We start from the raw sequence: 45,065 nt of genomic DNA, 5'->3' as shown, positions 1-45,065 counted from the left end.
AAGAGGAGCGGTACCGATTGTACTGGCTACCTATCCACTACTGGATGAGATGGATGTGGGGCCGATGTTTTTTAATGTCGTATTCTTCGTCGTGCTTACCTCCGCCATTATACAAGGTACGACCATTTCGTGGCTGGCGGTGAAACTCGGCTTAATGGACCCTAACGAAACATCATCACCTTCGCTCTTGGAATTAGTTTCTCTGGGAAAAACCACTTCGGAAATCAACCACATTCAGGTACAAAAAGGGATGTCGATAGCGGGCAAAGCGATTCAGGATATACAGTTGCCTGAAGATATTTTATTCACCGCTATTATTCGAGAAGAGCAAATTATAGCTCCGAGAGGCACAACTGTGATTAAGCCGGGAGATACCCTGTATGTGCTCAGTCCGAAGCTCAAGCGACAACAAATGAAAGAACTGTTCATGCTGCTTGAACCAGAGGCAGCGCCATAAAAGAGATTGCAATGCAAATGAAACAAGGTTACGACCCACGTGGTTTCTAACGTAATTTTCCAAACAGTCCTTCACATTGATGTGGAGGGCTGTTTTATTGTGTTCTTTTTCGGTATGATGAATCTGTTAAAAAATTGACACTATCATTCTACAAAATTAGTTTATGATATTGTCGTTAGATGTCGCTGCCGATCTGTTACCCTCTGAGGATAAGAATCAGCAGCATGGCTGTCCTGAAAAACAAACTCTATCAGCTCATTGAGAGAACAGTTATATTCAAGACAGAAGTCAGCATACAGGAGAGATGGCGAATGAAACCGGAAGTCTTGCCACAGCGTGCAACAGCTCGCAGGCAGAAAAACAAAAAAAAGAAACGAAAAGGAAAATTTGGTCGCTTTATGGGGCGGCTTTTTATTGTATTACTGCTCGCTGGAATTGGGGGCGGCGCGTGGCTGTTTTTAACACCATCTGGCAAGGACATGCGCTACTTGGCTGCGGATACGCTGATCACTACACAACATCGTCACTGGGCAAAATATTTTATTGGTGAAGCGGAGGCTCAGAAGCGAGTGGCTGAATATTCGGCCCGTTTCGAACAGATGGGCGAGGAGAAGGACAGACATACGATCAAGCTGCCTGATCTGACACCGACCAAGGTGCAGCAAACGCCGCTGGTTGAAGTAGAAGAGGTATCGGGCCGCAATTATCACGGCTATGTAATGACAGTGCATGACCCGACTAAAATCAGACTCGGGATTCCTGCCAATATAGGCAAGGGAGAAAGAGTATCCAGTATGGTAGAGCGCTTGGGAGCTGTTGCAGGCGTAAATGGTGGCGGCTTTGCCGATCCTAACTGGAATGGGAATGGCTTTAAGCCGATCGGCGTTGTTATTTCACAAGGCCAGCTATACTACAACGATATGGGAAAAAACGCTTCTGCCCAAATCGTAGGGATTGATAAGCAAGGCAAAATGGTGGCCGGGCATTACTCGCTGTCCGAGCTAGCCAAAATGAACGTGCAAGAAGCAGTTACCTTTCAGCCACGCCTGATCGTGAATGGTAAAGGTCTTATTCGCAATGCAAGCGAAGGATGGGGAATTGCTCCCCGTACGGCAATGGGGCAAAGAGCAGACGGCGCGATTATTTTTGTGACCATCGACGGTCGTCAGCCGGGTTACAGCATCGGTGCCAATTTGTATGATATGCAAAACATTTTACTTAAACACGGAGCGGTTATCGGTGCTAATCTGGATGGTGGATCATCGACTGTGCTCGTCAAGGATCATGCCATTGTGAATAAACCTTCTTCTGAATACGGCGAGCGGTATTTACCGACAGCGTTCCTCGTATTCGAGCATCCAGAGACCGTCAGTATCCCGAATATCTGGGAAGGTTTAAATCCTGGAGATATTGACGCAGCCAAGAAGAGATAGAATTTGAGTACAAAAGCCCATTAAAGTGAACGGAGACTGGTCATGGAGTTAAACCGGGGAACATTTCAGCGACTGCTTGCCGCCTTGTTTACACTATCCATACTATTCACAGTTACACAGCAAGGAGTGGTGGACGCTGCCGAACAAAAAGCCACACCGACACCAAAAACGCAATCAACGCAATTAACAACTATTGTCGTAAACGGACAGCCATTAAACTCAAAGGCTACACCTATGCTGATCGCCGGAAAGCTCACGATTCCGCTTAAACCCTTTGCCGAAGCTGTGGGTGCAACCTATCATTGGGATGTCAAAAAGAAGCTGGTTACGCTACAAAAGTGGTCGGAACCTGTTCAGTTGAAGGAACCATCACGTAAGAACCAGCAACAACTTACCTTTGAGATTTCAGGTAAAGAAGTATATATACCTCTCCGTGATGTGTCGTTTGAGCTGGGATATACGCTGGAAAAGACCGGTCCGCAGATCCAGGTGCAACCACCGATCCAAGGTAAAATAAAAGAACAGATTTATGAGGGAGATTTGGCGGTTGCGCGCGAAGCGTTAGTTCGTTTAGACAGACGCTCTGCTCATCCTTATATTGATGTTCATTTTCCCAATACTGAAATCCTGGCGAGTATTTATTTGTTTCCTCAAGGAGAAGCATTGCGTTATTTTATAATTAGTGGAGATGTGTTGAGCCTGGTTGAAGTGAAAGACGGTTTTCCGGTTGTCACTTATCAAGGGTATGTAGGAGAGCCTTATAATAAAAAGTTCACCATGGATTATGACCCGCTGGAGCGTTTTTTGAATAATAAAGTTAAAAATCAGTGGGGAACATACCCGAAACTAAATAAGCCGCTGGTCTATGAGTTTACTACAGGATGGGGAGACAGCAGCACCACTTATTACGGGCGTATTACTATGGATCATAAAGACGAGTTGCTGGGGACTGTAGTAAATTTAGGAACTGAACTCCCCTCTGATACCAAGCAGATCATGAAAACCTTCAAGCTGCCGTGGGAATCACGGACAGATGCCAAATAGGCGATGGAATAAAGTTAAAGTTGGACTTAGTAATTAAAGAACATAATAAGCGCGTACCGTGAAAGTGAAAAAACGACTTCCCGGTACGCGCTTTTTTTGATGAAATTTAAGCTTCATTCTCTGCTTCGAGAAATACAGAAATCAAAATACGGGCGTTGTTTTCTCCAATGTTTTTGACATAATGCGGAATGGCTGCTCTCCAGCTAAAGGAATCTCCCGCTTCAAGGGTAGCCGAATCCTCGCCTTGCTCCACATATACCGTGCCTTCCATAACAAAATGAATCTCATCGCCCGCATGAGCATGCTCTTCTTCCGTGGATGAGCCTGGCGGCATGTCCACCAGCATCATTTTGACGTTACCCTGCCCCCCCAAATGGTCAATCTGAAGCTTATTTTTGCCATAAACCGTTTTGCGGCGCTCATCCTTCCGAATCACCTGCATTCGTTCCTCTTCTTTGAGCAGCAGAAAAGCGAGGGGTACCTTAAGTGCATTAGCGATGCTGTCCAGTGTAGCAATGGAAGGGGAGGTTTTATTGTTTTCCACTTGACTCATAAAGCCTTGAGATAATCCGGTTCGTTCGCATATTTGCTGGATGGATAAATTTTTACGTTTACGCGCGGCGCGTATATTGCATCCTATACCCATAGAGCCTTCCTCCTTCAAGGGAATATAATGTATACTAATTTATTATTTATTATACCAAATATTTTATTGACAAACTATACTTTCTTATGATAAATTCACATTACAAAATAATTATTCCTATTACTAATAATTTTCATTCAGAATGGAGAGATAAATATGAGTTCAGCAAGCAGAAACATTTCAACAATTATGAGGGTGGCTTTGGGTATCTTGTTTTTGGCGCACGGAATTGCTAAATTTCAAATGGGGCTGGGCAATGTGGCTGGTTGGTTTTCTAGTATTGGTGTTCCGGGATTTTTAGGTTATGTCGTTGCAGTAATTGAGTTAGTCGGAGGAATTACTTTAATTCTTGGGTTGTTTACCCGTTATGTATCTGGACTTTTTGTTATTGTATTGATCGGAGCGATTTTCACAGCAAAATTGTCCGGCGGTCTGATGGGTAATGGTCAGGGAGCAGGTTATGAGCTGGATATTGCCTTTATTCTGGTAGCTCTGCATTTAGTATTTGCGCCGACGACTCGTTTGTCTCTGGATTCTTTGTTTGGCCGCCGTACCTCAAGAGAACAGTAATTTATCATTAGCGTAGTCCTCCAATCTATGTAGAAAGAGGGAAATCTCATGACAGCACATATTCATAACAACACCAGAATCGGGCAGATTTCATTAAAGGTTAGTAACTTGGAGCGCTCTATTCAATTTTATACCGAGGTCGTTGGTTTTCAACTGCTGCGTCAAACGGCGGATACCGCTGAATTGACAGTCGACGGAAAGCATCCGCTACTGACCCTTAAGTTTATTCAAAATGCAGTTATTCTTCCACGCCAATCCGCAGCCGGATTGTATCACTTTGCTATTCTTGTACCGGACCGCGTGGCTCTGGGCCTGTCACTACGTAATCTGCTTGCTCATGAGATTGAAATCGGACAGGGGGATCATGATGTAAGTGAAGCTCTGTATATCCATGATCCGGATAATAACGGAATAGAGATCTATGCGGATCGTCCTCGTGATCAGTGGAAGAAAGATGCTAACGGATATTACATTATGGGAACAGATCCTGTGGATGCAGAAGGCTTGGTCGCTATTTCCGAGAACCTACCTTGGCAAGGGCTGCCCGAAGGAACGGTAATTGGGCATGTTCACTTCCATGTGTCTAATTTGCTCAAGGCGCAGCAATTTTATTGTGATGTGCTCGGTTTTGATATTACATGTCGCTATGGCTCGTCTGCTATGTTCGTATCCGCAGGTGGTTACCACCACCATATGGGCTTGAATATATGGGCAGGGGAAGGGGCGCCCCCAGCTCCCGAGCATGCTGCGGGCCTGGATTATTTTGAACTGATTGTGCCGGATCAGAAGGAACTGGAGGCCGTTGTCGCCCGTTTGACTGCGGCGGGATATGGAGTGCAGGAACGCGATGGTGCCAAGTATGTAGCTGATCCGTTCCGCATTCATATCAAACTGGTTAATGGACAGACCATTTAGCATATCAGGTAAGTAAAAGAAAAGGGTATTCCCGTAGGCCTTGAAAGGCTGGGAATCCCCTTTTTTTCGTAAACTAGAACAAGCTCCAATCCAAATCTCGCGACATGGTCTCCAGCAAGTGTACACCCGCTGTACTGTTGCCCATGCGGTTCAGAGAAGGTCCGACCAGTCCAATGCCATATCGTCCGGGCACCATCGTCATAATGCTGCCAGACACGCCACTTTTGGCGGGCAGCCCGACCTGAATGGCGAATTCTCCGGATGCGTCATACATGCCGCATGTGGTCATAAAGGTTTTGGCGATCTGCACATAGCGGCGGGGAATCAGCGGTACACCCGTGACCGGATCACGTCCATTGTAGGCTAATACAAGTCCCAGGCGCGCCAAATCCGTACAGTTCAATTTTACAGCACAATGCCTGAAGTAAACCTCCAGCACATCCTCAACATGTCCGCGCAGAATTCCCTTTTCCATCAAGAAATAGGCAAGAGAACGGTTCAAATGGCCTGTAGCAGATTCCGAATCGTAGACATCCTGGTCATACTCCAGCGTGTCATTACGGGTAAGCAAACGGAAAAATTGCAGGACACGGGCAAACTTCTCTTCGGGACTGTTCCCACGAATCAAAGAGGACACGGCGATGGCTCCGGCATTAATAAGCGGGTTAAACGGGATGCCCGGCTCGACCAGCTCCAGCTTCAGCATGGAATTAAAACGGTCTCCGGTAGGCTCCATACCAACCTTGGAGAAGACAACATCTTCACCATTATCCATCAAGGCCAAAATAAGCGTGAATACCTTCGAGATGCTTTGCATTGTAAAGCTTATTTTGGTATCTCCGGCTAGCACGGTCTCGCCGGTTCCGTTCATCACAACAACACCCAGCGCGTCGGCCGGGGCTTTGGACAATTCGGGAATATACGCTGCCACCTTGCCATGGACATACTGATGACGGCTTTGTTCCACCCATTCCGGCAGTTTAGTCTGTAATCTCTGCCACTCCGATGTCATTTCTTTTCCTCCAGTCGAGTAACCATCCTGTGGTATTGTTATTGTGGAGCAAGTTGTGATAGCTATACGCCTATTCTAAAGATATTTCTGTTCGAAAGACAAGCTTTACTTGATTAAATGAAAGGAGGTCGTTGATTTGTCATCTGACAATGAACCGAATTTTGATGGAGACTATAATGAGATATCGAATGGTCGAAGACTTAGAGGTTTCGTACGTAGTGTGCTGGAGCAGGCTGTAGCCTTATCAGACAAAAATCCTGAATGGGCTAATCCTATATTGGAACAGTGGGCAAACGATGTGGAGACAAGCAGAAATGAGCGTCTGCAGCATGAGCGCACTCGGGAGAGGCATGTGCATCTATTGTTCTCTCAATCAGCCGCTGGCTCCATGAAGGTAGGCCTTTCGGGTGCAGGATTACGACATGAAAGTATTGTGCTGTCTTTTAATGATCCGTTTTCCATAGGGCCTTTATGGAAACTGGGAACACCAGAAGGACAAGAGAATCGTCACAACTGGTTGGCTGAACGGATGGTGCATTATGAGTCTTTCCATTACGCGAATTGGGATCATCGTATTGAGCCGATGATAGCGACTCTTAATGAAATTCCTGATGATAAGTCGTGTAGAAAGAAAATAAAGTAATAGACTGGAAGATAAAGTTGTAGACTAAGAAAATAAAGATGTAGACCAGGAAAATAAAGTCTTAGACTAACGATGCATCATTAACCGAGGGACGGGCAGATTTGTTTAAAACCAGCGAGACTGAGCAATTTCCAGAGATCGCTCTTTTGGCGAACCGAAGAGTGTGGCTGATCAGGAAACTATCTGCGCTTGGAAAGTAATGTTAGCTGTTGAGTAAAGTGAAATTCCGCAAAAAATATCAAAACAGAGCGTTCCATCTGTCGTAAAGTGAGTATATCGATATGGAGGTATTAAAGTGAATTATAAGGATTTGGTAATCAAGGCCATTACCTATATTGAGGATCATCTGACCGATGAGAGATTAAGCACCAAGGTTATGGAGGCTGCGGGCTATTCGCCGTACCATTTTCACCGGATCTTCCTATCGGTTACGAGAAACTCCGTCTCGGAGTACATACGCAAGCGGAGATTGACACAAGCAGCATACGATTTATTTTATACCAACCAAAGGATCATAGATATTGCCATCCTGTACCGGTTCGAGTCTCAGGAATCCTTCGCCCGAGCCTTTGGGAAAATGTTCTCCATCTCGCCTGGACAATTTCGAAAGCAAAGGGACATGAAGGACACGCTGTTCCGGGCAATGGAGAAGCTTCCTTTGGATAAAGTGGGGCTACAGCATTTGAATAAGAGCGTCTCCCTCGTGCCAGCTATTGTCTGCCTGAATAAGCTGCATCTGGTCGGCATGTCGATACCGGGTGTCAATTCGGACGAAGTCGGAAAGCTATGGCGGAGCTTTAGGCAGCGTTTGTTTGAAATTGAGCGAAAGCCGGATACGGAAGACATATTTTATGCGGTCATTGAACTTACAGGTAGGCAATGGGAAGTCACGTATATCGCTTGTGTCGAGGTGGCTGGCGAGGAGAGTGTAGTTCCCTTGGGAATGGTCGCTAAGCTGCTCCCAGCTGTAACTTATGCGGTTTTTACTCATAAGGGGACATTATCGAGACTCAACGATACATTCCAGTACATTTATGAAACCTGGTTACCCCAGTCAGGCAACGTTCGTACTAATTGCCCGGAGTTTGTGCGTTACGACCATCGATATCTAGGACCGATGAACGAGGATTCGGTATTAGACATATATATTCCCGTTGGCTCGCCATAATAGGAGCATGTAGCTCAAGGAGAGGAAGAAATCAAGATGAACAAAATAGAAGACATTGTTGAAGGATATGCAGGTTGCTGTGAGGTACAAATTACCGACAACGCATTGAAGGTGACCGTTCCCATGATCGTGATGTATCCGACAGATGCACCGGAACAGACTGATAGGTTAGGGCCGTACTCGTTGGAAGTGGCCAGAGACGCAGCGCCGCTGGAGGGAAAATTTAGACTAGTCCTCATTTCACACGGTACAGGCGGTTCACCGCTTGTGTACCGGTCGCTCGCTCGGCATTTGGCGCGCAGCGGCTTTATCGTTGGCCTTCTCGAACATCCATTTAATAACCGCAATGATAATAGTTTGGAAGGTACTGTCCAAAACCTCACCTATCGCCCCCGGCACCTTCGCATGGCAGCCGACTGGTTTTTTGAAGATGAGAGGTTTAAGGGGCTTCTACAGCCGGGAGGCCATTCGGTCATCGGGCATTCCATGGGGGGCTACACCGCGCTTGCAGCAGCTGGCGGTATCCCGACCTCCTTCCCTACTGAGAGCCCGGATGGGAAGCCGCAGCAGATCGATGTCCCTCATGATTCACGCATCCGGTCCCTGATTTTGCTAGCCCCGGCGTCCGTTTGGTTCCGTAATGAGGGAGCATTAAACAACGTTCGGCTCCCCATTCTCATGTTGGATGCCGAGCGAGACCCTTACGCACTTCCTTTTCACGCGCAGATCATCATGAATAGTGTTGCTGAACCGCAAATGATTCGCTATCGGACGGTGGAGAATGCCGGACATTATTCCTTCCTGACTCCTTTCCCAGCTGAGATGATTTCACCAGCCTTTCCCCCCTCGCAAGACCCGCCCGGCTTTGATCGCGTGCAATTTCACGAAACGCTGAAGGCTGAAGTAGTAGAGTTTCTGTTGACTTAACATTAGGAACAATCACTTTCCGTCGAAATCAAATGTTAACTGAGTGTTCGATTAACTAATCGTTACGCTAACTGGGGAATGTTAGTTCAATATCAGGCTGAAACAGCAGTGGCAGTCTAAGACTTTATTTTCACGTCTTAGTCCGCCGCTGCTTACTTTATTGGAACAGTCTAAAACTTATTTTGCGAAGGCTGCCAAATTAATAATTGAAAAACCACATTAGATCAACAACTCCAGTCTAGAACTTTATTTTCAACGAACAAGTCGATCACGATCTGGTGTGGCTCTAATGCTGACGAGCAGGCCGGATTACGTTTTGCGCTATATCTCCTGCGTAACAGAGCCACGCCTATTCGGGTCATTAATGTCACGGAAACCTTGGAGAGGGACCCGGATGATCGCTTATATACTGAAAGTCGATACCCTGTATCTATGGGCGTGGTGCATTCAAAAGAAATTGAAAGCTTCATTAAGCGAAGTGAACACGAATCTCATGTTGTGTCTATCGAAGACCGCCGACGATACGAACGGGAGTGGCTGGAGCTTAATGAGCAAGAGAGTGTACTGAGAATATGGGACAATGACCGTATTGTTCATGTACCGGATTATTATTTTGATCAGGCTTTGCTGGATATGATTGCCAGGCTACAGTTAGAGGGTAGTCAGGAATTTGTAAATACCGGAAAAATAATAGGTGAAGCTTTAACGCAGTGGTCGCAGCCAAGAAGCGACACTTTTTGGGAATACCGGATTCAACAGTTGATCGCCCATGGCAGACTTGACTTTCAGGGGATGCCGGGAATGATGAATCGCTACGCTGTGAAAATTAAGGAGTAAAGCGAAAACAAAACAAATAAAAAACTGCCGACGGGATCGACAGTTTAGTGTAAGAACCTTCTAATGCATCAGGTTGATGTATCAGGAGGTTCTTAGCTATGTACTTGGAATCAATAGTAGTTGCTTGAATTCAATGAACTTATGATAGCAGGCAACAGAGCAATACCAATAATAATATAAATCACGACTACGATAGCGGCCCAAAGAAGAGCTGCTTTAGCATAGTTTGCTTTGCTCGGATTAGTAGAGCCGCTGAAAGCCCACACAAACAGCATAATAAGTCCAACTACCGGAATAGCCAACAGCAGCATGCTAATCATCCACTCCTTGAATGATACAGGAGGCGGGTAAACAGGTGCTGGTCTGGATGGTGCTCCTTGTTGATTGTGTTGCGGGTTAAACTGGTTAGACAATTCGATCTTCTCCCTACGTAGGTTTAGTATGTGGTTCATTTCCTGTATTGACCAAAACATCATACATTATATGACAACCATCAACAAGCGAAATTCCGTAAACAGTTGAATAGAACTATTACCTGAATAAAAATAGGGCTTTTAACCCTGTTGACGAATTTGGAATTATATATTATTGTATTGATATTAACATTTTGTTTTTATCATTTAGTTAAAATAAAAAAAATGTTTACATAGGCTGTTTTCGCTGCTTGATTTAGAAAGCGACTATTACCCATATATGAACAGGCAGGTGACGCAAGTGACAGATATATCGAAGCACAAGCATAACGGCTTATCGGAGGAACAATTTTTGGCCGCATATGATGCCAATCAGTATGAGCGTCCATCGGTAACGGTGGATATGCTGCTTTTTACCGTGATGGATCAGCTCCAGCACAATTACCGCAAACTGCCGGAGAAGACACTCCAGCTACTTCTGATCCAGAGGGGGGAGCACCCGTTTCTGGGACAATGGGCGTTGCCAGGCGGCTTTGTAGGGATAGATGAAAGCCTGGAAGAGGCTGCACGACGTGAGCTTAAGACAGAAACGAATGTAGACCGGATTTATATGGAGCAGCTATATACGTGGGGAGATGTAGCACGTGATCCTCGTATGCGGGTCATCAGTTGCGCTTACATGGCATTGGTAGATCACGATTCACTGGAGGTACAAGCCGGAGATGATGCTGCGGATGCCCAATGGTTTGAGCTGGGCTACAGTGTGGCTCAGGAGACACGGACGAATCAGCCGGATGGTTACAGATGGGAACAAGACATTGATATTACATTGAAGCATGGGGACATTCACCTGTCAGCCAAAGTAAAAGTGACTGAAATTCTCAAGGGGAAAACCATTGAGGTCAAGCGAGAAGTGCTGGAATCCCAAGGAATTGCTTTTGACCATGCCAAAATTATTGTGTACGGCATCGAGCGTTTGCGCAGCAAAATAGAATATACAGATATTGCTTTTCACCTGATGCCAGCCCTGTTTACATTGAGCGAGCTTCAACAGGTATATGAAATTATTCTGGGTAAGGAGCTGTTGGCCGCAGCCTTCCGTCGTAAAATAGCCGAACTCGTGGAAGAAACGAATGAATACAGAAAGGCGGCTGGACATCGTCCGTCCAAGCTATACCGCTTCAAGCCCCGGTCGCGTTTTATGTAGCATGAGTCATATGAAATGAGGAATTAACGTGGAGAAGTTTACATTTTTTTATCGCAGTCAGTCGCCATTTTCGCAATGGTATCCCTCTGTGTTTATCGTGAATGAATTGGAATTTAACTGCGCGGAGCAATATATGATGTTTAAAAAAGCACAGCTTTTTGGGGATGAAGAGGTAGCCAGCAAAATTATGCAAGCATCTACTCCTCGGGAGCAAAAAGCCCGTGGCCGTAGTGTGCGGGGATTTGATCAATCCTTGTGGGAGGCGAATTGCCGACAATTTGTGTACGACGGCAACTACGCCAAATTTACGCAAAATCCGAATTTGCTTAAGCACCTGCTCAAAACGAAAGGAACTACACTGGTTGAAGCCAGTCCGACGGACACGATTTGGGGTGTAGGATTGGCTGAAAATGATGCCCGCATACGGAACCGCAAATCATGGCGAGGCACCAATTGGCTTGGAGAAATATTGACGAAACTGCGTGAGGATGTACTGCAAAAGGAGGAATAGCCATGATGAAACATACCATGAACCCCCGGAGCAACCGGGATGCTCGATCACATATGGCGCAGGAAACGCTATCTATTTTGGAGAATGGATATTATACGAATACCAAACAGGCACAAGTGAATATTGCACAAGAGGTAAGCAATGCCATTACAGGCTCGAAGCTATATGCACCGTCCCAGCTTGTAGCTGTAAAGCAAGAGGCGGAGGAAAGAATAAAAAGCATATTGGGGCCTTCTTCCCGCGTAGACGAACAGGCGATCATTGCAAAGATGGAAATTACGGGAGAAAGTACATTGCAGGCGGCATACAGACTCCAGGTCGAGGAGAAGCTGGCCCACGTGGCGTGTTTGAATTTTGCATCAGCTAAAAACCCGGGGGGCGGATTTCTCGGAGGCAGCCAGGCCCAAGAGGAAAGCTTGGCTCGTTCGTCAGCGTTGTATCCTTGCATTTCACAAATGGAAGAGATGTATCAACATAATCGGAAGCTGCGGAGTTGTTTTTATTCAGATTATATGATTTATTCGCCTGAAGTCCCTGCATTTCGGGATGATCAGGGAACATTGCTGGAAAAGCCGTATCAAGTCGATTTCCTGACCGCCCCTGCTGTTAATGCTGGAGTCGTGCGAGAAAGGGAGCCAGAGCAGGTGAATCGGATTGGTGAAGTGATGTTGGAGCGTATTCGTTACATACTCAGTTTGGCTGCGCAAAACGGGGTAGAGCATCTTGTGCTGGGAGCCTATGGCTGTGGGGTATTCCGCAATAAGCCGGAAGAGGTTGCTGTCTGGTTCAAGCAAGTGCTTGTAGATGAAGGATATGGATTGTTGTTTGACCGGATTGTTTTTGCGGTGCTGGATCACACAGCAGGGCAGCGTACCTTGAACGCCTTTAAACACGGTCTTTCCTAAAACTGAGGGACGTGTTTCAAAAACCATATACAGTGATAAGTTATGAATAAGGAGAGTGCTGAATGAATCCAAATTCGAACGTCACCTGGCATGCGTCAGACGTTGACAAGCAAGCGCGCCAGCTTATGAATGGGCATAAAAGCCCGGTACTTTGGTTTACAGGGCTGTCTGGCTCGGGAAAATCAACGGTATCCTCCACACTGGAAAAAGCATTATTTGCACGAGGCATACACACGTTTATTTTGGATGGGGATAATGTTCGGCATGGTTTAAATCGCAATCTGGGTTTCCTGCCCGCTGACCGCAAAGAAAACATCCGTCGTATTGCTGAAGTAGCGAAGCTGATGTCACATGCGGGGGTGCTAACGATTTGCGCTACGATCTCACCTTATCGTGAGGATCGTGAAATGGTAAAGGATATTTTACAGCAGGAAGGCTGTTATGAAATCTATATCCAGTGCAGTCTGGAGGAATGCGAGCGACGTGATCCCAAAGGCATGTACAAGAAGGCAAGAGCCGGAGAAATACGCCATTTTACTGGTATTGATGCGCCTTACGAGGCACCTTTGGAGCCTGAACTCATCGTATCCACTGAAGGCCGGGAGATTAGCCAGTCGGTTCAGGATATACTGGATTTTCTCGACAGGGAGCAGCTATTGCTCTAATCTTCGTCAAACCTTTTTCAAATCTTCCTGAAATCTTCATTATCTAAAATGTAATTTATGGTTAAATAGAATAGACCTCTCGATCTTGAAGCCGTCTGAATTTCCCCCAGGTTTTTTCAGATATTCGGCACCAGAGGCGGGAGGTTTTTTTGATTACAGCACATAGCCAACCAATTCATTCAAGAGGTGATTTCAATGATGAGTAAACAACCAACCAACCTGACTACCAGCTGGGGCGCTCCTGTCGGTGATAATCAAAATTCCATAACGGCTGGATCACGCGGGCCTACATTGATTCAGGATGTGCATCTGCTGGAAAAGCTCGCGCATTTTAACAGGGAACGTGTGCCGGAGCGCGTGGTTCATGCCAAGGGCGCAGGGGCGCACGGATATTTTGAAGTCACTAATGATTTATCTGCCTATACAAAAGCAAGCTTTTTATCTGAGGTGGGCAAGCGCACACCGATGTTTATCCGTTTTTCTACGGTTGCCGGTGAGCAAGGCTCGTCCGATACGGTACGCGACCCGCGTGGTTTTGCGGTGAAGTTTTATACCGAGGAAGGCAACTACGATCTTGTAGGCAACAACACACCCGTATTTTTCATCCGGGACGCTATCAAATTTCCGGACTTTATTCATACGCAAAAACGTCACCCCCAAACCCATCTAAAAAACCCTAATGCCGTTTGGGATTTCTGGTCCTTATCTCCTGAATCGCTGCATCAAGTAAGTATTCTGATGTCCGATCGCGGCATTCCCGCTACACTCAGACATATGCATGGATTCGGTAGTCACACGTTCAAGTGGGTCAATGCCGAAGGACAGGCGGTATGGGTGAAATATCATTTTAAAACAGAGCAAGGCGTACAAAATCTCGATGTAGATCTGGCTGCCAAAATTGCCGGTGAAAACCCGGATTATCATACCGAAGATCTGTTTAATGCCATTGACAAGGGCGACTTCCCTGCATGGAAGCTTCATGTACAAATTATGCCTTTAGAGGATTCGGACACATACCGCTTTGATCCATTCGATGTGACAAAAGTATGGTCTCAAAAGGATTACCCGTTGATCGAGGTGGGACGCATGGTGCTGGATCGCAATCCTGAGAACTATTTTGCTGAAGTAGAGCAGGCGACATTCTCGCCGGGTTCATTTGTTCCTGGTATTGAGGCATCCCCGGATAAAATGCTGCAAGGACGCCTGTTTGCCTATGGAGACGCACATCGCTACCGCGTAGGCGCAAATCACAATTCATTGCCGATCAACCGACCGCATGCGGAAGTACACAACTATCAACGTGATGGTGCATTGCGTAGTGACGACAATGGCGGCGGATCAGTCTATTACGAGCCCAACAGCCTCGGTGGACCCAAAGAGTCACCAGCGCACAAAATCGCTCCTTTTGAAGTATCGGGCGAAGCTCAAAGTGTAGCTTATGACCATCATGACCATTACACTCAACCGGGTGACCTGTACCGTCTGCTCAGCGAAGAAGAGCGTGCGCGTCTGGTACAAAACATCGTGGGTGCGATGAAGCCGGTGGAAAGTGATGAAATCAAGCTGCGTCAGATTGGACATTTCTACAAGGCTGATCCTGAATACGGACGCCGTGTAGCCGAAGGTCTAGGCTTGACCGTTCCTCAAGGCGAGTAGAGGTATCTGCAAACTCCTAACAGAAAGCCCTGTGTATAAATATAAAAAAGGATGTCCCAACGCCACGTACATGGTGGTGGACGCTCCGCGAACGGAACGTTGCTCCAATCGCTGTTGTCTCCAGATTTATTGAATCACACTACGCGGTGTAAATCTGGAGACAAAGGCGACCGCTACCGCTTTTCCGCAATCGTTCCGTCCTTTCCGCTGCTTTTAGGTGTGCCAATCTTACAAACCGAAGGAAAAATTCTAAAGCTAGAAAAGCCGCAAGCCTCCAATAATCCGAGGTTTTGCGGCTTATTTTTGTGTGTTTTGGTGTTTAAAAATATAATGATGTAAAAAAGCTGTTATATCCTATGCAACCGAGGCAAGTAGATCATAAGAAACAGTGATCGTCCTAATGCAAACACGATAAAGGACAGCCAAAGTCCATGATTCCCATAATGAGGAACGCACCAGAAGAGAGCGATCAAAAAGCAGACCAATGAAATCATCATAGAATTACGGATGGGGTACGTTACCAACATCCCCGTAAACACACCGTAGAATACCAGTCCCAGTCCGGCAGCTAGCGGAAAGGCCACAAGCCAGCCATTGTAAGGGCCTGTAAGGCTAATCACCGTAGCATTATCCGTAAACAGTGAGATAAGCGGCTCTTTCAGTGCCAAATACAATCCTCCCGTCACTACGCTGGTAACCAGCGTCCAGAACCAGGACAAGTGGATAACTCTTTGGAGCATTTTCCGATCTCGGGCACCACGGGCCTGCCCCGTCATGATGCTGCTGGCGTTAGCAAATCCGTCAAAAAAGTAAGCTATAATGTAGTGAATCTGCAACAAAATAGCGTTCGCCGCCAACTGATCGGTTCCAAAGCTCGCACTGCGCGCCGTAAACAGATTAAACATCGTCAGCAGACAGGCTGTACGAATCATGAGATCAAGGTTCGTCGCCATGACACTTTTCAACTCTGAGACTCCAAACCATTCTCGCCAATTCATCGGCCCGCTTCGCTTCCATTCTCTCCAAATCGATGAACGGAACACCAGCACAAGACCAAATACACATGCAAGAACTTCTGCAATCAGAGTAGCGCTTGCTACACCAGTGACATTCCAATGCATGATTTGTGTGAATACAATAGCCAATACCATATTGATTACATTCATCGAAATTTGCAAAAACAATGTCGCCTTCACGCGGGACAAACCCATCAGCCAGCCGAGCAGCACATAGTTCACCAGTGTAAGAGGGGCTCCCCAAATACGAATGTCAAAATAAATCGCTGCCTGCGCCGCCACATCCTGAGCAGGATGGATTAACTGTAGAGAAGCTAGCAGGATCGGCTTTTGCAACACAATGAATGCCGCACCGATGAGTAAAGCAATGGCCAGTGGGCGCATGAGAGCGGCTATGCCCTGGTCGTTATTTTGTGCCCCCGCGGCTTGTGCCGTGAAAGCTGATGTGCTAACTCGCAGAAAGCCAAACAACCAATATAAAGTATTGAAAATAAGAGTACCCACTGCCACACCGCCTAAATACGCGGAATGGCTTAAATGACCGATTACAGCTGTATCCACTGCTCCGAGCAGCGGGGTTGTAATCGTCGAAATAATTAAAGGGATAGCTAAAGCAAGATAGGCTCGGTGGGAAGGCAACATGTTGAAAAAACCTCCAGTAACGATTGTGTATAGGGATGGCGATCCGAATGAAATAATGCTTCTTTGGAAAAATGCTCAAGCACACTGCCATCTTTCATGACCATGATTCGATCACTCATAAAGTGCACAGCCGCCAGATCATGGGATATAAACAGATAAGCCAGCCCAAGCTCATCCTGTAAATCCTTGAGCAGATTCAAAACGGTGGCTTGTGTGGTCACATCCAAACTTGCTGTTGGCTCGTCCAATACGATAAAATCCGGCTCAGTGCTGATGGCGCGCGCGATGGTTACACGCTGCTTTTCCCCACCGCTGAGCTGATGTGGAAACTTATCCAGATAGCTGGCTGGAAGCTTTACCATACCAAGCAGATGTTCTGCTATATCCCGACGTCCTGAGGGCATACCCGCCATAAAGGAAGGAACATAGTACTTGAGCTGGTCCAGTGGTTCCATCAGTGATTGCAGGATGGTTAGTCTGGGGTTCAAAGCCGCAGCGGGATGCTGAAATACCGCACCCAGCCTGCTGCGAATACGTTTTAATTCGCTCCGCTTTAACCCCCGGATAGACTGTCCATCCAATCTAAGCTCACCTTGATCAAACGGGTCCAATGTCAAAATACAGCGAGCGAGTGTACTTTTCCCACTGCCACTTTCTCCGACGACGCCCAGACATTCTCTGGGTGAGATCGACAGTGCAACATCTTGTAGCACTGTTTTGCCTCCCGCGTAAGCCTTCGTCAGACCGGAGACGGTAACGGCAGGATTAGACGTGTCTTGCCGCTGAGCGCAAGTGGCTTGATCATTCATGTAAAGCGCTCCTTTCCGATGCGATCTGTTCTTCGGTGCTGTTGTATGGCAAACGTGCTGGAGCGCCCGGAGACAGCGGCGGAATAGCCGCCAGTAGGCGACGTGTATACGGGTGGGCCGGATGATTCAGCACCGCTTGCGTTTCGCCAGTTTCAACCAGTGAACCTGCACGCATCACTGCGATTCGATCCGCATACTTGCGTACATGCCGCAGGTCGTGAGTGATCCACAAGACGGAAATACCTGTTTCCGTCCGGATTTGGTCAATAAGCTGGAGCACCCGATGAGCTGTGAGCGTATCCAGCGCGGTTGTTGGCTCGTCCGCAATGAGCAACTTCGGCTCCAGCAGCAGTGCAGCCGCAATAGCCGCCCGTTGCAATTGACCGCCGCTGAGCTGGAACGGATAGCTGCGATACACACGCTCGGCGGGAAGCTGTACGCGCTCCAGCACCTCGATACAGCGCTGCTTACGCGCCTTGCGATCTTGTTTGCCGTGAGCGCGCATCAGCTCGTCCAGTTGGCTGCCCACACGTAGAAAGGGGGTGAAGGCCCCGTGATAGTCTTGAAAAATGTAAGATATTTCACTACCCAGCAAGGAACGATTTTGTTTAGCGGATAGGGCTAGCAAATTATTGTCCTTCCACGCAATGATACCTTCCGCTGTAACAGAAGAGGGGAGCAGGCCACCAATAGCGAACGCAGTCATGCTTTTGCCGCTACCGCTTTCGCCGGCAAGTGCAAACCATTCCCCCTGACGAACGGCAAGTCCCAGTTGCTCTACAATTATTTTTGCTTTTGATCGAATCGTCAAGCCTTCAATAGTCAGCATGTGCAGTTCACTCCTCCGTCCGGGTTTTGACATCATAACGGTCGCGCAGCTTGTCTCCAAGCACGTTCGCCAGTAGCACTGTTAGCACGACAGCTATCCCGGGAACCAGCATTAGATGGGGAGCCATTTGAAAATACACTCGTCCTTCATTCAGCATGGTGCCCCATTCGGGAATTGGCGGCTGTGGACCTAAGCCCAAAAAGGATAGGGAGGCAATCATTAAAATGATTTTTCCAATATCCAGCGTAGCCAGTACCAAAACATTCCCAATTGCATGGGGGAGAATATGCCGCATGACAATCCGCAGAGAGGAGGTACCCGCCAGTATGGATAACGAAATGTAATCCTTTTGCTTTTCAGCCAGAACGGTACTGCGCACCAGCCGTGCATAACCAACCCATTTTACCGCAGTCACCGCGAAAATAAGATTCACTAAGCCTGGTCCGAGCAATCCGCTCAGTACAATGGCAAAAATATAATCAGGTAATGTCATGAAGGCATCGACCACCCGTTTGAATACACGATCGATCCAGCCTCCAATAAATCCTGAAAGCAGACCAAGAGGAACCCCGACAACCAGTGAAACGGCCAAAATCAACAAACTGGTTCCGACAGTCGTCTGAACTCCTGCTATCACTCTCGACAACACATCTCTTCCCAAATGATCGGTTCCCAGCCAGTGCGTAGCGCTGATTGGTTGAAGCCGATTCCCCATCTGGATACGATACGGATCTTGCGGAGCAAGGAACGGAACGACTGTAATTGCTGCAAGAATGAGCAGGATGGAGAGTGACACGATCCATGCTTTGGACAATCGTGTCCTGGTGAGCCACCTGTTTTCCGCATGTACGGATTTTATCATGATAAACGTTTCTCCTTCAAAGCGATTTCAGGATTGACCCAACGGTAGGACAGCTCTACCAAGATATTGATACATACAATGAACATGGCCATAAATACGGTATAGCCCTGAATAATGGGGTAATCTCTCGCGGCAATAGCATCTACAATCCATTTGCCCAGCCCCGGATAGGCGAATAGCACCTCAATCACGACCGTGCCCCCCAGTAGGCTGCCTATACTCTCACTGAATACCGTTATGAGTGGAACAAGACTGTGACGGAACATGTGTCTGAAAAAAATGCGAACTGGGCTGATTCCACGGGCTTGTGCCGCTTTGATAAAATCTTGCCCCGAGCTTTCAATCAGACTTGCGCGGATCATTCGTACATAGACAGCCGCCATTGCCAATCCCAAGGTAAGGGAAGGGAGTACCAAATGAAAAATGCTTCCTTCACCCATAGACGGAAAAATGCGCAATTTAACTGCAAACCACTCGATAAACAAAAGGCCCAGCCAAAAACTAGGAATCGAGGAACCGATTAAGGCAAACACACGACTGGCACTGTCAATCCAGCGATTACGGTACAGCGCAGCCATCGTTCCCAACGGGAGAGCTATCAGCAGCATAATGAACAGAGAGCCTCCGGTCAGCAGAAGTGTATAAGGCAGTTTTTCCATAAACTCTGTAAATACCGGACGATGGGTTAAATAAGATTGTCCAAAATCAAACTGAAGCAACTGAACCAGCCACTTACCATATTGCACAGGTAATGGCTGATCCAGCCCCAGTTGGCTGCGCATATCCGCAATTTGCTGATTGGACACTGCTACATCATCGACTCGGAGAATGCTCCGGACGGGATCGCCCGGAACAAGCTTAAGCAGACAGAAGCTCACAAAGGAAAGAATAAGAAAGAACAATACAAGTTCAAGAAACTTTTTGGCGATGGATTTGAGCATACTAGTTCACATCCAGGTCCTGGGTCAGCAGGTAGTATTCACTTTGGCTTGTTACCCAGTTAAGTACGTAATTGCGATAGGCCACTACGTTGTTGGGATGGACCAGAAAGGATTGCAGATTTTCTTGGTCAATCAGCGTGATAGCCTCCAGCGCCAGCTTGTTGCGTTGTTCCTCATTCACGGTTGTGTTCAGTTGTGTAATCATAGCCTCCAGTTCTGGTACACGCACACGCCCGTAATTCAATGCTCCCTCAGGCATGTAAGCCGCATTCAGATAATAGCTTGCATCACCGCGCGGGGCTGTAATGCTACTGTAAGTCGCCAAATCCCAATCCTGATGAGCGGCAAGATATTCGTCAATATTATCAACCTGACGGATATCAATCGTAATGCCGAGCTCCTTAGCGTTCGCCTGAATCAGTTGTGAAATGAGTGGAAGCTCCGTTCTCGACTGGTAAGTTAACAATGTGAAATGAAGTGGCTTGCCGTCGGGGTTCGTAACTTTTCCGTTCTGCACCGTATATCCAGCTTGCTTGAAGCCTTCTCGTGCGGCACTCAAATCAAACTTTTTCGTAATATATTTCGGTGAAAAAGGAAAATCCGACAAGAACGGGCCTTGAGCAGGGGTTCCCTGACCAGACATGATACCGTTGGCAATCTCATCCCGATGGATCAGGTTATCGAATGCTTTACGCACAGGCGTCTTTTTCAGATCAGTATTGTTCATATTGTAAATAAGTTGATGCGTCCGCAGACTAGGAAGAGAATCAACCTTAACGGTGGAATCAGCTTTCAGCAGCTCCAGACTTTCAATTGGCGGGCGATACACAATATCAGCAGTTTTGGCTTGAAAAGCAAGCTGACGTGCATTGGCGTCTTCGTTAAACATGAACTTCGCATGCTTCAACTTTACTTCACCGTTCCAATATTGATCGTTGCGATCCAAATTCAGTTCACTTCCGGCACGGAAACTGACAACCTTGAACGGTCCCGTTCCCGATGGGAAGTCACCTGTAGCTGTGGTGTCTATAATAGCGGTATTCGGATGAACCAGCTCAGATACAAATTCCGGGAAAGGCTTGTCTGTCGTAATACTCAAAATCTGTCCGTCTGCATGAATATCACGGATATGCAGCGCATTTTTGACCGATGCATTGAGCTTCTGTGCTCTTTCCAAGGATGCTTTGACAGCAGCGGCATCGACGACTTTACCGCTATGGAAATTCACGCCCGGTCGGATGTTGAAGGTCCAGTGCTGTCCGTCCTTGCTGTTCCATTTCTCTGCAAGCCAAGCTTCCAGCTTGAGATCCTTGTTCACTTTGATCAGTGTTTCACCTACTCCAGCACGAACGGCTGTGTAATTTACATCCGCATGAGGATCTATAGAAGGGCTCTGCACATTGAACAATAAGGTCACACTTTTATCTTGTGGTGCAGCCGATGGAGAGGGTGAAGCTGATGGAGATGAAGCGCATGCTGCCATTATCACCGCCATTACCGCAGGTATAAATAGTTTAAAATACGTTCGCTTAAACAACAGGGAATCCTCCTTAATAGTAATCGTAATTTTTACACTTTACTTCATGAATCATATCGTAACCAAATGGGGGAGCTTTGTAAATATGTAATTGTATGAATATGTATATAGAGTTATAAGAAAAAGGCTGCTTAACCAATAGTGAGTTGGTTAGCAGCCTTTAAGTTTTTTAAGATATTTTTAGTTTGAGATATAAAGAATTTATTAATTAATGCATGGGAGCTTTAGCAGTGCCATGCTCAACATGAACTCTGCGGATGAAAAACGCAAGGATCAACCCGATCACACTGATGATCATCGCAAAGAAAAATGAATTCTGAGATCCGGTTGCCATGGCATTGGCCATTTCATTTACGGATTCAGGCATACTGGATTGGCTCAAATAGCTGTCCATGCCTTTGGAGAGAATGCTTACCGCTACGGCTGTACCGATTGCACCAGCGACTTGTTGGAGCGTGCTCATAATGGCAGTTCCGTCCGGATACAGATCCATGGGTAGCTGGTTTAGGCCGTTTGTCTGAGCAGGCATCATGATCATGGAAATACCGATCATCAGGCAGCTATGCAGGACAATAATGAGTACAATAGCTGATGTCGTCGTAAGGCCTGACAGGAAGAATAAGACAGCGGCAACGATCACAAGTCCCGGAATAACGAGCCATTTTGGACCGAATTTATCGAACAGGGAGCCCATGATGGGTGACAACAGACCGTTGATAATTCCGCCGGGCAGAAGCACCAATCCTGCGGACAGAGCGGACAGGGCCAGCCCTTTTTGCAAAAAGAGCGGGAGAATCAGCATTGTAGAAAGGATCGTCATCATACACAGGAAGACCATCACAACGCCGATAACAAACATCGGATATTTAAAGACGCGCAAATTCAACATCGGTTGCTTCATTTTTAACTGGCGTACAGAGAACAGAATCAAAGATACCAAGCCGATGATCAGGGGGAGCAAAACTACCAGACTAGCCCAGCCTTCGCCGCCTTCGCCGGATTTACTGAAACCGAACACGACACCACCGAAGCCAATGGAAGACAACAGGATAGATGGAATGTCAATTTTCGGCTTTGTAATCTCCGAAACGTTTTGCATAAACAAGATACCGAAAATCAGCGAAAGAATCAGAAACGGAAGGGAGATCCAGAAAATCCAGTGCCAGGACAGATTTTGCAGCACCAGACCCGCAATCGTAGGTCCAACCGCAGGAGCAAACATAATAACCAATCCGATGATCCCCATAGCTGCGCCTCTCTTTTCAGCCGGGAAGATGATCAAAATTGTATTAAACATCAACGGCAATAAGAGCGCCGTACCGACGGCTTGAAGAATGCGAGCGATCAATAACACCGTAAAGCTTGGTGCTAATGCAGCAACGAGACAACCCGCAATAGAGAACAGCAGTGATGTGACGAAAAGCTGTCTTGTCGTAAAGGTTTGAAGCAGCAAGCCCGATACAGGTACCAAAATACCGAGTGTCAGCAGAAAGGCCGTGGTCAGCCATTGGGCTGTTGCTGTTGTAATGTGCAAAATCTGCATCAAATCATTCAGCGCAATGTTCAACGCCGTTTCACTGAACATTCCGATAAAGCCGCTAAGCAGCAGGGCAATCATAATAGGCAGCACCTTGAATGTCTTAGGATCAGATGGAGCGCTTGTTTGACTCATTGTACTCATGTTGTTTTTGTTCCTCCAATAAATTGATGGGTATTGAATTATAACGATCGGTCTATATATAATAAACATGAAGTTATTTTTTTGTCAAAATAAAAATTGTAAATATTATATTAATGAAGGATGCTGTATATGGCTGCTAAACCCGAATCATATGAAAATATTGTACAAACCGCTTCGAGGCTCTTTTTTCATCAGGGCTACCACGCTACCGGACTCAATCAGATTCTTGCGGAGAGTGGCTCACCGAAAGGCTCGCTTTATTATTATTTTCCACGTGGCAAAGAGGAATTGGCTTTGGAGTGCATCAGAAGAGGGAATGAGTTTATTAAGCAAAAGTTGAAAGAAACGTTATCAGGGAACGAGGACCCTGTGCTCGCCATACAGGATTTCATCCGCAATACAGCGGAGGAAGCGGACCAAACGAACTTTAATGGCTTTATGCCTATGGGATTTTGGGCTGCTGCGGAAACTTCCTGCATCAGCGAATCGTTACGGCGTGCCTGTGTGAATACGTTTACAGATTGGCAACATATCTATATGGAACGTCTTCAGACAGCGGGATGGACGGAGGAAAAGGCACATAGTCTGGCGGTACTTATTATTTCCATGCTGGAAGGCGCCTTAATTCTGGCCCTTACTCAGCAGAGCAGCGCACCTATTTATAATGTAGCCGATTATATTCCACAGCTGATCAAATAAAAAAGGATATGGAATTGCTTTCTGGCTGACCAGCTTTCAGAGCCGATTTTCTTGTTCGTGAGAAAATCGGTTCTTTTTTATACGCAAGTGACACGATTTAACTCAGATTACCAGCACCAAATGATGAAAAGTATGGTAAAATAGAATGAATTTGATTTTGCAGTAAAGGAAGGGTGAAAGCAAGTGGCAAAGGCGAAGGTGGCCAAACGGCCTACCCGGGATGAATTTGTGCTGGAGGAAATCGGGAACCAGCTTGCAGAAGCACAGCAAGAGCAATCCGAAGTCGTGTTGACCGTATGGGGACGTCAAGAAACAACCCGCGGGCAGATCGTCAAAATGGACCCAAGAACGGGCAGGGTTCATGTAGAGAATAATGGTGAAACGGACAAAGTTCCTTTTATGGACATTATGAGTGTAAATTACCCAAGAGATTAGTGGGGGATTTGTCTATAAGATTACATAATATAAAGGAATGAAATCATGACAAAGTGGGGCTCCCCTTTTTCAATCTCCGTCAGATGACTATTACGAAAGCTTGGAGAATTTCGGAAAGTAACATTTTACAATACCAAATAAAAACACGGCTTTCCAAGGTTACAGAAGCCCGGAAAGCCGTGTTTTTACGTAAAATTATTTTTGTATGTGCCTATGTAGATTTAACAGGAGTAGCATGATCCATACGCGCTTCCGCCTTCTTCAGCACCTTACGGTCAAAGATGAAAGGACCAAACGGCAGCAGCGAGGCAATCAAAGCTATAAGCCCTTGTAATACCGTCAATTTGCGAAAAATCAACATGGCTACAATCGCAACTACATAAGCCACGAACAGTACCCCATGGATCATCCCCACCCAGCTTACCATTTGCGGCATCCCGGCTGCGTATTTAAGCGGCATAGCGATACATACAAGCAGCAGATATGAGACCGCTTCAATATTACCAATGACGCCAAACGTCTTAAAAGGATTTTTAAACATGAATAAACCTCCCTATTCTTATTCCTATTACTTAAAATTTAATATAGCCTATAAAACGCTTTGGTTAAACGTTAGAAAGTTACGATATATCGAATATTTACAGCTTTTTCTTCGTTTTAGAGGATAATACCCCGAAGATATGTCTGGATTTTCACATTTACATGAATGAATTTAAAGCTTAGACTGGGCTCTCTGAATGATGAGTTGTTTTAAAGGATGCGATGATAAAATGAGGAGGTGGAATATCGCAATTCTTAGGTTGTGGGATGAATAGTTGTTAAGCCCCCGTTGGGAACTAACTTTGCTGCCATGGACGGAAGCTTTGTTTAGGATCATATTGACTATTACGTGCAAGACCTTTGCAAAAAAAGAAATATCCTAGTAAGAAGATTGATTCCTCTGTCATTTTAAAGGTAAACTATGGAAAGCATATGTTTGCTAAAACGGTATAGCTCTATACAAGGCTATTTTAACGTGGGAGGTGTCATAGCGTGAATCAAATCTTTAGTGAAATAGCGGGCTCCAGTACGTGGAATAATGTGGGAGAGATTCATAAAGGCTGGTCAAAAGATATGAAATACTATGTTCAAACCATCGACAGTAGAGAATTGTTGCTGAGAATGGCGGATATCACCCAATATGAAAAGAAACAACGTGAGTTTGAAGCTGTAAAAAAGCTGGATCATATAGAGAGCATTTTAATGTCCCGGCCGCTTAATTTTGGGATTTGCAACAACGGACAGTCCGTATACTCCTTATTTACCTGGATCAAAGGGGAAGATGCTGAAAAGGTCATTTCCACGTTAAACGCAGCACAGCAATATCAACTCGGGGTTCAAGCAGGAGTAATATTAAGAAAAATGCACGAAATCCCTGCGGAGCAAGATCAAGCGCCATGGGCCGAATATTATAATGCCAAAATCAACAGATATATTACAAACTATAAAGCATGCGGCATTCCCTTTAAGGGAGCCGATCAAACCATTAGCTTTATTGAGCAACACCGCTATCTATTAGAAAATCGTCCCCAGACATTTCAGCATGGAGACTATCATGTGGGAAATATGGTAGTTACCCCATCTGGTGAACTGGGCATCATTGATTTTAATAGACTGGATTATGGCGATCCTTGGGAGGAATTCAACCGCATCACCTGGTGTGCAGGATTAAGTCCATTATTCGCTTCGGGCCGTATCCACGGTTATTTTAATAACAATGTACCTGATTTATTTTTTAAATTAATGGCTCTGTATATTGCGAGCAATCAGCTTTCATCGATCCACTGGGCAATCCAGTTTGGTAAAAAAGAAGTGGACGATATGGTTCATCGAGCTGAAGAGGTTTTGGAGGCGTATGATTACTTTCAAACCTACATACCGAAATGGTACGTGCCCAGTTTCCTTTCCCTGTAAACATGAAGACCGCCGCTCCTGGGAGTGACGGTCTATTTTTGCGTTCTATTATTGTTTTTTGATCTTGTACGTAAATTCCCAAACTGCCTGATTGCCTGAATAGCGTCCGCGGTTTTCAGTGACAGTAACTCTTAGCTTAACGGTAGAACCTTTGGCAGAAATGGTGGAGACTTTAACGTTTTTGCGGGCTTCGCCCTCGTCAGGGATTTTATCCTGTTCCTCGGCATAGGCATATAACTGAATACTACCGCCCGGTTTGACCTTGACCTTCACGCTACTGCCTTCCTCAATGGATTTGCCGCCTGCTTGGGCAGCAATCGCCCATTCGTTGCCTACATGATCATTCGATACCAAGGTCGCCTGCTGGAACGTAACTACATAAGTGGATATTGCCGAAGCTGCGAGCGCGTACGTTCCGTTGAATAACAGGGATACTACTACCAATAGAATAGCCGATGCTTTCGTCCATACTCTATTCATTCGCCTGTTTCCTCCAGTTTGAAATATAGAAGGGAAAATCCCCTCTATTCTAATTATCGTTTGCACCAACAAGAATTGTTAATAGTTGGTAAAAGATAAGTTTCATTTCTTATTGCAACACTAGTAATTTAATGATATTAAACGGTCATTCATGTATCGTTTATTTGTTTGATAAAATGAGTTGAAGATTGTGAAAGGAAGGGAAAATCTGATGAAAAAAATGTATAACGAACGGGAAATTATAGACATGACCATTAAACTGCTTGAACAAACTTCGATATATGAAGACCAGTATGAGCACTATGTAACTCGACCTTTCCGTACGGATTTTTGTGATGATCTTAGTCCGTATGTGCAAGTTGGCAAGCGGGGTTATACGCTCCAGATGTACGAAAGAGGCGTACAGATGCTGAACAAGCCTACGAAAGATGTAGAAGATGTGATTTATTGGATCATCGAAGATACGATTCACATCATTGCTCATCTAAATCTGCTTCGAAAATATAAAGTGGATAACATAAATACTCATTTAAAATATACCAAGGAGATCACGAAGGAGCTGACAACTGCAATTAGTAAAGCTTTTTATGAAATTGGAGGAATCTATCAGGAATGGCATGAAGCGAATAGAAGGGGAGCACTGGAGAACCCATTAAAGTAAAACAAAAACTTAAAGAAACAGTTGACAATCACTCAGGTAAAATTTACACTTTAAAATTAGTGATAATGATTATCAATATCACTAATTTTAAGTATGTTTTGCTCTTACTATATTTCAAAGGAGATTTACAACATGCATCGTATGATGAACAAGAGATTTCACATGATTTTATGTGCACTATTCGTAATGATCTTCGTTATTTCAGGCTGTGGGAATGCTGGCAGTTCCTCTGATTCATCTGCTAAACCCGCGTCGTCCACGAAGGAAGAGGTAAGCAGGGATTCTGATACGCGTACAGTCTCTACGATAAAAGGAGATATTAAGGTGCCCGCTAATCCTCAACGAGTAGTAGTGAACTGGTATGTTGGCGAGGTATTGACACTAGGGATTAAGCCAGCGGCAGTAATGGGCTGGAAACAAGAAACGATGCCTTTTTACGATAAGTTTAACGACATTCCCAATATTGAAAAGTGGGAAACTGAGGAAATTATGAAGTATGATCCTGATCTCATCATTACATATGATACAAAGGATTATGATAAGCTGTCTAAAATTGCGCCTGTTCTTGTGATACCAGAGGATAAAATGACCTCCCTAGAACGTTTGAAATTTCTTGGTCAGGCCACAGGACATGAGGCAGAAGCGGACAAAGTGATTTCACTGTTTGAAAGCAAGCTGAGTCAGGCCAAAGAAAAACTAAATTCCGACATATTCAAAGACAAAACGTTTAGCATTTTCGAGGACTGGGGCAGTGGTTCCTACGGAATTTATTATGAAACAGGCTCACGTGGAGGAACGTTGCTTTACAATTATCTTGGACTTCACAAACCGGAAAAGCTCAACACATTGGTTAGAAATTCCGGAGAGGGTCGAGGTTCTTTATCCTACGAGGTTGCTGCTGAATACTTTGGAGATTATGTCCTTTGGTTTAAGCAGGAGGGCAAGGAATCCGAATATGCGAAGACAAAAATCTGGAGCAGTATTCCAGCCGTTAAAAACGGACATATCATCGAAATTCCAGCGAAATATGCAGGACTGTTCTATTATTCGGACGTTGCTAGTATGACGGGACAGCTAGATTTTATTATTAGCAAATTGCTGGAACAGGCTAAGTAACGATGCAAAATTGACCAACTAAGGGTGTAATCGATGTCTACTCACAAAGAACCAAATAAAAAAGGAATATTTCATTTTATAGGCTACATGATCGTGGGCGTGTTCCTGCTCCTGGTGGTTACCGCAGCATCCATTACCTTTGGTGCTGCGGAAATGAGCTTGAAGCTGGCGTGGGGTGCTATATTTCAGTTTGATCCCAATATTACGGAACATCAGATTATTCACACCTTGCGTTTTCCGCGTACTGTGGCAGATATCATTGTAGGGTGCAGCTTGGCTGTATGTGGGGCGATTATGCAGGGAACCACTCGTAATCCACTAGCGGATTCGGGACTCATTGGCATAAGTTCAGGCTCGACATTTGCTATTGCGTTATGTATGGCCTTTTTGCCTGGTCGCACCTACGGAGAAACCATGCTGTATTCTTGCCTAGGTGCAGCAATCACTACGGGCATTACGTATTACATCGCATCTATAGGCAAGCGAGGAATGACGCCTCAGCGACTGGTGCTGGCAGGAATGTCCATCTCCATGCTTTTTGGCGCGTTTAGCACGTTTATCGCTATTAAGTATGAGATTGGCCAAGCACTTGATTACTGGTCTGCTGGTGGTACAGCCAGTGCCAAGTGGGGTGAATTAGCTTTCATTGCGCCACTGTTTGTAGTGGGTTTGGTCTGTGCCATCGCCCTTTCTCCCTCAATTACGATTTTGAGTTTCGGGGAGGATGTGGCATCAGGCTTGGGTATTCGTGCGAACAGGATTAAGTTGTTTTCAACCTTAATTGTATTAATTCTAACGGGGTTATCGGTTATTGTGGTGGGCCCTGTTGGCTTCGTTGGTTTGATCGTGCCACACATTATGCGCCATCTGGTCGGAACGGATTATCGGTATATTATCCCGGCCTCAGCTTTGTATGGAGCAGTCTTTCTATTGGCGGCGGATTTACTCGGACGACTGATCAATCGCCCTCACGAAACACCCCTTGGCATTATTTTTGCCTTGGTGGGCGTACCCTATTTTCTCTACCTTGTGCGCAAGCAGAGGAGGGAGTTTAGTTGAAACTGTCCCGTAATACCAGAGGTATTGGCATTATTTTACTGTTAGTAGTGCTGACGCTGCTAGTGGCTGTACTCAGTATGAATGTTGGGAAAATGAACCTTTCTCCACTCGAAGTTTTCAAGGTCATCATTGGCGAAGGAACGAGCAAACAGAACCTGATCGTGTTTGATTTTCGATTGCCACGTATTGTGCTTTCCATATTGGTAGGTATTGGCATGGGGATATCAGGCTGTATTATGCAAAGCTTGCTCAAAAACGACATGGCCAGCCCGGGGACACTCGGCATCAGCTCAGGCTCAGGGTTATTTGTACTTATGTATATTACGTTGTTCGCTAGTGAAGGATTGCTATCTCCTATTCTTCTTCCAGGACTGGCTTTTGCAGGCGGCCTTACGGCAGCTTTTTTGATTTTTATGTTTGCTTTTAGGCGGGGAAGAGACATCTCGCCTACGGGCTTAATTTTAACTGGTGTCGCTATGGGCAGTGGCTACAGCGCATTATCTCTGATGATGACACTTCGGCTAGACAAGCAACAGTATGACTTTGCTCTGAGATGGCAGGCTGGAGACCTGTGGGGGGACGACTGGAGCTATATTATGGTGCTGCTCCCGTGGGTGCTTATCATCTGCTTTTACGTTTTTTACAGGTCTAACACACTCAATACGTTGAATTTGGGAAATCAGACGGCATTGGGGCTCGGCGTAGCAATTAAAAGGGAGTTTATCGGCTTGACGATTGCTGCCGTTGCGCTCGCTTCTGGTAGCGTGGCACTTGGCGGGAATTTCTTTTTTGTGGGCATGGTCAGTCCCCATCTAGCGCGCAAGCTAGTGGGACCCAATCATAAGCTATTACTACCTACGACGGCATTGGTTGGTGCACTCGTCATTTTGATTGCTGACACACTTACCCGGACGATTAGTTTTGGTGCAGATATTCCAACCGGAATTATTATCACCATACTGGTTACCCCTTATTTCCTTTACTTGCTGTCGAAAGCCAGTTAAATGCACGATAAATGAAAAGACGCTAACCCATGTCCATGCAAAATATGGCTGGGTTAACGTCATTTTTATTGTTCTTTGCGCGGTTCTTCACTGTCATGGCTCAACTGCCATTCAATTCCGAACTTATCTTTAAGGCTACCATAGCATTTGCTCCAGAATGTTTCTTGAAGATCCATATTTACGGTTCCGTCTTCTTTTAACTTTTGAAAGTACGATCGAATTTTTTCTTCGTCCTTATTGACGATAGCGAGGCTGATGTTGTTTCCGGCTACGAAAGGCATGCCAGGAAAAACGTCTGAAAACATGACATTACTACCATCAATAGTAAGCCGCGTGTGCATGACCAAATTTTTCGCTTCTTCCGGTAGAGGGTAATCGGGGTTGGGTGGTGCTTCACCAAACGTCATGATTTGTGGTTTCTCAGTCCCAAAAACCTCTGCGTAAAACTCCGCTGCTTCACGACAGTTTCCATTAAAGTTAAGATAAACATCAACAGACATGTGCTTCACTCCCTTATGGCTAATTCCTTCACAGGCTAAATTCTTATCTTTCATTATTAACCTGTACACTAGCAAAAATACCACGTGTTCATAGACAATTCTAACGCGCAACTCTTAAGGGGTATCGCTAGCGTCTTTTTTATGAGATCCTCGTATTGGAATTAAAGTAACCCGCAAAAAGGCTGCTTGTCTTTAAGCAAACAATTTTGCGGGTTAAGATTATGGATTTACTAAAGGGAAATCAGGTTTGGAGTGGCTGGATGATAGAGCAGATGTCGTGAAATATCACCTGGATGCTGCACGAAAAGTGGCCCCCAAGCAGGATTTGTATCGTGCATCTGCTTCAACAGCGACATCATCCGACTAAATATAACTTGCAGATCTGCTTCGTGGGAAAGTCCCTCAGTAATAGCAGCAGCTACTACATGCGCTGCGTAGAAGCCGGCGCGGTGCTCATCGGTAAGCGAGCCGGTGGTTTGCAGCAAGGTACGTAAAAGTGCGGCGACACTCTCATCCTCGTTTCTCCAGTTTTGGATTTCATCCAGACTGTGATTTTCAAGACTTGCGAGTTTAGTCTTCATAATGGCATCAGCCACAATTCGTGCAGAACGTTTTGCCGTTTCAGGGTCGATTACAATGCCGTTTATTTTGATACTGGACAAATCCTTGTCGGTTTCAGATTCAATGACATCTGCCCATGCTCCGGCTTGGTCAAATTCCAACAGTGCAGTGGCGTAGGCTCCTAAGTATCCCCGTAAAATGTCTGCGGCGTGCGGATCACGGGCAGGTCCTTCATTTCGAAGTTGAGCTCTTCCTGAAAAAGCAGCGTTCATACCCCGGAAATAACCGATTAAACCAATAGCAGCTGCGGGTCCCAGATTCAGGACACCCAATACATCCGACGCTGTTTCGTCGATGCGGGAAGCCCAGTAATTCGGTAGTCCTTGTCCGATGTTTTCGCTGTTTAGTCTGGTTCTGACGACATTGGCCAACTCTTGAAGAAGACCCAAATCAGCATGCAAAATATCATGACCACATACTTCATGGGGGATACTGGACCAAGCCAGTAATCCGGTTGTCGCATGGGCAGGAGGAAGACTGACAATAGCTGCGCTCACTTTGAATACGGCAGTCGCGTCAGCGGTCCACGTATACGGGCCATTTTCAGGCTCTCCCCATTTAACAAGTGCTGGAATAATACTGAGATCTGGTTCTTTTATTCCTTCGCGATCTTCCGCGCTAAGAAAACCGTCATACAGGTCACTAACAACCTCTTGAAAAGCATCGGTTGCCAGGGTATTGTAGCCTTCTCCGTTTTGCAAAATGCTCTGAGCGATATCCAACATGAGTCCGGCAGCTCTAGTTCTGCTTGGGTCCTGGATCAAAATTTCAGTGAATCCCTGTTGCCCAAGCTCGTCCAGCTCCTTAATAAAAGGAATCGCGACCGTTTCCTGATATATTTTTGGCAGTTTGGCTTTGACCGCGTGGAGTCTTCCCATTAATTGGTGATAATCCGTAGGGGCTGGCGGTCCCTGAATATTGGAGAGCACAGCCTTCTTCACATTTTCGATACAAACAGACATGTTGGAAACATCCGGTTTGGTAACAGTGGTGATGCGACTTCTTTCCAGCATTCCTTGCATAATTAGATTACCTCCCAGTTTTTTTAATTAAACTACAACAGGCTGCTCTGTATTCCACAAATGATGCACTTGACAGTTTCCATCACTAAACGTTAAAAGGTAGAGATCCGGATTCGTTATTTCCTCCAGAACAAAATGCGGAGCATAGTGATGCAGCAGAAGTGTTATGATCAAGCGATGGGTGACTAACAGAAAGGTATGTTGACCGCTCTCCAGCAATTCTTCCGTTAAGGCAGTGACCCGGTTGATAACCATTTCTTCAGACTCTTCGTCAGTAACTTCAGCTACTCCTCGTTCTCTAAGGCGATCTTCAGGTGGATCAAGTCTGATGTTTAATCGTTCTTCAATGATTTCCGCTGTTTGCCAAGCTCGCTTATACGGACTGGACATCAAACGGTCTACTTGCAAGCCATCCATTTGCAGAAGAAAATCCGCCAACTGCTCAGCCTGCTTAAAGCCATCTGGACTGAGCGGAGCATCCGGCTGATTACCAGTCCCAATACCGTGACGAACCACATATAGCTTTACATCATGACTCATTCAGCACTCCGCCTTTTTTACAGAAAATTAGCTGCTAAAAGAAAGATTTCTTGCGGCCCACACTAACATGTGTGAGCTTTCACATGATTATGCCCCCCTTTTTTTGGTACCTAATTTTTTGAGGTGAAAAATCTAAAAATACAAATGTAACAAACGAGTAAAAGCTACTTATTGCAGATTTATAGTAGATCAGGACTGCTTTACAAGAACATTTTCAATTTATATGCTCAATTTTTAAAACAAATGGGCATTATGTACAAAGTAATGGTATGATAGCTTAGTTAAATCTGAACGACTACTAATGGAGTGATCATATGGGTGGAAAAAGCAAGGGCGGCGGGACCGGCAGAGGTACAGGTAGTAAGGGCTGGACACGTTGGAACAAAACAGCGAAGCCAGTAAGGACAAAAAGCGCTTCTACAAGCGCACCGGGAAGCAAAGCGGCAGGTGGCACAAAAGGCGGCACTGCCAAACCAACCAGAAACAAAAGCGGCGGCAACAGTAGCAAATAAACCGGGCAAGTATAAGTTGTCGTAAAGGGTGAACATCTGATTAAGCAAGAACAATCAGGTGTTTTTTTAATCATTTTACTCATACTCCCATACTACAACCAGAAGCAGGTGAATCGTGAGAATTAACAAGTACATAAGTGAGACAGGATTTTGCTCACGTCGGGAAACCAATAGGCTGATTGCAGCAGGACGAATTACGATTAATGGTAACGTTTGTGAAGTGGGTGCGGAGGTAGAGCCACAAGATATCGTGCTGATTGATGGAGAAGCTATTCCGCTTAATTCCATTGAACCTGTATATTTGGCTCTGAATAAGCCAATAGGCATTGTTTGTACCGCAGCGGAACAAGTGGCTGGCAATATTATTAGTTATGTCAATTATCCTTCACGTATTTTTGCCATTGGCAGGCTGGATAAAGCGTCAGAGGGACTCATTCTATTAACCAACGATGGAAGCATTGTCAATCAAATGATGCGTTCCGAGCATGGTCATGAGAAGGAGTATGTAGTGACCGTAGACAAGCCCGTTACAGACGATTTCACGGGAGCTATGTCTCGCGGCGTTGAAATATTGAACGTTATAACCAAACCGTGCAAGGTTGATCGTACAAGCGAATGCGAGTTCCGCATTATTTTGATGCAGGGGCTGAATCTGCAAATTCGCAGAATGTGCAAGGCTTTGGGGTACAGAGTGCTAAAGTTGGAACGTGTTCGAATTATGAATATTACCTTGGATCATCTGGAACGGGGCCAATGGAGACTTCTTGAGAGGGAGGAACGGGAGTTACTTCTTTCTAAGTTGAAATGATGGATACAACGAAGGTTTATTTTAAGAAGCATTTATTCGAAGCAGGCAAAGGGGAACCTCTTACCAAATTTGAGAAATTGCCTATTGAGTCTATTGTCTGCTACTATGGAGGCATAACAGAGGAGAGGCTAACAAGCTAACTACCATAACCGAAAAAAGGGGCAGACGTTATCCTGATGGTAACCTTCGATCTATGCAGTCTTCCTTACACCGGGTATTCGGCCCATACTTATGGTTGTTCTGACCTAGATGACAGCCCATAATATTCTCTATACTTATATTGCTCCATTTCTTGCCTCCAATGGGATGGTGAGAGAGTGGGTCTGGCGCTGGCTTTCTTTGGCATTGCTGCTCTCGTAGGTATATGGATAACTGGCGTATTCATCGACCGTTGGCTGCGTAAGCTTGTCCTTATTAGTCTTATTTCCTTCGTCTTAATTTCTATTGCCATAAGCTTTAGCAACTCCAATGTCCTTATGATCTATATCATTGTTACGGTATGGGGTTTAACTTTCGGCGGCGCAGCAACGCTGTTGCAAACGGCGCTTGCTCAGGCTGCAGGGGAGAGCAAAGTGGATATGGTCATGCCGATTAACACGACCGTATGGAATCTGGCTGTCGCCGGCGGCGGGGTAGCTGGGGGCATTTTACTTGAAACTTTTGGTGCCAGATCATTTTCGTGGGCACTGTTCATGCTCTTATTCCTTGCGCTTCTCGTAGCTTGGAGGGGCAAAAAGCACTCGTTCCCTCCACAGTAACCTGGTAATTAGATGAGGATTTTTCTGAAAATTTCGCTTGCTATGACTTCTAACTTTAATGCACATAAGATGCTGTCCCAAGGGCAGTTGCTATAAATAAAGAGTATTGTCCAAGCCGATGTTGTCGACAGGGCAATGCTCTTTGTGTTTGCATTCGGTCATGCTATAAAGATGGAGCCTGCTTATTTTCCAAGAAGCGGTGTATTCACTTCGTTCAGAATCTGTCCCGTAGGCAACCGGACGGAATCTGGCTACCCACACGGTGTTACCTACGATGTGGATGTGATTCTTTTTTTACCCCGTTCATAATCGCTGTAAATCCTCTGGCTACATTTCAGATACTCGGCATTAATCCTCAATTACTTCTAGTGAAATATTCGCTAAAAATCAATTTTGATTTTTTAATGAGATATTCTTGTTTTTGGAGAACAAAGTGCACTCATGTGATCGAATTTTCGCAAAAATTAAGCATTTAACTCAAACCTTTACTTATATCAAGAAGGAGAAGATGAATATGAGTATCTTGGAGGATATATATTACGGAAAATGGTATCCAAGTGAAAGAACCAGACCGAAAAACCCAGAGCTCGAACTAATCCATCAGAAAATATCCGCTTCTATGAAAACTCTGAAAGCAAGATTGTCGGAACATGATTATGAATTAATTGAAGAACTATCTGATTTAAATGATGTTTTAATTTCTATATTATCCGCCTCAGATTATATTTCTGGATACAAAGCAGGAGCTTTGACGATGGTTGAAATATTTGATGGAAAAATCATTTAAACTAAGGTATATCCCAGTGCTTTAAAGTGAAAAGTGTAGAGTTAAAAGGCTTTACATTGTGATTTAGAGGCAGCATTTGTTTAATAAAATATAAGTCTGTAGTCTTAGGCATAAATCCATGTTATTCATATAACAATTAGTAATAAAGATGGTTTTCCATAAATTTGAATAATGCTATTATGTCATAATGAACTCAACTCGAGGTATATTATGACAACAATTAAAGTGACACCTGAACAACTTATAGCCGTCTCTAAGAAATTTGAGCTTGCACAGCAAACGGCGATGCAAATGAATAGTCAGTTATCGCAGCATATCTCGTTTATGGAACGATTTTGGGAGGGCATAACGAAGGAGCAATTCTATTATAGATTTCAAACATCTCAGAAGAATATGGCTGACTTTGTTACACTAACAGATTCTATTGCAGAAGAATTGCGCCATCATGCGGATAAATTCAGATTAGCTGATCTGATGGAAGCAGGCAATCTTGACGCGGCTTGTTTACCTCCTCCACCTAATACGTGTGCTGTTCCTACTCCAGATACACGAAATGCATTTCAGAAATCGGCAGATAGTTTAGCTGAACTGGGTCAGGATTTTGTAGACGCTAATTCAGAACGCTATGAGAAAAAATTCAATTCAGTCTGGAGCTTCCTAGATTATATGTCGTACGGCATTCCGAAGGGAATGTATCAAGGGTACATGGAACGGGCAGCTAAACAAAACGATTCATGGAATGACATGCTCAATTTTGGTACATTTGGAGCTTCGGGCATGATTCAGGGAGCATTTAATCCCAACAATGCCTGGTCAAAGGAACACTGGGCTAATATGATCGGTACAGCAGGATTGTTTGGAGGAGTTAGTTCAGTAATCAAACCCAAGATTAGTTTAAAATCATCGATTAAGTATGAGGGGGCAGTGGACTTACGACAAATTTCTTCGGACGGTTTGCGTAATGAATTGCCATTAACAGATGTCCAGAAAACGGAGATTATCCAGTATACTAAATCGTTGGATTTTCCCGAAGATAATATAATAATGAGTAGACCTGGTTTTTATGATGATTGGAATACAGGTATGATGTACGATAGATTTATTATAAATACAGATGTATTACCAGCAGAGCATACAGGAGTTGGAACCTTAAGTGCTAACTCGCGTGTGTCAGCCAAGGCAACGATTGCACATGAAATTGTGGGACACTATGAGGCATATAAGGCAGGGAGAGCATTTGAATTATATGATGTTACTCCAGATACATTTAAAAGAAATTTTGCTCTAGATGAAGCCCAAGCTAGTATAAGAGCAGCAAGGTTCGCTCCCGATTTAACATCAATAGAAAGGATGACGTTACTGAGGGATGCCATAACCCGATTAAAAAGTGCTGATTTGCGTATACGTGATGTTAAGGGAGAACTTTATATTGAAGAACGATAAAGGGGCAACGTTTAAAATGGAAAAAATAATGGACGTTAGTTTAACTTTTGAGTCAAAAGATGAAGGTACAATTATAGTAGGAACAAACAAAGGTTTAGATCATTTAACTTACCCAGAAATAAAAAAAATCATAGGTGATAAAATTCTTATTAAATACGCAGATCAAAATGAGACGGTATTAAGCGTTAGCTCTGTTCAAATTTCAACTTCAATGGCTGAAAGGAAAAATATTGGAATATGCGTTGGTAAGTTAGCATCTCCTGATCTTGTTCAAGTGGGGGCAAGTATCTACATTTTGGAAGATTAGTTAATATATTGTATTATGATGGATCCAGGAAGAATTAGAACACATGAATTTGTTGCTGTTTAAAGGAGTAGTAACAAATTGATATCTCTCCATTGGGTAAATTAACACTAGGCATGTTTTGGTCAATACTTACGTTAAAAAGACGGTTTCCCCTTTTGGGGAAACCATACTCTTAATTTTTTTATGTGAGAAATTGTAGTATTCATTCCTCTTTGTTATAGGAACTTCTTCATTTCATTAAATGCTAACTCCTTGTGACCTGCTTGGCAGTGTTGCTCACCACCCGTTTCTTTAGTAAATACTTTCGTTGTAATGGACGCAGCATTGATTAATTCTTGTTGGATTTGTGCGAGTCGGTAAATAGGTACGTATTGATCATCTTCTCCAGCTAGTAAAAGAACATCTTGATTAATGAATGCCCCAATGCCTTGCATCGTGTGCTTTTCGAAATTTTTAATGAGATCAAAAGGCGTTGCTTCACCGGTGTTTTCCATCCCTTTGGTAATCTTCCAATGCAAATCAATATTATGAGTCATCATCTGTTCGAATAATGAATTCACTTGATCTACTTCATTATGTTCGACTAGCTGCATCATACTCTGATACGTTTCCTCTGGCATCCCCATTTTTATTGCATCTAAACCACAATAGAAAATGTTAAAAGCAACTACTTTATCAATTCTCTTTTCGAAGGCTGCCGCACGCATAGCTAAATACCCTCCCCAAGAAGCACCTACAATACTTACACGATCTAATTTGAAATAATCAATCACAGTTGATACGGGCTTTTCCCAGTTATGAATCAATTTTAGACCGTTTTTTAATGCAGTTCCTTGGCCCGGACCATCAAATACAATAATATTGTAATCAATTCCTTTCAAAAATCTCATCATTTTAAGCATCTCTTCCATGTAAGAATCATACCCAGCAAAGACAAGTAATGTTTTCGTAGCTCCAGATGTCAATAATTTTACAGCAGGAAGATAGGAGTCTTCATAGGGAATCTTGTAGGATTCATAATCAAAATCATGAAAGCTTTTATAGAACATTTCTCTATATTTTTGATACATTTTTTCTTTATTGGGGTCTGTGGTTGCAAGATAAAAATCTGCAACTTGATAGTAGGCTGAGGCTAAATCATAGTCCTTGCTATCTTCGCGTTTCTTTGCAAAATGGAGCCAAGCTTCATACCAGCTACGGGTGTCGTTTAATTTCGGAATTATTTTTTCCAAGTCAGCTTGTGCTTGATCATCTTCTTGATAATAATCACTGATAAAACGATTAATTTGAAGATTGAATTGTTTGTTATTTACATATGATTTAAACATATATTTTCCTCCTTCAATTTGGGTATGTGTTTACTATAGAGTATAGTTACTACATAAAAAATAATTAGTATCGTATAATCTGTAGGATATCTTACACGGTAAATATGAAGTGTTCGAAAACTTACACATAAGGAGAAAGTGATTAAATGAATGAAGATATCAGAATTTATAAAACAAAAATGGCTATTGAGCGAGCCTTAATTGAATTACTCCAACAACATGATTTTAAAGATATTACGATCAAAAAAATTTGTGATCAATCTCTTATCGGACGTTCTACTTTTTATAGTCATTATTTGGATAAGTACAACTTGCTAGAAAAAATAGTTAAACAGTATGCTTCTGATTTTAAAGTTGAAATTGAAAAACGTTTTGATTCCACGAAAGACGGCAAAGTGGCAAATGCCATAGAACTTGTAATCGATCAAATGATTAAAAATAAGCTCGAAATTTCAACATTGTTAACCATTCATGAAGTAACGGCTGATCTACGTAAGGAGTTTGAACAAATTTTGTTTGGGACTTGCTTAGCTTATTTAAAGCAACAGAATTCTTCAACTTCGATCGCATTGGAATATTTAGCAGAGCTATATGCTGCTAACTCTATGACGTCTATTCATTGGGTTTTGAAAAATGGCAAAGATGCTAACATCATTCTTCTTTTATATCAAATGCAAGAATATATTTTTAATCAGTTAAAGTTCTGATCTATATACAAGTTAGCACGCGTGGAGTGATGTTCACAACATCGTTTCACCAAAGGTAACTTGCTGGAGCTTTAACTTTATAATCCTTGGCTAAGTCCTAATATCTGATCATATATATCTTCATTACTTAATCCCCCGTGATAACAAACTACGGATGCAATGTCGAGATCTAAATACTTTTTCAATGAGAGCCGAGCTGCATTTATATCGGGTGTGGTCGGGACATGAATTCCCGCGAGAATCCCGTTTACACTGTACATCGAATCCCCGGCAATGAGAGTTTTACTATGTCTTAAATAAAGGCTGATATGACCCGGAGTATGCCCAGGCGTATGGATGACGCGAATCCTGCCGCAAAACGGCAATTCCTGACCATCTATTAAGGTATCATCCACTTTGCCCTTCGGGGGATTCTCAAGATGACCATCTTTTAAAAGAGGGATCTCCCCCTGAATATACGGCTTATCCAGTTCGTGTGCATAGACTTTAATATGATCGCCACACTCCTGCAAAATCTCAGGAAGACAACCTATATGATCCACATCCTGATGCGTCAAAATCACAGCTTTTAGTTTGTCGAACGACACGCCTACCTTTTCCATAGCCACGCGTAAATCTTCAATTTGTCCTGGGAATCCTGTGTCTACTAAAACAGCCATTTCTTGATCCCACAAAAGAATGGGATGAATCATATTCCCATGAAAATCTAGCTGAAGCATTTCTACTCCCTGTGAAATTTCCATAATATCGGGCCTCCGTAAAATGAAATTGCCGCCCATGCTAAAATAGGTTCATGGGGCGAATCCAACTCTGTAGCGCTGCCGTTCCTTAATGTCAATGGATACGGTGCGAATGGACGTAATAGGAATAACAAGCGTCTGATATTGCGTAAGGTATTTAACGAACTTGTCGTCAATCTGATCCAATATCCCGTCGCATGCATTTGTCCCATCTATAAAATGAATAGTTACTTCCTTACCTTGTAAGCTTGCTAACATGATATCACCTCATATTTTCTTGAAGTTTCTTGCAGTACATTAGGTTTTGAGCATACTCTACAAAGAAGTTATCACTTGATCAATAACACCATATTCCAGTGCCTCCTGAGCGGACATGTAAAAATCCCGGTCCATATCTTTTTCGACTTTTTCAAAAGATTGCCCGGTCCGTTCAGCTGTGATACGGGTTGCCTTTTCACGAGTCCATAAAATTCGTTTTGCGCTGATCGCAATATCGCTGGCCTGCCCTTGTGCGCCTCCGTGTGGCTGATGGATCATAATCTCACTGTTCGGCAGCGCCGAACGTTTCCCTTTGGCGCCCGCCAGCAAAAGGATCGCGCCAAACGATGCAGCAAATCCCGTACATATCGTGTGTACATCGGGTTTGATGTACTGCATCGTATCATAAATGGCAAATCCTGCAGAAGTAGAGCCACCCGGGCTGTTGATATACATGTAAATTTCTTTTTCCGGATCTTCTGCCGCTAGGAACAATAATTGAGCAATAATACTGTTAGCCAAATGATCATCGATGGCTGCCCCTACAAACACAATACGATCCTTTAATAGTCTGGAATAGATATCGTACGATCTTTCACCTTGAGCGGTTTGCTCAACAACATAAGGAACATAAACACTCATTTTTGATACCCCCATTTTCTTGGTTCAGTTGATTTCTCCTTGTAAACGAACAGAGACCGTAAAAAGATACGGAGGTTTCAAAGGGAAAACGATTTGCGTAAATGGTGTAACTTTTATAACCACTTGTTCGTTTACATTGGAGGTAGCAAATGGCTTGGCTTTAGAAAAGGGCAGAATAAGACCGTGGAGGAGAAGGCCTATGAAGATAGATAATTCTATACAAATGACAGACAATATAATGAACTTCGAGAACTTGGAGGAATTACAGGCGGTCCTGAAACGTTACTGTCTGTCGCTTACGAAATCAAATTGGGATGCGGAAGAACTGGCTCAGGACACTTGGATAAAAGCATTAGGTAAGTTAAATAGCTTCGAGCATACAAATCCGAAAGCGCTTTTGCTGCGGATTGCTAAGAACACCTGGATTGATGATAGGCGGAGAAAAGCAGTCTACACTCGGATATTGAATAGGGAACAAGCGAAAGTAACCGTACCGGATCATGGATCTTTTGAAATCGAGATAGCGTTGCAGTCCTTAATGAATCATTTATCTCCGCTTCAGAGAACTGTTTTTTTGCTGCGAGATGTGTTTGAATATTCAATTCGTGAGACATCCGACATGCTCGAAACAACGGAGGGAGCGGCAAAAGTTGCACTCCACCGGGCACGAAAATCGCTTGGAGCAGTCAAGGAGGATCTCCTCAAAGGAGAGTTATCCTTACCAGAAAGTGAAAACTCGAAAACTTTTCTAAGAGCGTTGACGGCGGCATATCAGATGGGAGATATTGCAGCAATGGTTATGCTCTCCCATCAGGATGCAATGGAGCCGGACGTGGTGATCGGAATCGTCAATAATAAGCTGATCCGAGGTCTCGCTTCAATAAAACAAACGGATTCCCATACCATGAGTATGATAGCGGCGTAGTTTGCGAAGAGAAATGTGGAGCTGATCATAGTGGTTGTTTCTGATGAAACAATGACATGAATTGGAAAAGAAGGCTTCCGTACAGAGAAAATGATAAAAAAATTAAGTGAATTATCATTAAAAAGGGAACCTCAAGATAAACTATTAGGTCATTATAAGGTGGGGGACCTATCGAACCATGAGGAGAAATAAGTTTATTCGTATCTAATGGGGATAAACCAAACAAAGAGGATACGTAATCGATCGGCGCTGGAAAAATTTCCTTTCAACTTGGAAATAATATCATCGTTGAAAAAGCTTTTCTTATATTGGGGTATTGTCAGCTTGCTGGTACTCCCCCGTGTAGATTAAGAGGATACTATCGGTGCATTGGACAAGCACATTGTGAATTTGTCTGGTAAAGCAATCTACCTGAACGAAATGAGTGTAATACTTCAAACTGCACTTCTATTGATAACGATGCAAGAAGCCATCAACTAATTTGGCGTTTGTCATCTGAATTACGGACTGATTTTCCAGTTCCTCGGCCATATCATCATCCGTCATGGACACGAAAAAAATAATATCTTCTTTGGATTGGCCGAATTGACTAAAAAGTACATCGTCTGTTTCCTTAACTACCTTGGCCATAATTTTTATCATTTCATCTTTATAGTCAAACACATTTTCGGTTGCATACAGAAATTTGCTAATATGATTCAAGTGTGTTGTATCGCCATATTGATATTCGCAAAATCCCCATCTATAATAATTTTCATCTTCCTTGCTGTTGCATAGGCCTTGGGCCTTCATGTTTGTGATATGTCTAACAAGTGATTCCTCCGTATTAACAGCAAGAAACAAGGTGACAAAATCACTGTCTGTCCCAAAAGCACAACCGTAAACCTTCTCATTCTTCACTTCTTCCAGTATGCTTTTAAGATCATCCCAAAATCCTGCCCTAAATCTTTGCTCAAATTCATTCAGAAAATTGTTCATCGGGTTCATATACTCCTTTATGAGTTTTATGCTTGATTATATTTTACATTATTAGCTCGACTCAATGTAGCCTGCCGTTCATTCTCTTTCTACTCTTGTATCGACAGTCCAAGGATCGTCATAGTTAACGAATGTCTCCTTTGAGTTACGGTCTCATCTATTCTTCTAACCATTATAGGAACTTGGGTTGGTACGAAACAAATAAGCCTAGAACCTTTTCAGAACTTCTTTCACAGTTGGTTTAGAAATTTTGGTGTAGCATTTTGGATTGAGCTATTGATTGCTCAGCCAATAGCAAGATTTGCAATGAAAAAAATACACGCAAGACAAGCTAGTCAAGAGAGAGTGTAAATCCGTAACACGATACCAAAGTCATAATAAAAAACCGCATAACAACGTGTTTTTTCGTAAATCGGTAAAGTTACAAACCATGTAAAAAAAGCGCTGGTCCCAGGCTGGAACCAGCGCTTTTTCACGTTTCGGATTACGAACTTTCGTCAGGCCAAGCAGGCCGGGTTGGCGACTTATTTCCTAAAATGACGCATTGCCGTCCGTTCGCCTCTATTCTTACTGGGCCGTTAAAATCAGTGGTCCGTCCGGCGTAACTGCGATCGTATGCTCATATTGCGCCGACAACTTGCCGTCGGCCGTTCTCGCCGTCCACTGATCGTCGTCGATCGTGATACGGAACGTACCTTCGTTTATCATCGGTTCAATCGTAAACACCATGCCTTCCTTTAACCGAATGCCTTTGCCGACTACGCCGATATGCTCGTAGCTCGGTTCCTCGTGCAGGCTCCGCCCGATCCCGTGCGCCAGCAGATCGCGTACGACCGAAAACCCGTTCGCTTCCGCATGCTGTTGAATCGCCGACGTTATGTCGCCGAGACGGCCCCCTGGGAGTGCCCGGGCGATCCCCAGATCCAAGCATTCCTTTGTCACCTTCATTAATTTTTGCGCTTCCGGCCGGATATTGCCCACCGCATAGCACCAGCACGAATCGCCGAACCATCCGCCGTATTCCACGACGATGTCGAGCTTCAGCAAGTCGCCGTCCATAAGCGCCCGGTTCGAAGGAATGCCGTGGGCCACCACATCGTTGACTGAAATGCAGGTTTCGGCGGGGAAACCGTTGTACCCTTTCGTAAACTGCTTGCCGCCCAGCTTGGTGATGTGTCTGGCAACAAAGTCATTGATTTCCCGGGTGGTGATCCCAGGCTCGATCAGTTTGGCCACCTCGCGGTAGCAGTCCGCAACGATTTGGCTCGCCGGCTTCATCTCTTCGATTTCCCTAGGTGATTTTAAAATGATCATCTTTGTCTATTCGCTCCTTATCAATTCTATAATTTTAAAAACCGGGCGATATCCCTGGCCTCCTCATGCAGCTTTCCGCGGCGAAGCGAAAGCGAGGCGCAGCCGACCAAGGCGGCCAGCAGCATTTCCGCGCGCTGTAGCC

50 protein-coding genes and 3 pseudogenes are annotated in these 45,065 nt (G+C 44.4%); 31 read left to right on the top strand and 22 right to left on the bottom strand.

Annotation, left to right across the window (positions count from 1 at the left end; translation table 11 throughout):
• The 3 genes from L696_RS28915 to L696_RS0122920 all read left to right on the top strand — a co-directional run.
• On the top strand, window positions 1-457 hold a 457-nt coding region (locus L696_RS28915), incomplete at its 5' end, for a TrkA C-terminal domain-containing protein (protein ID WP_280740291.1).
• 311 nt (window positions 458-768) lie between these two features.
• A complete protein-coding gene (locus L696_RS0122925) occupies window positions 769-1,890 on the top strand; it encodes a phosphodiester glycosidase family protein (RefSeq protein ID WP_025685732.1) in 1,122 nt (373 codons plus the stop codon).
• A gap of 42 nt (window positions 1,891-1,932) precedes the next feature.
• Window positions 1,933-2,934, top strand: a complete 1,002-nt coding sequence (locus L696_RS0122920) for a stalk domain-containing protein (protein ID WP_049827500.1) — start codon at window positions 1,933-1,935, stop codon at window positions 2,932-2,934.
• 106 nt (window positions 2,935-3,040) lie between these two features.
• Here L696_RS0122920 and L696_RS0122915 read toward each other — a convergent pair whose 3' ends face one another.
• On the bottom strand, window positions 3,041-3,580 hold the full coding sequence (locus tag L696_RS0122915; protein ID WP_025685731.1) for a helix-turn-helix domain-containing protein: 540 nt from the start codon (window positions 3,578-3,580) through the stop codon (window positions 3,041-3,043).
• 156 nt (window positions 3,581-3,736) lie between these two features.
• Between L696_RS0122915 and L696_RS0122910 the strand changes: the two genes are divergently transcribed.
• Both L696_RS0122910 and L696_RS0122905 read left to right on the top strand, forming a co-directional pair.
• Entirely contained in the window at window positions 3,737-4,150 is a 414-nt protein-coding gene (locus L696_RS0122910) for a DoxX family protein (RefSeq protein WP_025685730.1), read from the top strand.
• Window positions 4,151-4,198: 48 nt separating this feature from the next.
• A complete protein-coding gene (locus tag L696_RS0122905) occupies window positions 4,199-5,065 on the top strand; it encodes a VOC family protein (protein WP_025685729.1) in 867 nt (288 codons plus the stop codon).
• A gap of 73 nt (window positions 5,066-5,138) precedes the next feature.
• On the opposite strand, the gene glsA is transcribed toward L696_RS0122905, so the two are convergent.
• The gene (gene glsA / locus L696_RS0122900; protein ID WP_025685728.1) at window positions 5,139-6,077 is read right to left on the bottom strand and encodes a glutaminase A; all 939 of its coding nucleotides are present in this window, start codon (window positions 6,075-6,077) and stop codon (window positions 5,139-5,141) included.
• A gap of 136 nt (window positions 6,078-6,213) precedes the next feature.
• On the opposite strand from glsA, the gene L696_RS0122895 reads away from it, so the two are divergent.
• From L696_RS0122895 to L696_RS32145, 5 genes and pseudogenes are all read left to right on the top strand, one after another.
• Window positions 6,214-6,720, top strand: a complete 507-nt coding sequence (locus L696_RS0122895; RefSeq protein WP_025685727.1) for a DUF1835 domain-containing protein — start codon at window positions 6,214-6,216, stop codon at window positions 6,718-6,720.
• A gap of 295 nt (window positions 6,721-7,015) precedes the next feature.
• Entirely contained in the window at window positions 7,016-7,888 is an 873-nt protein-coding gene (locus tag L696_RS0122890) for a GyrI-like domain-containing protein (protein ID WP_025685726.1), read from the top strand.
• Between the two features lie 36 nt (window positions 7,889-7,924).
• A complete protein-coding gene (locus L696_RS0122885; protein WP_025685725.1) occupies window positions 7,925-8,815 on the top strand; it encodes an alpha/beta hydrolase family protein in 891 nt (296 codons plus the stop codon).
• Window positions 8,816-9,049: 234 nt separating this feature from the next.
• Window positions 9,050-9,172 (top strand): annotated as a pseudogene (locus L696_RS32400) (DUF1835 domain-containing protein); the annotation flags it as partial.
• A gap of 141 nt (window positions 9,173-9,313) precedes the next feature.
• Complete coding sequence (locus tag L696_RS32145) at window positions 9,314-9,652, top strand: DUF3658 domain-containing protein (protein ID WP_245233427.1); 339 nt, start codon at window positions 9,314-9,316, stop codon at window positions 9,650-9,652.
• 110 nt (window positions 9,653-9,762) lie between these two features.
• Here L696_RS32145 and L696_RS31580 read toward each other — a convergent pair whose 3' ends face one another.
• The gene (locus L696_RS31580) at window positions 9,763-10,104 is read right to left on the bottom strand and encodes a hypothetical protein (protein WP_209440998.1); all 342 of its coding nucleotides are present in this window, start codon (window positions 10,102-10,104) and stop codon (window positions 9,763-9,765) included.
• A gap of 241 nt (window positions 10,105-10,345) precedes the next feature.
• Between L696_RS31580 and L696_RS0122870 the strand changes: the two genes are divergently transcribed.
• From L696_RS0122870 to katA, 5 genes are all read left to right on the top strand, one after another.
• Window positions 10,346-11,272 (top strand): NUDIX hydrolase, encoded by a 927-nt coding sequence (locus L696_RS0122870; RefSeq protein WP_425339343.1) that lies wholly within the window; start codon window positions 10,346-10,348, stop codon window positions 11,270-11,272.
• Between the two features lie 28 nt (window positions 11,273-11,300).
• Complete coding sequence (locus L696_RS0122865) at window positions 11,301-11,783, top strand: riboflavin biosynthesis intermediates N-glycosidase (protein ID WP_025685721.1); 483 nt, start codon at window positions 11,301-11,303, stop codon at window positions 11,781-11,783.
• 5 nt (window positions 11,784-11,788) lie between these two features.
• The gene (locus tag L696_RS0122860; protein WP_025685720.1) at window positions 11,789-12,688 is read left to right on the top strand and encodes a TIGR02452 family protein; all 900 of its coding nucleotides are present in this window, start codon (window positions 11,789-11,791) and stop codon (window positions 12,686-12,688) included.
• Between the two features lie 62 nt (window positions 12,689-12,750).
• Window positions 12,751-13,353 (top strand): adenylyl-sulfate kinase, encoded by a 603-nt coding sequence (cysC, locus tag L696_RS0122855; RefSeq protein WP_025685719.1) that lies wholly within the window; start codon window positions 12,751-12,753, stop codon window positions 13,351-13,353.
• Between the two features lie 198 nt (window positions 13,354-13,551).
• Window positions 13,552-15,009: a catalase KatA gene (gene katA, locus L696_RS0122850; protein ID WP_025685718.1), complete on the top strand. Its 1,458-nt coding sequence runs from the start codon at window positions 13,552-13,554 to the stop codon at window positions 15,007-15,009.
• Between the two features lie 347 nt (window positions 15,010-15,356).
• On the opposite strand, the gene L696_RS0122845 is transcribed toward katA, so the two are convergent.
• From L696_RS0122845 to L696_RS0122815, 7 genes are all read right to left on the bottom strand, one after another.
• On the bottom strand, window positions 15,357-16,667 hold the full coding sequence (locus tag L696_RS0122845; protein ID WP_025685717.1) for an MATE family efflux transporter: 1,311 nt from the start codon (window positions 16,665-16,667) through the stop codon (window positions 15,357-15,359).
• Complete coding sequence (locus L696_RS0122840) at window positions 16,634-17,476, bottom strand: ABC transporter ATP-binding protein (RefSeq protein ID WP_025685716.1); 843 nt, start codon at window positions 17,474-17,476, stop codon at window positions 16,634-16,636. Before L696_RS0122840 ends, L696_RS0122845 begins: the two co-directional genes overlap by 34 nt.
• Window positions 17,469-18,305: an ABC transporter ATP-binding protein gene (locus L696_RS0122835; protein ID WP_025685715.1), complete on the bottom strand. Its 837-nt coding sequence runs from the start codon at window positions 18,303-18,305 to the stop codon at window positions 17,469-17,471. Before L696_RS0122835 ends, L696_RS0122840 begins: the two co-directional genes overlap by 8 nt.
• Window positions 18,306-18,312: 7 nt before the next feature.
• A complete protein-coding gene (gene nikC, locus L696_RS0122830) occupies window positions 18,313-19,167 on the bottom strand; it encodes a nickel transporter permease (RefSeq protein ID WP_025685714.1) in 855 nt (284 codons plus the stop codon).
• Window positions 19,164-20,108 carry a nickel ABC transporter permease gene (nikB, locus tag L696_RS0122825; protein WP_025685713.1) on the bottom strand — a complete coding sequence of 315 codons (945 nt, stop codon included), beginning with the start codon at window positions 20,106-20,108 and terminating at the stop codon, window positions 19,164-19,166. The genes nikC and nikB overlap by 4 nt, the downstream gene beginning before the upstream one ends.
• 1 nt (window position 20,109) lies before the next feature.
• Window positions 20,110-21,645: a nickel ABC transporter substrate-binding protein gene (nikA, locus tag L696_RS0122820; RefSeq protein ID WP_025685712.1), complete on the bottom strand. Its 1,536-nt coding sequence runs from the start codon at window positions 21,643-21,645 to the stop codon at window positions 20,110-20,112.
• Between the two features lie 208 nt (window positions 21,646-21,853).
• Complete coding sequence (locus tag L696_RS0122815; protein ID WP_025685711.1) at window positions 21,854-23,317, bottom strand: DHA2 family efflux MFS transporter permease subunit; 1,464 nt, start codon at window positions 23,315-23,317, stop codon at window positions 21,854-21,856.
• A gap of 138 nt (window positions 23,318-23,455) precedes the next feature.
• On the opposite strand from L696_RS0122815, the gene L696_RS0122810 reads away from it, so the two are divergent.
• Both L696_RS0122810 and L696_RS0122805 read left to right on the top strand, forming a co-directional pair.
• Window positions 23,456-24,025, top strand: coding sequence for a TetR/AcrR family transcriptional regulator (locus L696_RS0122810; protein ID WP_025685710.1), 570 nt, complete (start codon window positions 23,456-23,458; stop codon window positions 24,023-24,025).
• Between the two features lie 183 nt (window positions 24,026-24,208).
• Window positions 24,209-24,460, top strand: coding sequence for a YolD-like family protein (locus L696_RS0122805; RefSeq protein ID WP_025685709.1), 252 nt, complete (start codon window positions 24,209-24,211; stop codon window positions 24,458-24,460).
• A 211-nt stretch (window positions 24,461-24,671) separates the two neighbouring features.
• Here the strand turns inward: L696_RS0122805 and L696_RS0122800 are convergent, their stop codons facing one another.
• Window positions 24,672-25,001, bottom strand: coding sequence for a DUF3817 domain-containing protein (locus tag L696_RS0122800; protein WP_025685708.1), 330 nt, complete (start codon window positions 24,999-25,001; stop codon window positions 24,672-24,674).
• A 491-nt stretch (window positions 25,002-25,492) separates the two neighbouring features.
• Between L696_RS0122800 and L696_RS0122795 the strand changes: the two genes are divergently transcribed.
• A complete protein-coding gene (locus L696_RS0122795; RefSeq protein WP_025685707.1) occupies window positions 25,493-26,413 on the top strand; it encodes an aminoglycoside phosphotransferase family protein in 921 nt (306 codons plus the stop codon).
• A 48-nt stretch (window positions 26,414-26,461) separates the two neighbouring features.
• Here the strand turns inward: L696_RS0122795 and L696_RS0122790 are convergent, their stop codons facing one another.
• A complete protein-coding gene (locus L696_RS0122790) occupies window positions 26,462-26,893 on the bottom strand; it encodes a hypothetical protein (protein ID WP_025685706.1) in 432 nt (143 codons plus the stop codon).
• Window positions 26,894-27,104: 211 nt separating this feature from the next.
• Between L696_RS0122790 and L696_RS0122785 the strand changes: the two genes are divergently transcribed.
• From L696_RS0122785 to L696_RS0122770, 4 genes are all read left to right on the top strand, one after another.
• The gene (locus L696_RS0122785; protein WP_025685705.1) at window positions 27,105-27,554 is read left to right on the top strand and encodes an Imm63 family immunity protein; all 450 of its coding nucleotides are present in this window, start codon (window positions 27,105-27,107) and stop codon (window positions 27,552-27,554) included.
• A 132-nt stretch (window positions 27,555-27,686) separates the two neighbouring features.
• Window positions 27,687-28,670: an ABC transporter substrate-binding protein gene (locus L696_RS0122780; RefSeq protein WP_025685704.1), complete on the top strand. Its 984-nt coding sequence runs from the start codon at window positions 27,687-27,689 to the stop codon at window positions 28,668-28,670.
• Window positions 28,671-28,703: 33 nt separating this feature from the next.
• Window positions 28,704-29,729 carry a FecCD family ABC transporter permease gene (locus tag L696_RS0122775; RefSeq protein WP_025685703.1) on the top strand — a complete coding sequence of 342 codons (1,026 nt, stop codon included), beginning with the start codon at window positions 28,704-28,706 and terminating at the stop codon, window positions 29,727-29,729.
• Entirely contained in the window at window positions 29,726-30,733 is a 1,008-nt protein-coding gene (locus L696_RS0122770; RefSeq protein ID WP_025685702.1) for a FecCD family ABC transporter permease, read from the top strand. The genes L696_RS0122775 and L696_RS0122770 overlap by 4 nt, the downstream gene beginning before the upstream one ends.
• Window positions 30,734-30,798: 65 nt before the next feature.
• Here L696_RS0122770 and L696_RS0122765 read toward each other — a convergent pair whose 3' ends face one another.
• From L696_RS0122765 to L696_RS0122755, 3 genes are all read right to left on the bottom strand, one after another.
• The gene (locus L696_RS0122765; RefSeq protein WP_025685701.1) at window positions 30,799-31,233 is read right to left on the bottom strand and encodes a VOC family protein; all 435 of its coding nucleotides are present in this window, start codon (window positions 31,231-31,233) and stop codon (window positions 30,799-30,801) included.
• A 230-nt stretch (window positions 31,234-31,463) separates the two neighbouring features.
• Window positions 31,464-32,876: a hypothetical protein gene (locus L696_RS0122760; protein ID WP_025685700.1), complete on the bottom strand. Its 1,413-nt coding sequence runs from the start codon at window positions 32,874-32,876 to the stop codon at window positions 31,464-31,466.
• 27 nt (window positions 32,877-32,903) lie between these two features.
• On the bottom strand, window positions 32,904-33,416 hold the full coding sequence (locus L696_RS0122755; protein WP_025685699.1) for a histidine phosphatase family protein: 513 nt from the start codon (window positions 33,414-33,416) through the stop codon (window positions 32,904-32,906).
• A 314-nt stretch (window positions 33,417-33,730) separates the two neighbouring features.
• On the opposite strand from L696_RS0122755, the gene L696_RS0122750 reads away from it, so the two are divergent.
• The 6 genes from L696_RS0122750 to L696_RS0122720 all read left to right on the top strand — a co-directional run bounded on the left by L696_RS0122750 (window position 33,731) and on the right by L696_RS0122720 (window position 38,031).
• Entirely contained in the window at window positions 33,731-33,928 is a 198-nt protein-coding gene (locus L696_RS0122750) for a DUF3934 family protein (protein WP_013310240.1), read from the top strand.
• A gap of 115 nt (window positions 33,929-34,043) precedes the next feature.
• Window positions 34,044-34,736, top strand: a complete 693-nt coding sequence (locus L696_RS0122745; protein ID WP_025685698.1) for a pseudouridine synthase — start codon at window positions 34,044-34,046, stop codon at window positions 34,734-34,736.
• 317 nt (window positions 34,737-35,053) lie between these two features.
• Window positions 35,054-35,494, top strand: a complete 441-nt coding sequence (locus L696_RS0122735; protein WP_049827497.1) for an MFS transporter — start codon at window positions 35,054-35,056, stop codon at window positions 35,492-35,494.
• Window positions 35,495-36,008: 514 nt separating this feature from the next.
• Window positions 36,009-36,281, top strand: coding sequence for a DUF6809 family protein (locus L696_RS0122730; RefSeq protein WP_025685697.1), 273 nt, complete (start codon window positions 36,009-36,011; stop codon window positions 36,279-36,281).
• A 210-nt stretch (window positions 36,282-36,491) separates the two neighbouring features.
• On the top strand, window positions 36,492-37,724 hold the full coding sequence (locus L696_RS0122725) for a WXG100 family type VII secretion target (protein WP_025685696.1): 1,233 nt from the start codon (window positions 36,492-36,494) through the stop codon (window positions 37,722-37,724).
• Window positions 37,711-38,031: a hypothetical protein gene (locus L696_RS0122720; protein ID WP_245233426.1), complete on the top strand. Its 321-nt coding sequence runs from the start codon at window positions 37,711-37,713 to the stop codon at window positions 38,029-38,031. The genes L696_RS0122725 and L696_RS0122720 overlap by 14 nt, the downstream gene beginning before the upstream one ends.
• Before the next feature lie 215 nt (window positions 38,032-38,246).
• On the opposite strand, the gene L696_RS0122715 is transcribed toward L696_RS0122720, so the two are convergent.
• The gene (locus L696_RS0122715) at window positions 38,247-39,359 is read right to left on the bottom strand and encodes an alpha/beta fold hydrolase (RefSeq protein WP_025685694.1); all 1,113 of its coding nucleotides are present in this window, start codon (window positions 39,357-39,359) and stop codon (window positions 38,247-38,249) included.
• A 146-nt stretch (window positions 39,360-39,505) separates the two neighbouring features.
• Between L696_RS0122715 and L696_RS0122710 the strand changes: the two genes are divergently transcribed.
• On the top strand, window positions 39,506-40,066 hold the full coding sequence (locus L696_RS0122710; protein ID WP_025685693.1) for a TetR/AcrR family transcriptional regulator: 561 nt from the start codon (window positions 39,506-39,508) through the stop codon (window positions 40,064-40,066).
• A gap of 77 nt (window positions 40,067-40,143) precedes the next feature.
• Here L696_RS0122710 and L696_RS0122705 read toward each other — a convergent pair whose 3' ends face one another.
• The 3 genes from L696_RS0122705 to clpP are packed head-to-tail and all read right to left on the bottom strand — an operon-like array spanning window position 40,144 to window position 41,706.
• Window positions 40,144-40,809: an MBL fold metallo-hydrolase gene (locus L696_RS0122705; RefSeq protein ID WP_025685692.1), complete on the bottom strand. Its 666-nt coding sequence runs from the start codon at window positions 40,807-40,809 to the stop codon at window positions 40,144-40,146.
• Window positions 40,810-40,857: 48 nt separating this feature from the next.
• Window positions 40,858-41,064, bottom strand: a complete 207-nt coding sequence (locus L696_RS0122700; protein ID WP_025685691.1) for a hypothetical protein — start codon at window positions 41,062-41,064, stop codon at window positions 40,858-40,860.
• 57 nt (window positions 41,065-41,121) lie between these two features.
• A complete protein-coding gene (clpP, locus tag L696_RS0122695) occupies window positions 41,122-41,706 on the bottom strand; it encodes an ATP-dependent Clp endopeptidase proteolytic subunit ClpP (protein ID WP_013310269.1) in 585 nt (194 codons plus the stop codon).
• A gap of 199 nt (window positions 41,707-41,905) precedes the next feature.
• Between clpP and L696_RS0122690 the strand changes: the two genes are divergently transcribed.
• Window positions 41,906-42,631 (top strand): RNA polymerase sigma factor, encoded by a 726-nt coding sequence (locus tag L696_RS0122690; protein WP_025685690.1) that lies wholly within the window; start codon window positions 41,906-41,908, stop codon window positions 42,629-42,631.
• A gap of 447 nt (window positions 42,632-43,078) precedes the next feature.
• Here L696_RS0122690 and L696_RS0122685 read toward each other — a convergent pair whose 3' ends face one another.
• Window positions 43,079-43,609, bottom strand: coding sequence for a DUF4303 domain-containing protein (locus L696_RS0122685; protein ID WP_025685689.1), 531 nt, complete (start codon window positions 43,607-43,609; stop codon window positions 43,079-43,081).
• Window positions 43,610-43,753: 144 nt separating this feature from the next.
• Between L696_RS0122685 and L696_RS32825 the strand changes: the two are divergent.
• A pseudogene (locus L696_RS32825) lies at window positions 43,754-43,960 on the top strand (DUF2798 domain-containing protein); the annotation flags it as partial.
• Between the two features lie 216 nt (window positions 43,961-44,176).
• On the opposite strand, the gene map reads toward L696_RS32825, so the two are convergent.
• Window positions 44,177-44,923: a type I methionyl aminopeptidase gene (gene map / locus L696_RS0122680; RefSeq protein ID WP_025685688.1), complete on the bottom strand. Its 747-nt coding sequence runs from the start codon at window positions 44,921-44,923 to the stop codon at window positions 44,177-44,179.
• 26 nt (window positions 44,924-44,949) lie between these two features.
• A pseudogene (locus tag L696_RS32135) lies at window positions 44,950-45,065 on the bottom strand (TetR/AcrR family transcriptional regulator); the annotation flags it as partial.

The sequence above is a fragment of the Paenibacillus maysiensis genome (assembly GCF_000520815.1).
Classification (GTDB): Bacteria; Bacillota; Bacilli; order Paenibacillales; family Paenibacillaceae; genus Paenibacillus; species Paenibacillus maysiensis.
Note: the sequence above shows the minus strand (reverse complement) of the source record. Positions and strands in the feature narration are given on the sequence as shown.

Coding starts and splice junctions, on each gene's coding strand:
- L696_RS0122925 (WP_025685732.1), top strand. CDS start 769: ATGAAACCGGAAGTCTTGCCACAGCGTGCAACAGCTCGCAGGCAGAAA.
- L696_RS0122920 (WP_049827500.1), top strand. CDS start 1,933: ATGGAGTTAAACCGGGGAACATTTCAGCGACTGCTTGCCGCCTTGTTT.
- L696_RS0122915 (WP_025685731.1), bottom strand. CDS start 3,580: ATGGGTATAGGATGCAATATACGCGCCGCGCGTAAACGTAAAAATTTA.
- L696_RS0122910 (WP_025685730.1), top strand. CDS start 3,737: ATGAGTTCAGCAAGCAGAAACATTTCAACAATTATGAGGGTGGCTTTG.
- L696_RS0122905 (WP_025685729.1), top strand. CDS start 4,199: ATGACAGCACATATTCATAACAACACCAGAATCGGGCAGATTTCATTA.
- glsA (WP_025685728.1), bottom strand. CDS start 6,077: ATGACATCGGAGTGGCAGAGATTACAGACTAAACTGCCGGAATGGGTG.
- L696_RS0122885 (WP_025685725.1), top strand. CDS start 7,925: ATGAACAAAATAGAAGACATTGTTGAAGGATATGCAGGTTGCTGTGAG.
- L696_RS31580 (WP_209440998.1), bottom strand. CDS start 10,104: ATGAACCACATACTAAACCTACGTAGGGAGAAGATCGAATTGTCTAAC.
- L696_RS0122870 (WP_425339343.1), top strand. CDS start 10,346: ATGAACAGGCAGGTGACGCAAGTGACAGATATATCGAAGCACAAGCAT.
- L696_RS0122860 (WP_025685720.1), top strand. CDS start 11,789: ATGAAACATACCATGAACCCCCGGAGCAACCGGGATGCTCGATCACAT.
- cysC (WP_025685719.1), top strand. CDS start 12,751: ATGAATCCAAATTCGAACGTCACCTGGCATGCGTCAGACGTTGACAAG.
- katA (WP_025685718.1), top strand. CDS start 13,552: ATGAGTAAACAACCAACCAACCTGACTACCAGCTGGGGCGCTCCTGTC.
- L696_RS0122845 (WP_025685717.1), bottom strand. CDS start 16,667: ATGTTGCCTTCCCACCGAGCCTATCTTGCTTTAGCTATCCCTTTAATT.
- L696_RS0122840 (WP_025685716.1), bottom strand. CDS start 17,476: ATGAATGATCAAGCCACTTGCGCTCAGCGGCAAGACACGTCTAATCCT.
- L696_RS0122835 (WP_025685715.1), bottom strand. CDS start 18,305: ATGCTGACTATTGAAGGCTTGACGATTCGATCAAAAGCAAAAATAATT.
- nikC (WP_025685714.1), bottom strand. CDS start 19,167: ATGATAAAATCCGTACATGCGGAAAACAGGTGGCTCACCAGGACACGA.
- nikB (WP_025685713.1), bottom strand. CDS start 20,108: ATGCTCAAATCCATCGCCAAAAAGTTTCTTGAACTTGTATTGTTCTTT.
- L696_RS0122815 (WP_025685711.1), bottom strand. CDS start 23,317: ATGAGTCAAACAAGCGCTCCATCTGATCCTAAGACATTCAAGGTGCTG.
- L696_RS0122810 (WP_025685710.1), top strand. CDS start 23,456: ATGGCTGCTAAACCCGAATCATATGAAAATATTGTACAAACCGCTTCG.
- L696_RS0122800 (WP_025685708.1), bottom strand. CDS start 25,001: ATGTTTAAAAATCCTTTTAAGACGTTTGGCGTCATTGGTAATATTGAA.
- L696_RS0122790 (WP_025685706.1), bottom strand. CDS start 26,893: ATGAATAGAGTATGGACGAAAGCATCGGCTATTCTATTGGTAGTAGTA.
- L696_RS0122785 (WP_025685705.1), top strand. CDS start 27,105: ATGAAAAAAATGTATAACGAACGGGAAATTATAGACATGACCATTAAA.
- L696_RS0122780 (WP_025685704.1), top strand. CDS start 27,687: ATGCATCGTATGATGAACAAGAGATTTCACATGATTTTATGTGCACTA.
- L696_RS0122775 (WP_025685703.1), top strand. CDS start 28,704: ATGTCTACTCACAAAGAACCAAATAAAAAAGGAATATTTCATTTTATA.
- L696_RS0122765 (WP_025685701.1), bottom strand. CDS start 31,233: ATGTCTGTTGATGTTTATCTTAACTTTAATGGAAACTGTCGTGAAGCA.
- L696_RS0122760 (WP_025685700.1), bottom strand. CDS start 32,876: ATGCAAGGAATGCTGGAAAGAAGTCGCATCACCACTGTTACCAAACCG.
- L696_RS0122755 (WP_025685699.1), bottom strand. CDS start 33,416: ATGAGTCATGATGTAAAGCTATATGTGGTTCGTCACGGTATTGGGACT.
- L696_RS0122750 (WP_013310240.1), top strand. CDS start 33,731: ATGGGTGGAAAAAGCAAGGGCGGCGGGACCGGCAGAGGTACAGGTAGT.
- L696_RS0122730 (WP_025685697.1), top strand. CDS start 36,009: ATGAGTATCTTGGAGGATATATATTACGGAAAATGGTATCCAAGTGAA.
- L696_RS0122725 (WP_025685696.1), top strand. CDS start 36,492: ATGACAACAATTAAAGTGACACCTGAACAACTTATAGCCGTCTCTAAG.
- L696_RS0122715 (WP_025685694.1), bottom strand. CDS start 39,359: ATGTTTAAATCATATGTAAATAACAAACAATTCAATCTTCAAATTAAT.
- L696_RS0122710 (WP_025685693.1), top strand. CDS start 39,506: ATGAATGAAGATATCAGAATTTATAAAACAAAAATGGCTATTGAGCGA.
- L696_RS0122705 (WP_025685692.1), bottom strand. CDS start 40,809: ATGGAAATTTCACAGGGAGTAGAAATGCTTCAGCTAGATTTTCATGGG.
- L696_RS0122700 (WP_025685691.1), bottom strand. CDS start 41,064: ATGTTAGCAAGCTTACAAGGTAAGGAAGTAACTATTCATTTTATAGAT.
- clpP (WP_013310269.1), bottom strand. CDS start 41,706: ATGAGTGTTTATGTTCCTTATGTTGTTGAGCAAACCGCTCAAGGTGAA.
- L696_RS0122690 (WP_025685690.1), top strand. CDS start 41,906: ATGAAGATAGATAATTCTATACAAATGACAGACAATATAATGAACTTC.
- L696_RS0122685 (WP_025685689.1), bottom strand. CDS start 43,609: ATGAACAATTTTCTGAATGAATTTGAGCAAAGATTTAGGGCAGGATTT.
- map (WP_025685688.1), bottom strand. CDS start 44,923: ATGATCATTTTAAAATCACCTAGGGAAATCGAAGAGATGAAGCCGGCG.